At 66.7% G+C, this 57671-nt stretch carries 51 protein-coding genes and 1 tRNA gene (2 of these 52 running past the window's edge); 38 read left to right on the forward strand and 14 right to left on the reverse strand.

Annotation, left to right across the window (positions count from 1 at the left end; genetic code table 11):
- From QFZ26_RS16685 to ligD, 14 genes are all read left to right on the forward strand, one after another.
- Positions 1-774: the 3' portion of a TlyA family RNA methyltransferase gene (locus tag QFZ26_RS16685; protein WP_307044098.1), read on the forward strand. 36 nt of this gene lie to the left of the window's left edge; 774 of the gene's 810 nt are visible here — the last part of the coding sequence; its start codon lies off the left edge, out of view; it ends in the stop codon at positions 772-774.
- Positions 729-1685: an NAD kinase gene (locus QFZ26_RS16690; protein ID WP_373460731.1), complete on the forward strand. Its 957-nt coding sequence runs from the start codon at positions 729-731 to the stop codon at positions 1683-1685. The genes QFZ26_RS16685 and QFZ26_RS16690 overlap by 46 nt, the downstream gene beginning before the upstream one ends.
- 23 nt (positions 1686-1708) lie before the next feature.
- The gene (gene recN, locus QFZ26_RS16695; protein WP_307044103.1) at positions 1709-3409 is read left to right on the forward strand and encodes a DNA repair protein RecN; all 1701 of its coding nucleotides are present in this window, start codon (positions 1709-1711) and stop codon (positions 3407-3409) included.
- A 114-nt stretch (positions 3410-3523) separates the two neighbouring features.
- Positions 3524-5233, forward strand: coding sequence for a CTP synthase (locus QFZ26_RS16700; protein ID WP_373460732.1), 1710 nt, complete (start codon positions 3524-3526; stop codon positions 5231-5233).
- Positions 5226-5900 carry an NUDIX domain-containing protein gene (locus tag QFZ26_RS16705; RefSeq protein WP_307044106.1) on the forward strand — a complete coding sequence of 225 codons (675 nt, stop codon included), beginning with the start codon at positions 5226-5228 and terminating at the stop codon, positions 5898-5900. The genes QFZ26_RS16700 and QFZ26_RS16705 overlap by 8 nt, the downstream gene beginning before the upstream one ends.
- Complete coding sequence (gene xerD, locus QFZ26_RS16710) at positions 5897-6802, forward strand: site-specific tyrosine recombinase XerD (RefSeq protein ID WP_307044108.1); 906 nt, start codon at positions 5897-5899, stop codon at positions 6800-6802. The genes QFZ26_RS16705 and xerD overlap by 4 nt, the downstream gene beginning before the upstream one ends.
- A gap of 40 nt (positions 6803-6842) precedes the next feature.
- Positions 6843-7730, forward strand: a complete 888-nt coding sequence (locus QFZ26_RS16715; protein WP_307044110.1) for a ParA family protein — start codon at positions 6843-6845, stop codon at positions 7728-7730.
- Positions 7714-8589 (forward strand): segregation and condensation protein A, encoded by an 876-nt coding sequence (locus QFZ26_RS16720; protein ID WP_373460733.1) that lies wholly within the window; start codon positions 7714-7716, stop codon positions 8587-8589. Before QFZ26_RS16715 ends, QFZ26_RS16720 begins: the two co-directional genes overlap by 17 nt.
- Positions 8579-9325, forward strand: a complete 747-nt coding sequence (gene scpB, locus QFZ26_RS16725; RefSeq protein ID WP_307044112.1) for an SMC-Scp complex subunit ScpB — start codon at positions 8579-8581, stop codon at positions 9323-9325. Before QFZ26_RS16720 ends, scpB begins: the two co-directional genes overlap by 11 nt.
- On the forward strand, positions 9312-10142 hold the full coding sequence (locus tag QFZ26_RS16730) for a pseudouridine synthase (RefSeq protein WP_373460734.1): 831 nt from the start codon (positions 9312-9314) through the stop codon (positions 10140-10142). The genes scpB and QFZ26_RS16730 overlap by 14 nt, the downstream gene beginning before the upstream one ends.
- Positions 10139-11221, forward strand: coding sequence for a prephenate dehydrogenase (locus QFZ26_RS16735; protein ID WP_307044114.1), 1083 nt, complete (start codon positions 10139-10141; stop codon positions 11219-11221). Before QFZ26_RS16730 ends, QFZ26_RS16735 begins: the two co-directional genes overlap by 4 nt.
- Positions 11222-11223: 2 nt before the next feature.
- A complete protein-coding gene (cmk, locus tag QFZ26_RS16740; RefSeq protein WP_307044117.1) occupies positions 11224-11910 on the forward strand; it encodes a (d)CMP kinase in 687 nt (228 codons plus the stop codon).
- Positions 11911-11956: 46 nt separating this feature from the next.
- Positions 11957-13465, forward strand: coding sequence for a ribosome biogenesis GTPase Der (der, locus tag QFZ26_RS16745; protein WP_307044119.1), 1509 nt, complete (start codon positions 11957-11959; stop codon positions 13463-13465).
- Positions 13466-13508: 43 nt separating this feature from the next.
- The gene (gene ligD, locus QFZ26_RS16750; protein WP_307044121.1) at positions 13509-14393 is read left to right on the forward strand and encodes a non-homologous end-joining DNA ligase; all 885 of its coding nucleotides are present in this window, start codon (positions 13509-13511) and stop codon (positions 14391-14393) included.
- Positions 14394-14470: 77 nt separating this feature from the next.
- Here ligD and QFZ26_RS16755 read toward each other — a convergent pair whose 3' ends face one another.
- Positions 14471-15094 (reverse strand): GNAT family N-acetyltransferase, encoded by a 624-nt coding sequence (locus QFZ26_RS16755; RefSeq protein ID WP_307044123.1) that lies wholly within the window; start codon positions 15092-15094, stop codon positions 14471-14473.
- A gap of 97 nt (positions 15095-15191) precedes the next feature.
- Between QFZ26_RS16755 and QFZ26_RS16760 the strand changes: the two genes are divergently transcribed.
- The 5 genes from QFZ26_RS16760 to QFZ26_RS16780 all read left to right on the forward strand — a co-directional run bounded on the left by QFZ26_RS16760 (position 15192) and on the right by QFZ26_RS16780 (position 18146).
- Positions 15192-15671 (forward strand): MarR family winged helix-turn-helix transcriptional regulator, encoded by a 480-nt coding sequence (locus QFZ26_RS16760; RefSeq protein ID WP_307044125.1) that lies wholly within the window; start codon positions 15192-15194, stop codon positions 15669-15671.
- Positions 15668-16324, forward strand: a complete 657-nt coding sequence (locus tag QFZ26_RS16765) for a hypothetical protein (protein ID WP_307044127.1) — start codon at positions 15668-15670, stop codon at positions 16322-16324. Before QFZ26_RS16760 ends, QFZ26_RS16765 begins: the two co-directional genes overlap by 4 nt.
- A 99-nt stretch (positions 16325-16423) precedes the next feature.
- A tRNA-Pro gene (locus QFZ26_RS16770) sits at positions 16424-16500 on the forward strand.
- Between the two features lie 179 nt (positions 16501-16679).
- On the forward strand, positions 16680-16916 hold the full coding sequence (locus tag QFZ26_RS16775; protein WP_307044129.1) for a helix-turn-helix transcriptional regulator: 237 nt from the start codon (positions 16680-16682) through the stop codon (positions 16914-16916).
- Positions 16917-16952: 36 nt separating this feature from the next.
- Positions 16953-18146, forward strand: coding sequence for a tyrosine-type recombinase/integrase (locus tag QFZ26_RS16780; protein WP_307044130.1), 1194 nt, complete (start codon positions 16953-16955; stop codon positions 18144-18146).
- A gap of 795 nt (positions 18147-18941) precedes the next feature.
- Here the strand turns inward: QFZ26_RS16780 and QFZ26_RS16785 are convergent.
- On the reverse strand, positions 18942-22994 hold the full coding sequence (locus tag QFZ26_RS16785; protein ID WP_307044132.1) for a hypothetical protein: 4053 nt from the start codon (positions 22992-22994) through the stop codon (positions 18942-18944).
- 2 nt (positions 22995-22996) lie between these two features.
- Positions 22997-23680 (reverse strand): recombinase family protein, encoded by a 684-nt coding sequence (locus tag QFZ26_RS16790; protein ID WP_307044134.1) that lies wholly within the window; start codon positions 23678-23680, stop codon positions 22997-22999.
- 720 nt (positions 23681-24400) lie between these two features.
- Here QFZ26_RS16790 and QFZ26_RS16795 point away from each other — a divergent pair.
- Positions 24401-27553, forward strand: coding sequence for a hypothetical protein (locus QFZ26_RS16795; protein ID WP_307044136.1), 3153 nt, complete (start codon positions 24401-24403; stop codon positions 27551-27553).
- A 276-nt stretch (positions 27554-27829) separates the two neighbouring features.
- Here the strand turns inward: QFZ26_RS16795 and QFZ26_RS16800 are convergent, their stop codons facing one another.
- The 4 genes from QFZ26_RS16800 to QFZ26_RS16815 form a co-directional block, all read right to left on the reverse strand.
- Positions 27830-28165, reverse strand: coding sequence for a hypothetical protein (locus QFZ26_RS16800; RefSeq protein ID WP_307044138.1), 336 nt, complete (start codon positions 28163-28165; stop codon positions 27830-27832).
- Positions 28162-28446 carry a hypothetical protein gene (locus tag QFZ26_RS16805; RefSeq protein WP_307044140.1) on the reverse strand — a complete coding sequence of 95 codons (285 nt, stop codon included), beginning with the start codon at positions 28444-28446 and terminating at the stop codon, positions 28162-28164. Before QFZ26_RS16805 ends, QFZ26_RS16800 begins: the two co-directional genes overlap by 4 nt.
- A 1287-nt stretch (positions 28447-29733) precedes the next feature.
- The gene (locus tag QFZ26_RS16810; RefSeq protein WP_307044143.1) at positions 29734-33717 is read right to left on the reverse strand and encodes a hypothetical protein; all 3984 of its coding nucleotides are present in this window, start codon (positions 33715-33717) and stop codon (positions 29734-29736) included.
- Positions 33718-34014: 297 nt separating this feature from the next.
- Entirely contained in the window at positions 34015-34779 is a 765-nt protein-coding gene (locus QFZ26_RS16815) for a hypothetical protein (protein WP_307044144.1), read from the reverse strand.
- 158 nt (positions 34780-34937) lie between these two features.
- On the opposite strand from QFZ26_RS16815, the gene QFZ26_RS16820 reads away from it, so the two are divergent.
- From QFZ26_RS16820 to QFZ26_RS16830, 3 genes are all read left to right on the forward strand, one after another.
- Positions 34938-35987, forward strand: coding sequence for a hypothetical protein (locus QFZ26_RS16820; RefSeq protein ID WP_307044146.1), 1050 nt, complete (start codon positions 34938-34940; stop codon positions 35985-35987).
- Positions 35988-36201: 214 nt separating this feature from the next.
- A complete protein-coding gene (locus QFZ26_RS16825; protein WP_307044148.1) occupies positions 36202-36396 on the forward strand; it encodes a hypothetical protein in 195 nt (64 codons plus the stop codon).
- Between the two features lie 185 nt (positions 36397-36581).
- Positions 36582-37091: a hypothetical protein gene (locus QFZ26_RS16830; RefSeq protein WP_307044150.1), complete on the forward strand. Its 510-nt coding sequence runs from the start codon at positions 36582-36584 to the stop codon at positions 37089-37091.
- Positions 37092-37403: 312 nt separating this feature from the next.
- Here QFZ26_RS16830 and QFZ26_RS16835 read toward each other — a convergent pair whose 3' ends face one another.
- Positions 37404-38216: a recombination directionality factor gene (locus QFZ26_RS16835; RefSeq protein WP_307044152.1), complete on the reverse strand. Its 813-nt coding sequence runs from the start codon at positions 38214-38216 to the stop codon at positions 37404-37406.
- A gap of 414 nt (positions 38217-38630) precedes the next feature.
- Positions 38631-39059, reverse strand: a complete 429-nt coding sequence (locus QFZ26_RS16840) for a hypothetical protein (protein WP_307044154.1) — start codon at positions 39057-39059, stop codon at positions 38631-38633.
- Positions 39060-39143: 84 nt separating this feature from the next.
- Between QFZ26_RS16840 and QFZ26_RS16845 the strand changes: the two genes are divergently transcribed.
- The 3 genes from QFZ26_RS16845 to QFZ26_RS16855 all read left to right on the forward strand — a co-directional run bounded on the left by QFZ26_RS16845 (position 39144) and on the right by QFZ26_RS16855 (position 41341).
- Positions 39144-39578 (forward strand): hypothetical protein, encoded by a 435-nt coding sequence (locus tag QFZ26_RS16845; protein ID WP_307044155.1) that lies wholly within the window; start codon positions 39144-39146, stop codon positions 39576-39578.
- 76 nt (positions 39579-39654) lie between these two features.
- Entirely contained in the window at positions 39655-40356 is a 702-nt protein-coding gene (locus QFZ26_RS16850; RefSeq protein WP_307044158.1) for a hypothetical protein, read from the forward strand.
- A gap of 115 nt (positions 40357-40471) precedes the next feature.
- On the forward strand, positions 40472-41341 hold the full coding sequence (locus QFZ26_RS16855; RefSeq protein ID WP_307044160.1) for an HIRAN domain-containing protein: 870 nt from the start codon (positions 40472-40474) through the stop codon (positions 41339-41341).
- A 933-nt stretch (positions 41342-42274) separates the two neighbouring features.
- Here the strand turns inward: QFZ26_RS16855 and QFZ26_RS16860 are convergent.
- Entirely contained in the window at positions 42275-43060 is a 786-nt protein-coding gene (locus QFZ26_RS16860; RefSeq protein ID WP_307044162.1) for a maleylpyruvate isomerase N-terminal domain-containing protein, read from the reverse strand.
- A gap of 588 nt (positions 43061-43648) precedes the next feature.
- Between QFZ26_RS16860 and QFZ26_RS16865 the strand changes: the two genes are divergently transcribed.
- A complete protein-coding gene (locus QFZ26_RS16865) occupies positions 43649-44254 on the forward strand; it encodes a hypothetical protein (RefSeq protein WP_307044163.1) in 606 nt (201 codons plus the stop codon).
- Between the two features lie 111 nt (positions 44255-44365).
- Positions 44366-45940, forward strand: coding sequence for a signal peptidase I (locus tag QFZ26_RS16870; protein WP_307044165.1), 1575 nt, complete (start codon positions 44366-44368; stop codon positions 45938-45940).
- A gap of 92 nt (positions 45941-46032) precedes the next feature.
- On the opposite strand, the gene QFZ26_RS16875 is transcribed toward QFZ26_RS16870, so the two are convergent.
- Positions 46033-48666 carry a polysaccharide lyase family protein gene (locus tag QFZ26_RS16875; RefSeq protein WP_307044167.1) on the reverse strand — a complete coding sequence of 878 codons (2634 nt, stop codon included), beginning with the start codon at positions 48664-48666 and terminating at the stop codon, positions 46033-46035.
- A gap of 131 nt (positions 48667-48797) precedes the next feature.
- On the opposite strand from QFZ26_RS16875, the gene QFZ26_RS16880 reads away from it, so the two are divergent.
- The 6 genes from QFZ26_RS16880 to QFZ26_RS16905 all read left to right on the forward strand — a co-directional run bounded on the left by QFZ26_RS16880 (position 48798) and on the right by QFZ26_RS16905 (position 53603).
- Positions 48798-49133, forward strand: coding sequence for a hypothetical protein (locus QFZ26_RS16880; RefSeq protein WP_307044168.1), 336 nt, complete (start codon positions 48798-48800; stop codon positions 49131-49133).
- 47 nt (positions 49134-49180) lie between these two features.
- Positions 49181-49606 (forward strand): DUF1801 domain-containing protein, encoded by a 426-nt coding sequence (locus QFZ26_RS16885; RefSeq protein ID WP_307044171.1) that lies wholly within the window; start codon positions 49181-49183, stop codon positions 49604-49606.
- A gap of 193 nt (positions 49607-49799) precedes the next feature.
- Complete coding sequence (locus QFZ26_RS16890; protein ID WP_307044173.1) at positions 49800-51221, forward strand: hypothetical protein; 1422 nt, start codon at positions 49800-49802, stop codon at positions 51219-51221.
- A gap of 373 nt (positions 51222-51594) precedes the next feature.
- The gene (locus tag QFZ26_RS16895; RefSeq protein ID WP_307045126.1) at positions 51595-52548 is read left to right on the forward strand and encodes a discoidin domain-containing protein; all 954 of its coding nucleotides are present in this window, start codon (positions 51595-51597) and stop codon (positions 52546-52548) included.
- Positions 52549-52591: 43 nt separating this feature from the next.
- Positions 52592-53044, forward strand: a complete 453-nt coding sequence (locus QFZ26_RS16900) for a hypothetical protein (RefSeq protein WP_307044175.1) — start codon at positions 52592-52594, stop codon at positions 53042-53044.
- Between the two features lie 43 nt (positions 53045-53087).
- On the forward strand, positions 53088-53603 hold the full coding sequence (locus QFZ26_RS16905; RefSeq protein ID WP_307044177.1) for a metallophosphoesterase family protein: 516 nt from the start codon (positions 53088-53090) through the stop codon (positions 53601-53603).
- A gap of 8 nt (positions 53604-53611) precedes the next feature.
- Here QFZ26_RS16905 and QFZ26_RS16910 read toward each other — a convergent pair whose 3' ends face one another.
- Together QFZ26_RS16910 and fdxA are read right to left on the reverse strand one after the other, a co-directional pair.
- Positions 53612-54121, reverse strand: a complete 510-nt coding sequence (locus QFZ26_RS16910; protein ID WP_307044179.1) for a flavin reductase family protein — start codon at positions 54119-54121, stop codon at positions 53612-53614.
- Positions 54118-54444, reverse strand: coding sequence for a ferredoxin (gene fdxA, locus QFZ26_RS16915; RefSeq protein ID WP_307044180.1), 327 nt, complete (start codon positions 54442-54444; stop codon positions 54118-54120). Before fdxA ends, QFZ26_RS16910 begins: the two co-directional genes overlap by 4 nt.
- 75 nt (positions 54445-54519) lie before the next feature.
- Between fdxA and soxR the strand changes: the two genes are divergently transcribed.
- Both soxR and QFZ26_RS16925 read left to right on the forward strand, forming a co-directional pair.
- Positions 54520-55014, forward strand: coding sequence for a redox-sensitive transcriptional activator SoxR (soxR, locus tag QFZ26_RS16920; protein ID WP_307044182.1), 495 nt, complete (start codon positions 54520-54522; stop codon positions 55012-55014).
- A 124-nt stretch (positions 55015-55138) separates the two neighbouring features.
- Positions 55139-55342: a hypothetical protein gene (locus tag QFZ26_RS16925; RefSeq protein ID WP_307044183.1), complete on the forward strand. Its 204-nt coding sequence runs from the start codon at positions 55139-55141 to the stop codon at positions 55340-55342.
- A gap of 74 nt (positions 55343-55416) precedes the next feature.
- Here the strand turns inward: QFZ26_RS16925 and bla are convergent, their stop codons facing one another.
- Positions 55417-56331 (reverse strand): class A beta-lactamase, encoded by a 915-nt coding sequence (gene bla / locus QFZ26_RS16930; RefSeq protein ID WP_307044185.1) that lies wholly within the window; start codon positions 56329-56331, stop codon positions 55417-55419.
- A gap of 73 nt (positions 56332-56404) precedes the next feature.
- On the opposite strand from bla, the gene QFZ26_RS16935 reads away from it, so the two are divergent.
- Complete coding sequence (locus QFZ26_RS16935) at positions 56405-57352, forward strand: LysR family transcriptional regulator (RefSeq protein ID WP_307044187.1); 948 nt, start codon at positions 56405-56407, stop codon at positions 57350-57352.
- Positions 57342-57671: the 5' end (the start) of a serine hydrolase gene (locus QFZ26_RS16940; protein WP_307044189.1), read on the forward strand. The gene runs 579 nt beyond the window's last position; the window shows 330 of its 909 coding nt (coding positions 1-330); the start codon lies at positions 57342-57344; its stop codon lies beyond the right edge, outside the window. The genes QFZ26_RS16935 and QFZ26_RS16940 overlap by 11 nt, the downstream gene beginning before the upstream one ends.

Below are 57671 nucleotides of genomic sequence, written 5' to 3' on the forward strand. Positions count from 1 at the left end.
CGCGGACTGGCTCGCTCACGCACCCACGCCGCCGCGCTCATCGCGGCAGGCGTCGTCACGGTCGATGGTCGACCGGCGCTCAAGCCGTCCTTGCGAGTCGGTGACGACGCGCGACTCGAGGTGGCGGCATCCGATCACTACGTGAGCCGGGCCGCCCACAAGCTCATCGCCGCGCTCGACGCGTTCGAGGTCGACCCGTCCCGACGAGTCGCGCTCGACGCCGGTGCGTCCACCGGTGGGTTCAGCCAGGTGCTGCTCGAGCGCGGTGCACGCACCGTGCTCGCCGTCGACGTGGGGCATGGGCAGCTCGCCCCAGAGCTCGCCGCTGCGCCCGGGCTCGTGCTCGTCGAGGGATGCAACGTTCGCAACCTCGACGCACCGAGCCTCGCAACCCTCACCGGCGTTGACGAGCGGCCGTCGCTCGTGACGGCCGACCTCTCATTCATCTCGCTGACCACCGTGCTGCCCGCCCTGCGAGCCACGGCCACCGACGATGCCGACTTCGTGCTGCTCGTGAAGCCGCAGTTCGAGGTCGGCCGCGGGGGAGTGCGCGAAGGCGTGGTCCGTGACGCCACGCTCCGCTCCGAGGCCATCGCCAACGTGCTGTGGGCGGCATTCGACCTCCGACTCGGAACCGCCGGCGTCTTGTCCTCCCCAATCGTCGGCAGTCACGGCAACCACGAGTACCTCGTGCACCTCAGCGCCGCGGCCGGCGTGAATCCGACAGAATGGATGGGTCGGCTCGACGACCTGGCAGGAGGCGCGAACGCGTGAACGACGCACAGCATTTCCTCGTGGTCTCCCATACCGGCCGGCAGTCAGCTCTCGAGGCGACGGGCGAGGTGTGCACGCAACTCCTCGCCGCCGGCGCGGTTCCCGTCATCGCCGCCGAGCACTGGGACGACGTGCACGCGTTCGTGCCCGAGCTCAACGGCGGTGTCGAGCGCTTCGAAGACACCGATCCGGCGCTCATCGAGCTCGTGATCGTGCTCGGCGGCGACGGCACGATCCTGCGGGCAGCCGAGATCATGCGCGACTTCCCGGTTGCACTGCTCGGGGTCAACCTCGGCCATGTGGGCTTCCTCGCCGAGAGCGAGCGCGACGACCTGGGCTACACGGTCGCCCGTGCCTTGGCCCGCGACTACACCGTTGAAGAGCGCATGACCCTCGCCGTTCGGGCGAAGCTCGGCGATGAGGTGGTCTACGAGAGCTGGGCCCTCAACGAGGTGACCGTCGAGAAGGCCGAGCGCGAGCGCATGCTCGAGGTCGTCATCGAAGTCGACGGGCGCCCGCTCTCATCGTTCGGGTGCGATGGTGTGGTGATGTCGACCCCGACGGGGTCGACCGCGTACTCGTTCTCGGCCGGCGGGCCCGTCGTGTGGCCGAGCCTCGAGGCGCTGCTCCTCGTGCCGCTCAGCGCGCACGCACTCTTCGCCCGGCCTCTCGTGGTCGGCGCGGAGTCGTCGCTCGCGGTCGAGATCCTGCAGCGCACCGAGGCATCCGCCGTCATCTGGTGCGACGGCCGGCGCACGTTCGACCTTCCGCCGGGTGCCCGCGTGATCGTGCGCAAGTCGCCGACGCCGGTGCGGCTCGCGCGGCTCCACCAGGCGCCGTTCACCGACCGGCTCGTGAACAAGTTCCAGCTCCCGGTCACCGGCTGGCGAGGGCCGGTGGGTCGTGATTGAGGTGGCGATGATTGAAGGCAGCGATGATTGAGGAGCTCGGCATCCGCGACCTCGGCGTGATCGCCGAGGCGACGCTACCCCTCGGTGCCGGGTTCACCGCCGTGACCGGCGAGACGGGCGCCGGCAAGACGATGGTCGTGACCGCGCTCGGCCTGTTGCTCGGAGCGCGGGCCGATGCCGGCGCGGTTCGCTCCGGCGCCAAGCAGGCATGGGTCGAGGGCCGTTGGCTCGTGCCCGACGACGGCAGCATCGCCGAACGTGTTGCCGAGACCGGTGGCGAAGTCGAGGCCGGAGAGCTCCTGCTCGGCCGTTCCGTCTCGGCCGAGGGACGCAGTCGCGCCGTCGTCGGCGGGCGCAGCGCGCCTGTCGGGGTGCTCAGCGAACTCGGCGACGAACTCGTCGTCGTGCACGGCCAGGCCGACCAGCAGCGGCTCCGCTCCGCCGTCGCGCAGCGTGAGGCCCTCGATCGATTCGCGGGTCCGGCCCTCCAGCGGGCGCTCGACGAGTACCAATCCGCGTTCAGCGCCTGGCGCACGGATGCCGCTGAACTCACGCGGCTGCGCGAGGCGCACGACGCCCGCGCGCGCGAGGCCGAAGAGCTGCGTGCCGATCTCGACGAGGTCGAAGACGTCGATCCCCAGCCCGGTGAAGACGTCGAGCTGCACGAGCGTGCTGAGCGCCTCTCGAACCTTGAAGAGCTGCGCGTGGCGGCCGCCCAGGCGCGCGCGCTCGTCTCGGCCGACGAGGTCGTCGACGACGCGCCCGACGCGGTCGCGCTCGTCGAGGCGGCTCGTCGGCATCTCGACCGAGTGGTCACCCACGACCCGGCGCTCGCGCCGATGGCCGAAACGCTCACGAACGCCGGATTCCTCCTCGCCGACGCCGCCGCCGAGCTCGCGGCATACCTCGCAGGCCTCGACGCCGACGGCGCGCGCGAACTCGAGATCGTGCAAGAGCGCCGCGCGGTGCTCGCGGCGCTCATCCGCCGACACGGCGGCACCCTCGATGAGGTGCTCGACTTCCGTCGCACGGGGGGGCTCCGGCTCGTCGAACTCGATGGCGATGACGAGCGCATCGTCGCACTCGAGACCTCGGTCGCCGCCCTCGAATCCGAGGTCGATCGCCTCGCTGCGCGCCTCACCGAGCTCCGCACCGACGCGGCCGGCCGACTCGCCGAAGCCGTCACGCGCGAGTTGGGCGCGCTCGCGATGCCCGACGCCGGCCTCAGGGTCACCGTCGAGCCGACGCCCGAGCCGTCGATGCACGGCCGTGACCAGGTCGCGATCCTCCTGAGCCCGCACCCGGGCGCCGAACCGCGGTCCGTCTCGCGCGGGGCATCCGGTGGCGAACTCTCGCGGGTGATGCTCGCCATCGAGGTGGTCATCGCCGGCACCGACCCTGTGCCCACGTTCGTCTTCGACGAGGTCGATGCCGGCGTCGGCGGCGCGGCCGCGATCGAGATCGGTCGTCGACTCGCGCGGCTCGCCGAACGCTCGCAGGTGATCGTCGTCACGCACCTCGCGCAGGTGGCGGCCTTCGCGACCAACCACCTGAGCGTGGTCAAGGGCACCGACGGCCAGGTCACCGCCTCGAGCGTGCGACAGCTGACCGGGGCCGACCGCGAGGCCGAGATGGCGCGGTTGCTCTCGGGTCTCGCCGACTCGGCGAGCGGCCTGGCGCACGCACGGGAGCTGCTGGAGATCGCGGCCGATCGCGCTGCGTGAGGGGCGTCGGCCGAGGGCCGGGCACGACGGAGTCGGAGTGATTCCGAAGATGAGGGGGAGCACGTGGGGCATGTCGAGGCGAACGATCAGGAACGTGAGTTAGGCTATAAGCCCGTGGTGGATGAACGCGGAACAGCTCCTTCGAGCACAGACAATTCGAACGACACGACCAAGCACATCTTTGTGACGGGTGGTGTCGTTTCTTCGTTGGGCAAGGGTCTCACGGCGGCCAGTCTGGGCAATCTCCTGACCGCCCGGGGCCTCAGGGTCGTCATGCAGAAGCTCGACCCGTACCTGAACGTCGATCCCGGAACGATGAACCCCTTCCAGCACGGCGAGGTCTTCGTGACCGACGACGGAGCTGAGACCGACCTCGACATCGGTCACTACGAACGGTTCCTCGACATCAACCTGAGCCAGGCGGCGAACGTGACCACCGGCCAGATCTACTCGACCGTCATCGCGAAAGAACGCCGTGGCGAGTATCTCGGCGATACGGTGCAGGTGATCCCGCACATCACCGACGAGATCAAGCGCCGCATGCGGCTGCAGGCCTCCGAGACGCCCAAGCCCGACGTCATCATCACCGAGATCGGCGGCACCGTCGGCGACATCGAGTCGCAGCCGTTCATCGAGTCCGCCCGTCAGGTGCGCCACGAGCTCGGGCGCAAGAACGTGTTCTTCGTGCACGTCTCGCTCGTTCCCTACATGGGTGCGTCGGGCGAGCAGAAGACCAAGCCAACGCAGCATTCCGTCGCGGCACTCCGCTCGATCGGCATCCAGCCCGACGCGCTCGTGCTCCGCAGCGACCGCCCCGTCACCGAGTCGAACAAGCGCAAGATCGCGCTCATGTGCGACGTCGACGAAGCGGCCGTGGTGAACGCGGTCGACGTGCCGTCGATCTACGACATTCCCACGATGCTGCACGACCAGGGTCTCGACGCGTACATCATCGACGCCCTCGGCCTCGACGTGAAGGCCGCCGACGTCGACTGGTCGGGCTGGAGCGAACTGCTCGACGTGGTCCACGATCCGAAGCACGAGGTCACGATCGGCCTCGTCGGCAAGTACATCGACCTGCCCGACGCGTACCTCTCGGTCACCGAGGCACTTCGCGCCGGCGGCTTCGCGAACGACACGAAGGTCAAGATCGAGTGGATCCCCTCCGACGAGTGCCGGACCCCCGAGGGCGCACAACGGCACCTCGCTGGACTCGACGGCATCTGCGTTCCCGGAGGATTCGGGGTGCGCGGCATCGAGGGCAAGCTCGGTGCGCTGCGCTTCGCCCGCGAGAACAACCTCCCGGTACTCGGGCTGTGCCTCGGCCTGCAGTGCATGGTCATCGAGTACTCGCGCAACATCGTGGGCCTGGCCGGCGCCTCGTCGAGCGAGTTCGACCCCGACACCCAGTACCCGGTCATCGCGACGATGGAGGAGCAGGTCGAGATCATCGCCGGCGGCGACCTCGGCGGCACCATGCGCCTCGGCCTCTACCCGGCCAAGCTCGCCGAGGGCTCGATCGCAGCCGAGTTGTATGGCTCGACCGAGGTCTCAGAGCGACACCGGCACCGTTACGAGGTGAACAACTCCTACCGCGACCGCATCGCCGAGGCCGGACTCTGGTTCTCGGGCATGTCACCCGATCGGCACCTCGTCGAGTTCGTCGAGCTGCCGCGCGACGTGCACCCGTTCTACGTGGGCACCCAGGCGCACCCCGAGCTGCGGAGCCGTCCGAACGACCCGCACCCCCTGTTCCGCGGGCTCGTGGGTGCGGCACTCGAGCGCCAGCAGGCGAGCCTGCTGTTCGACGTCAGCAATGGCTGACGACCCTCGGCCGACGGTCGGCGAACGGGTCGAACCCCTCGCCGACCAGCCGGTCGAGGCGCCGGTGCGCGCGAGCGAGCGGGTCTTCGAGGGCAAGGTCTGGGACATCCGTCGTGATGCGTTCGAATTCGGCGGTGAAGAGATCGTGCGCGAGTACGTCGATCACACCGGCGCCGTGGGCGTGCTCGCGATCGACGACGCCGACCGGGTGTTCCTGATCAAGCAGTACCGTCATCCGGTGCGCATGCGCGACTGGGAGATCCCCGCGGGACTGCTCGATGTCGACGGCGAGCACCCACTCGCCGCGGCACAGCGGGAGCTCGCCGAAGAGGCCGATCTCGAGGCATCCGACTGGGCCGTGCTCGCCGACGTCGCGACCTCGCCCGGCGGCAGCGACGAGGTCATTCGCATCTACGTGGCGCGCGACCTCAGCGCCACGGCTTCGGTGTTCGCACGCGAGGCCGAAGAGGCCGACATGCAGACGCGGTGGGTTCCACTCGCCGAGGGCGTCGAGGCCGTGCTCGCCCGACGCATCCACAACGCGCCGCTCGCGATCGCGCTGCTCGCCGCCGATGCGGCACGGGCCCGCGGCTGGCAGAGCCTCGGCGAAGCGGATGCCCCCTGGCCGAACCGTGCGCCGACCCGGCAGGATCCGACGGCACCATGACCCCGCGAGCGCCGGTCGACGAGTACCTGCGGCATCTCACGGTCGAGCGCGGCCTCGCGAAGAACACCGTGGCGGCGTACCGGCGTGATCTCGTGATCTACGCCGACTGGCTCGAGGCGCAGGGCCTCGCGGGCCCGGCGGGGGTGACCGAGCAGGACCTCGGCGTGTTCGTCCGCTTCCTCGGCGCCGACCGGGTGCCTCCGCTCGCGACCTCATCGGTCGCGCGGGTGCTCTCCGCGGTCCGGGGGCTGCACCGCTTTCTCGCGGAAGAGGGCGCCATCGAGGCGGATGTCTCGCGCGAGCTGCGCCCGCCGAAGCTGCCGATGCGCCTGCCGAAGGCGATCCCGGTCGACGACATCGAGGCGCTCATCGCCGCGGCGGGCGGCGAGGAGCCCGTGGAGCTCCGCGACACCGCACTCCTCGAACTCCTCTACGCCACGGGTGCCCGCGTCTCGGAGGCGGTGTCGCTCAATGTCGACGACCTCGTCGACGAGGAGGTCGTGCGACTCTTCGGCAAGGGCGGCAAACAGCGGGTCGTGCCGCTCGGCAGTTACGCGCGGCGCGCGATCGACGCGTATCTCGTGCGCGCGCGTCCGACGCTCTCGGCGCGCGGCGCGGCGACGCCCGCGCTCTTCCTCGGCGTGCGCGGCAAGCGGATGTCCCGCCAGGCCGCGTGGGAGGCGATCCACCAGGCGGCCGAGCGCGCCGGCATCGCGGCATCCGTCTCCCCGCACACCCTGCGGCACTCGTTCGCGACGCACCTGCTCGAAGGCGGCGCCGACGTGCGGGTCGTGCAGGAGCTCCTCGGGCACTCGTCGGTCGCGACGACGCAGATCTACACGCTCGTCACAGCCGATACACTCCGGGAGATGTACACGGCGGCCCACCCGCGTGCTCGCTAGAATCGACCAAGCACAACCCGGCCCAGGAGAGAGTGGACACGTGACGCACCAGAAGCACGACCCGGCGGACGGAATCGCTTCGCTGGAGCCGGAGCTCGGTCCCACTGGTCGACCTCACCGCGTATTCCCCGATCCCAAGCCGCTGCGCTCACACGGTCCGGCCCGCATCATCGCCCTGTGCAACCAGAAGGGCGGCGTCGGCAAGACGACCACCACGATCAACCTCGGCGCAACCCTCGCCGAGTACGGCCGCCGGGTGCTCGCCGTCGACTTCGACCCGCAGGGGGCGCTGTCAGCGGGCCTCGGCGTGCCGACGCACGACGTGCCGACGATCTACGACCTGCTGCTCTCGCGCAAGCTCGAGCCTGCAGAGGTCATCCAGAAGACGCACGTCGAGAACCTCGACGTGATCCCCGCGAACATCGACCTCTCCGCGGCCGAGGTGCACCTCGTCACCGAGGTCGCCCGTGAGCAGATCCTCGCCGGCGTGCTGCGCCGTGTCGCCGACGACTACGACGTCATCCTCATCGATTGCCAGCCGTCGCTCGGCCTCCTCACCGTCAACGCGCTCACCGCGAGCCACGGCGTCGTCATCCCGCTCGAGTGCGAGTACTTCGCTCTGCGCGGCGTCGCGCTGCTCATCGAGACCATCGACAAGGTGCGCGACCGGCTGAACCCCGCGATCGAGCTCGACGGCATCCTCGCGACCATGTACGACGCGCGCACCCTGCACTCGCGTGAGGTGCTCGAGCGGGTCGTCGACGCGTTCGGCGAAAAGGTGCTCGAGACCGTGATCACGCGCACCGTGAAGTTCCCCGACGCCACCGTCGCCGCAACGCCCATCACCGAGTTCGCCCCAGAGCACCAGGCGTCCAAGGCCTACCGGGCGCTCGCGAGGGAGCTGGTCTTCCGTGGCGCGGTCGCCTGAGACCGAGCCGGCTTCCGACGAGCGCGTGTCCGGCGCGGGTGGTGCGGCCGGCGCCGATGGTGCGGCCGAGGCATCCGACGCAGGGTTCCGGGTCGCACTCACGAACTTCGAGGGCCCGTTCGACCTGCTGCTCTCGCTCATCGCGAAGCACGAGATGGACATCACCGAGGTCTCGCTCTCGGCGGTGACCGACGAGTTCATCTCGTACCTGCGGGGGGTCGACTCCGAAGAGGAGCTCGACCGGGCGACGGAGTTCCTCGTCGTCGCTGCGACCCTGCTCGACCTGAAGGTCGCGGGACTGCTCCCGCAGGGCGAGCTCGTCGACGCCGAAGACGTGGCCCTGCTCGAGGCGCGCGACCTGCTCTTCGCGCGCCTGCTGCAGTACCGCGCTTTCAAGGAGGCGTCGCGCTGGTTCGCGTCGCACCTCGAGGCCGAGTCGTCGCGGCACGCGCGCAACGTGCGGCTCGAGGAGCAGTTCCGCCGGCGTTCGCCCGACCTCGTCTGGACCCTCTCGGCCGAGGACTTCGCCGCGCTCGCGATGCTCGCGCTCACGCCGCGGGAGATCCCGGTCGTCGGGCTCGACCACCTGCACGCGCCGCTCGTGTCGATTCGCGAGCAGGCCGCGCACGTCGTCGCGGTGCTCCGGCGCGGCGATCCCGTGACGTTCCGCCAGCTCATCGCCGGCGTCGCGCAGCCCGGCGTCGTGGTCGCGCGGTTCCTCGCCGTGCTCGAGCTCTACCGGCACAATGCCATCGGATTCGACCAGCTCGAGCCGCTCGGCGAGCTGACGCTGCACTGGTCGGCCGAGTCGTGGTCCGATGACAGACTCGAGAGCCTGGGGGCCGACTATGACGAATGAGACGGATGCCGTGACCGACGCTGCGCCCGAGGTGCGCGAGATCCCCGACCCGACGGCTTCGACCGACGCTGCGACCGAGGCCGACGGCCCCGAACTGTCGATCTCGACGCCGCTCGACGTGCCCGGCCAGCCACGGCTCGACCTCGACCGGGCGCTCGAGGCGATCCTGTTCATCGCCGACGAGCCGCAGAGCGTCGTGCACCTCGCTGCCGCGGTCGCGCGTCCGGTCGCCGAGGTGCGCGCGGCGATCGCGCGGCTTCGTGCCGACTACGACGGCACGGGCACGTCGGGGGAGCCCCGAACGGATGTCGCGTCCGAAGAGCCCGGAGCGCGGAGCATCCGTCGCGGTTTCGAACTTCGCGAAGTCGGCGGCGGCTGGCGGTTCTACGTGCGAGGCGAGTACGACACGCTGGTCGCCGACTTCGTTCTGACGCAGTCGTCGACGCGCCTGTCGCAGGCCGCGCTCGAGACGCTCTCGGTCATCGCGTACAAGCAGCCGATCTCACGTTCGCAGGTCGCCTCGATCCGGGCCGTGAACGTCGACTCGGTCGTGCGCACGCTGCTCGGTCGCGGGCTCGTCACCGAGGTCGACACCGACCCCGAGACCGGCGCGATCCTCTACGGCACCACTGAGCTGCTGCTCACGAACCTCGGCATCAACTCGCTCGATGAGCTGCCGCACATCTCGCCGTTGCTCGACGACGGCCAGGAAGGATTCGATCTTGACCACCGATGACGGCCACGGTGCCGACCGCGCCGCAGGGGCCGAATCACCCGAATCACCCGAATCACCCGAAGGTGTGCGCCTGCAGAAGGTGCTCGCCGCGGCCGGCGTCGCCAGCCGCCGAGTCTCAGAGCAGCTCATCGTCGAGGGGCGCGTCGAGGTGAACGGCCAGGTCGTGACCGAGCTCGGCAACCGCATCGACCCCACCACCGATCTCGTCGCGGTCGACGGCGTCGCTGTGCAGCTCGACCCTGCGAAGCGCTACTACATGCTGAACAAGCCGCGCGGCGTCGTGTCGTCGATGCGCGACGAGCAGGGGCGACCCGACCTCACGACGTTCACCGCCGACCTCGAGGAGCGCGTGTTCAACGTCGGACGCCTCGATGCCGAGACGAGCGGCCTGCTCGTGCTCACGAACGACGGCGACCTCGCGCATGTGCTCGCCCACCCCTCGTTCGGCGTCTCGAAGACGTACATCGCGAAGGTCAAGGGGCGCGTGACGCCGCAGGTGATCCAGCAGCTGAAGAACGGCGTCGAGCTCGACGACGGCGTCATCCAGGCCGACAAGGCACGCATCCTGCAGCAGCAGGGCGACGAGAAGCACTCGATGGTCGAGCTCACGCTGCACTCCGGCCGCAACCGCATCGTGCGCCGCATGCTCGACGCCGTGGGGCATCCGGTCGTCGACCTCGTGCGCCGCAGCTTCGGGCCGCTGAACCTCGGCACGCTCCGTTCGGGTCAGATGCGCGAGCTGACGAAAGTGGAGCTCGGCCAGCTGCTCACGATCTCCCGCTCCACCGAGGCTGGCCGCGAGGGGAACGACACGTGACCGAATCACGCTTGACCGGGCCGGTTCGTGTCGTCGGCGTCGGCCTGCTGGGCGCGAGCATCGGGCTCGGCCTGCGCGCGAAGGGCATCGACGTGATCCTCGCCGATGCGTCACCCACGCACCTCGCGATTGCGGTCGACTACGGGGCCGGCCGGCCGGCCGAAGCCGGCGACCGGCCGCAGCTCGTGGTCGTGTGCGTTCCGCCGGATGTCACGGCCGACGTCGTCGCGGCTGAGCTGGCCGCCTTCCCCGATGCGATCGTCACGGATGTCGCGAGCGTGAAGCTCGCCGTCTACGACGAGCTGAAGGCGCGCGGCGCCGACCTCTCACGCTACATCGGCACGCACCCGATGGCCGGTCGTGAGCGTGGCGGCCCGATGTCGGGCCGTGCCGACCTCTTCGTCGGCCGACCGTGGGTGGTGGCCGCGCACGGCGGCATCTCCTACCAGGAGGGGTCGGCGATCGACGACCTCATCCTCGACCTCGGCGCGACGCACGTCGAGCTCACCCCGGAGCAGCACGACGCCGCGGTGGCTCTCGTCTCGCACGTGCCGCAGGTCGTGTCGAGCCTGATGGCCCGCCGCCTGATCGACGCACCGCACGCCTCGGTGAACCTCGCGGGCCAGGGTCTCCGCGACGTCACGCGGGTCGCCGCGAGCGATCCTGAGCTGTGGGTGCAGATCCTCGGGCAGAACGCCGCCCCCGTCGCCGAGATCCTCCGCGGCTACCGCGACGACCTCGACCGGTTCATCGACGCGCTCGACAACATGGATGCTCCCGGCGCGCGCCGGCGCGTCGCCGAAGAGCTCTTCGGCGGCAACACCGGCGTCGAGCGCCTGCCCGGCAAGCACGGCGTCGACCGCCGGTACTCGAGCCTCATCGTCATGGTCGACGACCGCCCGGGCCAGCTCGCCCGGCTCTTCCACGACGTCGGCGACGCCGGCGCGAACATCGAGGACCTCCGCCTCGAGCACTCGCCGGGCGCCCAGGTGGGTCTCGCCGAGATCTCCGTGCTCCCCGAGGTGCTCGAGCGCCTCACCGATGAGCTGGCCGCGCGCGGCTGGCGGATTGCAGGCTGAACGTGTCACCCGTCATCCCGTTCGTGGTCGCCGTCGACGGACCCGCCGGCAGCGGCAAGTCGAGTGTCTCGAAGGAGGTCGCGCGCCGGCTCGGATTCGGATTCCTCGACACGGGCGCCGCGTACCGTGCGCTCGCCTGGCACGCCGAGGCATCCGGAATCGACACCGACGACGGGGCATCCGTCGCCTCGTGCCTCGCGAGCTTCGAGTACCGAATCGGCACCGATCCCAGTGGGTACGCCGTGCACGTGGGTGACACCGACGTGACCGACGCGATCCGCGACCCGCTCGTCTCGGCCGTCGTGAGCCGCGTCGCCCGCGTGCCCGAGGTGCGAACGCACCTCATCGAGCTGTTCCGTTCGATCATGGCGAACGAGGCGAAACCGGGCATCGTGGTCGAGGGACGCGACATCACCACGGTCGTCGCCCCCGATGCGCCGGTGCGCATTCTACTCACAGCTGCGGAAGACGTTAGAATAGCGAGGCGCTCCGCGGAGCTCGTCGGCGATTCGGCACAGGCAGCGGGCGAGCAGCTGCATCGGCGCGATCAGGCGGACTCGAAGGTCGTCGACTTCATGAACGCCGCCGAGGGGGTCACGACCGTCGATTCGACGGAACTCGACTTCGACCAGACGGTCGATGCCGTGATCGACGTGATCCGCGCAGTGCAACCGGCACTCGTGCCGTAGTCACGAGCGCGAGCGCCGCGCAACCAGACTTTTCAGAGGAGACACCATGACCGACCCGGGCGAAGACTTCACCGCTCCCGACGACGACCTCGCCGACCGCCTCGCCGGCGTCGACGACGAGCTCGCCGAGCAGCGAGCTGCCGCACTCCGGTCGGGGCTCGCCGACTACGAGCTCGATGAAGACGACCTCGAGGTCCTCGAGATCTCCGAAGAGGGCGAGGAGGGCATCCGCTACCTGCCGGCCCTGCCGGTCATCGCGATCGTCGGCCGCCCGAACGTCGGCAAGTCCGCCCTCGTGAACCGCATCCTCGGCCGCCGCGAGGCCGTCGTCGAGGACACCCCCGGCGTCACCCGTGACCGCGTGGCGTACAAGGGCGAGTACCTCGACCGGCGCTTCACGCTCGTCGACACCGGCGGCTGGGAGCCCGACGCGAAGGGCATTGACGCGTCGGTCGCCGCGCAGGCCGAGGTCGCGATCGACCTCTGCGACGTCGTGATGTTCGTCGTCGACGCCACCGTCGGGGCGACTGCGACCGACGAGCACGTCGTGCGGCTGCTCCGCAAGACGAAGAAGCCCGTGTTCCTCGTCGCCAACAAGGTCGATGACGCGCGCCAGGAGCCCGAGGCCGCAGCGCTCTGGAACCTGGGCCTCGGCGAACCGCACCCCGTGTCGGCCCTGCACGGCCGCGGCGTCGCCGACATGCTCGAGGCCGTCTTCAAGGTGCTGCCGCAGGTCTCGGCCGTCGCGAAAGACGAGTTCGGCGGTCCGCGCCGCGTCGCGATCCTCGGTCGCCCGAATGTCGGCAAGTCGAGCCTCCTGAACAAGGCGGCGGGCGAAGAGCGCGTCGTCGTCAACGAGCTCGCGGGCACGACCCGCGACCCCGTCGACGAGCAGATCGAGCTGGGCGGCAAGATCTGGCGATTCGTCGACACCGCCGGCATCCGTCGTCGCGTGCACCTGCAGCAGGGCGCCGACTTCTACGCATCGCTGCGCACGCAGGCTGCGCTCGAGAAGGCCGAGGTCGCCGTCGTGCTGCTCGACGTCTCGCAGCCGCTCTCCGAGCAGGACGTGCGCATCATCGACCTCGTGCTCGAGTCGGGGCGCGCACTTGTGCTCGCCTTCAACAAGTGGGACCTCCTCGACGACGATCGCCGCCGCTACCTCGAACGCGAGATCGAGCAGGACCTGCACCACGTGGCGTGGGCGCCGCGCGTGAACATCTCGGCGCGCACCGGTCGTCACCTCGAGAAGCTCGTGCCCGCCCTCGAGGTGGCCCTCGAGTCGTGGGACACCCGCATCGCCACCGGCAAGTTCAACGCGTTCCTCACCGAGCTCACGCAGGAGCACCCGCACCCCGTGCGCGGCGGCAAGCAGCCCCGCATCCTGTTCGGCACGCAGGCGGCGACCCGGCCGCCGACGTTCGTGCTCTTCACGACCGGCTTCCTCGACCCGGGCTACCGCCGGTTCATCCAGCGACGCCTTCGTGAGATCTACGGCTTCCAGGGGTCGCCGATCGTCGTCAACATGCGCGTGCGCGAGCGCCGCCAGCGGTAGGACACCGCTGCCGACGCTCGGGTGACGGGCGTAGCGTGAGGTCATGGCGAAGACACAAGGGCGTCACGATCGGGCGGTGCGGGTCACGCACCGGGAGAAGGCGCTCTTCGAGTCGGGCTTCACGAAAGGCGACCTCGTCCAGTACTACCGGGCCGTCGCCGAGGTGATCCTCCCGCAGCTCGCGGGCCGGCCGGTCACTCGCATCCGGTTTCCCGACGGTGTCGGCGGCATCCGCTTCTTCGAGAAGAACACCCCGAAGTACGCTCCCTCCTGGCTCCGGCGCTTGCCGCTCAGCGCCAACCCGGGCTCGGCGAAGCCTGCGAAGACCGTCACCTATCCGTTCATCGACGACATCGCCGGCCTCGAATGGATGTCGAACCAGGCGGCGGTCGAGTTGCACACCCCGCAATGGCGGGCCGGTCCGCGTGGCGGCATCCGGCCGCCCGATCGTCTGGTCATCGATCTCGACCCGGGGGAGGGCGCAGGCCTCGCGGACTGCGCATCGGCGGCGCATCTCATTCGCGCGCGGCTCGCCGACGACGGGCTCGAGGCCTGGCCGGTGACGAGTGGGAGCAAGGGCATTCACCTGTACGCCGCGCTGCCGAAGCGGAGGTCGGCGCGCGCGGTGCACGCGTTCGTCGGCCGCATCGCCGGCGAACTCGCCGAGGCGCACCCCGATGCGCTCGTCGCGCAGGTCGGCAGGGAGCACCGGGTGGGCCGGGTCTTCATCGACTGGAGCCAGAATTCGCCCGCTCGCTCGACGGCGACGCCGTACACGTTGCGCGGTCGAGACACGCCGATGGTCGCGGCCCCTCGCGAGTGGGAGGAGCTGGGGCCGGATGTCGCGCAGCTCGGTCCGGACGACGTGCTCGCGCGGCTCGCCCGCGACGGCGACCTCATGGCGAAGCACGGGCTCACGGCGATCTGAGCGGGCCCCCGCCCCTGAACCCGGTCGTCACCCGGGTGACTCACAGATGATGACCGGCTGAGTGCCGAGTGCGGGCGTCAGTTGCCGAGTCGCAGCTGCATGACCGCGCGGTCGTCTTTCGGTCGGGCGACCTCGCTGAACCCGGCATTGACGAACATCGAGACCGTGCCGTGGAAGAGGTCGGCGGCCGGGGTCTTGCCGCGCACCTGGGGATCGATGGCGTAGCCCTCGACGATGCGCGCTCCGTTGGCTCGTGCGTAGTCGACGGCGGCCTCCGCGAGAGCGCGACCGACACCGCGCTGCCGGTAGGCGCGCGGAACGACGAAGCACGAGAGCGACCAGACGCCGGGCTCGTCGAAGTCGGGATTGGGTGTGGCGCCGGCGATGAGTCGGCTCTGCTTGAGGCGGGGGAGGTTCGCGCGCGGCTCGATGGCGCACCAACCCACCGGGGTGTCGCCGTCGTAGGCGAGCAGGCCGGGGCCTGCGCCCGGCTCGGCGAGTTGCGATGCGAGGCGGTCGTGCAGCGCGTCATCGCCGACGCCGCGCCAGTCGGAGCCGGGGATCTTGTACCACTGGCACCAGCAGTGCGCCGGGTCGCCCTTGGTGCCGAACACGGCCTCGACATCGGCGAGGGGCGCATCGGCGGCCGGGATGACCCGCAGCGGCGCCGGCTCGAGGTCGTCGGTGATGTCGGTCATCATGCCTCCACGCTAGCGGCGACATCCGACATTCGAGGGCACCTCCCATAGGCATCGATGTGAATCGTGAAGCAAGGTAACAATGTAGTATCATCATGATATGACCCACGAGATCACCCTGCTCGACCGGCTGCTCGAGGTGAGCGAGCTGTTCCAGAAGGACATGGCCCGCGCCTTCGAGGGCACCCCGCTGACGCCGTCGCGCACGCGCGTGCTCTGGGAGCTCGCGGCGAGCGGCCCGTCGAGCCAGCATGCGCTCGCGACCCGCCTCGAGGTGAGCCCGCGCAACATCACGGGCCTCGTCGACGCACTCGAGGCCGGTGGGTACGTCACCCGTTCGCCGCATCCGACCGACCGGCGTTCGATCATCGTGTCGCTCGGGGCATCCGCTCACGAGCTGATGCGCGAGATGCAGCACGATCACGCCGAACTCTCGGCCGAGCTGCTCGGCGCGGTCGATGCCGCCGACCGTGACGCCGTCGTGCGCGGCATCGACGCCATCGCCGAGCGGCTTCGCGAGCTGATCGCGGCCGACGAAGCACGTCGTGCGGGGGAGCAGGCGACGGCGGTCGGCGCATGAGCGTCGACGTGAAGGTGCGCCCCGAGGCATCCGTGTGGCTCCGCCTCGGCCGCTTCGCCAAACGTGCGCTGATGCTCGAGCTCAGCATCTACGCGAGCATCGGCCGCTTCATCGCGCGGCGCCCGGCCGTGCCGCGCGGCGCAGCAGGGTTCAGCTTCCACAAGCCCGTGATGACGATCCTGATGATCTTCATCGTGCTCTCGACAGTCGAGATCCCCATCTTCGACCTGATCGTGCACCGCTGGCCGGCCGTGCGCATCAGCCTGCTCGTGCTCGGCATCTGGGGCGTCACCTGGATGTTCGGCCTGCTCTGCGCCTACTTGATGCGACCGCACACCGTGGGCCCCGAGGGCATCCGCGTGCGCGGCGGGCTCGAGATCGACATCGCACTCAGCTGGGACGACATCGCCTCGGTCGCGCGCAACCTGCGCGTCGACGAGCCCAAGGCGCCGAAGATCGAGGAGACGGATGACTCGCGCACGCTGCTGATGCGCATCAACAACGAGACCGACCTCGAGATCGAGCTCGAGCGCCCGACCATCGTGCGCCTGCCCGGGCATGGCAAGTTCGGGGGCGAGCAGTCGGTGACCGCCGTGCGCATCTGGGTCGACGACCCGGTGGCCTTCATGGATGAGGTGCGGAAGTACATCTGAGGTCGCCGGCGCCTGCCTGGCGCCCGCCCTCGTGTGCATGAGCACCCCTGCGGATGCCGCTATGATGGTCAAGTTGTCTTCGGCGAAATCCGATGGCATCGGGCTGTGGCGCAGCTTGGTAGCGCACTTGACTGGGGGTCAAGGGGTCGCAGGTTCAAATCCTGTCAGCCCGACCAGAAAGTCCCGGAAACTCAAGGGTTTCCGGGACTTTTGAGGTTAAGAGATTTGATCCTCCCATCGAAAACCCATCACTTTCACCCCTGCAGCACCCCTGATCCAGACGTGCCGTCCGAGACGGCGGTGTCGTCACCGGTCGGTTCCGATTGCTCAGGGGCGCAATGCGCACCTGACCGGTATGAACACGCACGAGGATCTGCCGATCAGTTCCGCTCCGGTACCCGCCGACGCATTCGGGCTCGAGCCGCTCTTGGACGTCACCGAACTGGCTGCCTATCTGGGTGTGCCCGTCTCGACGCTCTACGACTGGCGCACCCGCGGCAAAGGGCCTGCCGCGTACCGTTTCGGCAAGCACCTGAAGTTCGCCGTCTCGGACGTGCGCGCCTGGGTGGCCGAGCAGCGGGAAACGGCGTAGTCGCCGCACCGATGTTGCGAGGGGTGGCGAACTGACATGGGCCGGCCACGACTGACCATTGGCAGCTTCGGCGAGGTCACCACCCGGGTCCTGCCATCCGGGCGAATCGAAGCCCGTACCCGGTATCGCGACTGGGACGGTCGCTCCCGCATCGTGCAGGCCACCGCCGTCACCGCCAAGGCGGCTGAGCGAGCCCTGAAGCACAAGCTGGCGGGGCGCTCGGAGCTCCAACCCGCATCCGGCACCGGCCACCTGACCCCGGATAGCCCCTTCGGCGACCTCGTCGCGTACTGGCTGCAGGACATCGATCTCGAAGGCCGGATCTCGAAGACCACTCGGATCCTGTACGAGCGGAATATGCGCACTCTCGTGTTGCCGGTGTTCGAGCACCTGACCCTGCGTGAGATCGGGGTGGCGCGCTGCGACCGCTTCATCAAGGAGCAGGCGCGGATCTCGTACAACCGTGCCAAGCAGTCGCGCGTCGTGCTGCGGCTTGCGCTCGAACTCGCGGTACGGCACGAGGTGCTGCCCGCCAACCCGATGCATCACGTCTCCCGCGTCCATCGCGAGAGTCGGATGCCCGACGCGTTGACGAGCGTCGAGGTGAACGCGATCCGCGCGGTGATCACCCGCTGGGAGTCAGGCGTCGACCACGTCTCTGGTCCCCGGCCGGATGGGCAGCTCGGGGCGATCGTGGAGGTCATGCTCGGCACGTCCGCCCGCATCGGTGAGGTGCTCGCGATCCGCCGGCGCGACATCGATGTCACCGGCCTGACGCCGACGATCCGCATCGCCGGCACGATCATCAGCCGTCATGGCGAGCCGACATTCCGGCAGGACCATCCGAAGACCGCGAAGTCGCGGCGCATCGTCGCATTGCCGTCGTACACGGCCGAGGCGGTGCGGCGTCGACTTGCGGTCACCGGCGACCCAGACCCGGAGTCGCTGGTGTTCTGCTCGCGTGAGGGCACTCCGCTGACCACGGCCAACGTCCGGCGTCAGCTGCGGCACGTGCTCGAGCGGGCCGGCATCGGTGGAGTGACACCGCACCTGTTCCGGCGCACCGTCGCGACCGCGGTGAACAACAACGCGAGCGTCGAACTCGCCGCCGAATTGCTCGGGCACACCGACACGAAGATCACGGTGCAGCACTACATCCAACGTCGGGAGCTGGTGAACCCGGTGACGGCTGAGCTGCTGGAGAGGGCGTTCAGGCGGGATGAAGACTGATCGAGACGCTCGGCAGGGGAGCGACGGCCAGCACGGATGCGGGTGCCAGGACGGTCTCGCCGATACGGCGCCGTCTGATCAGAATTGACGGTCGGGCCGAATCAGCCCCACCGTGTGATCAGGGCTTTTCTCTTTGAGGCATAATCGCGCCAGTGACCCGTGTGCGCGTCACCCGAGCTTTACAGCCTCGACTTGGATGGTATGTGCGTGGCGTAGATCATTCCATGAGGAGTAGGTGTGCACGTGCTCCCTCGCGTGCAGCGCTGCGCATCCGTTGCCGTCTCCATTCACCATCTCCATTTTGAAAGTCGTTCGCGTCGGTCCGATCGCTGACAAAGCACACGCGTCCCCGCTGAGGATCCGCTGCCGGGCTACTTGCGGCCGTCCACGTTGGCGAATGGCTGACGTAGATGTACTCGTGCGAACTCATTTGGATAGTCCTCCTCGACATATCACGGGGTCAATCCAGGTCTCTTAATCCAGTCGACAAACAGTTCATCTGCGTCATCGAGTTGCCAGACCGATCGACCTTCGTAGTGACTGCGAGCCTTCCGGCTAAAGGGACTTAGCCGCGGCTTGAGACCACCCTTGCTGGGAGGCCCGGGCTTGCCTATGTAGACGATGGGAGCGCCGAGATCCACCGTCTCTCGAGATGCTCGAGGCTCTATCGACCAGCGGGCTGTGGTCCAAAATCGTGTACGGCGCATCCGCGTTCGGCCTGAGCACGACGTATCATGCCAACTTAGACTGCATCAATTCCCGACCCTGACCCCGCATGATGATAACCAGTGCAAATCACCAATCGTCATCCCGCTCTTGAATCCTGAGGTTGTCGATCGTCTGCTGGAACCAGTCGGCTGCCTGAACCAGCTGCGCGCGGAGATGGATGGATGTGCTTCTGTCCGCGGCCGCCGCGCACGCGTCGCGAGCGGCATTGAGCTCGGCAGACTCGTTTCCCGTCCAGCTCCAGCTCCGCAGGCGCAGTCCGCGCCTGAGGTCGGGTTGGATGTCGTCAAGTACATTTGTGGCCTCTGCGCGGTCCAGACAGGCTTCCGCCAGGTTGAGGTTGTTCGGTACCCAGAGCCTCAGCGATCCGAGCACTTGGACGAGCGTGATCAGCTCGGCGGGCTGCAGGTCAGTGACCCGTGAGGTCAGAGCCTGCGCCTGATTCGGCGCGAGCTGGTCGTTCAGCGCGGCCGTGACCACGCTCCCGAGGTTGCCGGGGGCTTCGTAGAGATGGCCAAGAAGCCACCCCATGAGCGCGGTCGGCTGTTCTTCGAAAACGGTTCTGAGGTCATTGATATCGTCCGGGAGCGGTTCCTCTTGGCGTGAGAGGTCGAGGAGGAAATCGAGGGCGAGGTCGGGGTGGGCACGCGCAGCGCCCGTGATTGTCTCTTGAGCGATGAAGTCGTTAAGTCCGGCACGCGCAGCGATTGACAACATCGCGGAATGCGCAGATCTGTCCTGTTGCGTCGACTCGGAATCGTCACCGTATCGCCATGCGCCCAGAAGCACCCCTGCCGCCGCGTGCGGAGGGATCTCGTGGGCAAGAAGTACGCTGGCCGCTTCTTGCGGGTCGCTGTGGAGATACCACCCGCCACTACCGAGGAAGGTGGTTGCAACTCGCTCGTCGGGGTCCCCGATACCGGTGAGCCAGATACGGCTGAACGCGGCCTGGCGCTGCGTCCATGGGATTTCGGCGACGAAAGAGGCGATGGCAACGCGGACGCCGATGCGGCCTGAGACGACGGCGTCGGAAGCCCACGCGAGAGTGTCATCTATGGCGCCGAGGCTCCACTGAGTGATCAGAACTGAAAGATCCTGATCCAGTGGATGGTCGTCCACGGCACTCGCGATCGCAAGCACGACTTCTGGAAGCAGGGTTGGCTGGATGTCGCCGATGGATTGCCACACGCCGCGGAACGAGGGCTGTCTGCCGAGTCGATGAGCTTCGGTGCTCAGGTCTCCGAGCAGGCTGACAATATCAGGCGCGTCGCCTGACTCGAGAAGTCGACGCGCGAGCGCTTCGTTCAGGGTCGAGACGCGACTCAGCCTGGAATCCACCTTCGCTCTCACCTGAGCCTGTCTCTCTTCGTTTCTCTGTTCTTCGGTCAACTCCTCCAACTCCCGCTGGCGAGATTCACGCTGGATCGCCAGCTCCCGGAGATCGGGAACGCGGTCGACGCTCTCACCGACCACCCTCCATGGAGATCCGATGATGAGGTCGGCAAGCGTATCCCGGATGTCGTCCGAGCGGTCTAGCTCGTACTGAAGGGACAGCGCCGCATGCTGAAGGAGGAGCGACGCTGCGTGTTCAGCGCTCCAGCTAACTGCCCCTCGGACCATGCGTCGAATCGTCGCGAACCGGGTGCGCGCCGCGACATCGGCGAGGGTGCGCATCGTCGCGAGATCGTCGTCCTCCCAAGCGAGCACAGCATCCACCCCCACGGTGTTCCCGAAGTACCCGTGCGGAGCACGCAACGCCTCTCTCAATAGATCGACAGCAGCGCCCGCCCTGGTCAATCGTGCTGAGGTCCCCTCCTTGAGCAGCAATCGCCGAATCTGGTCGCGTACCGGCCGCATTGCGATCTCCGAAATCAGGTGTGGCTGGAACGACAGCTCGTAGAGGGACGACTGAACCGTCTCGAGCTCTTCCTTGGCAAGCAGCGGCTTGAGGGCTGACAGTGCGGCGACTGCTTCCTCATCGGAGTGTGTCTCGCAGTGTTCCACTACGCGGGCAACGATGCGTCCCGGATAGGACAGGTCCGGAAGAGATGCGAGATTGCTCAAGTCGTCGGAGAGGACGCGGCGAGCATGTTCCGGGTGGGCATGTGAGGGCCGCAAGTCAGTGCTGGCCAGCGCCAGCAGTGCGTCGACCGCGGTCTCGAGGGTGGCGGGATCGTTAGCCGCAGCGCGCCCGTACAGCTTCGGAAGTTTGGCGCGAACGTCGGATCGGCTGGTTTGACGCGAGTCCGGCCATATCCGACGATGCAGCTGTTCGTCCTCGTCCTCTGGGTCCGCCAGGACCGGTGCTCCTGATGCATCGTCGAGGTCGAGCCGCTTCCGTAGGTCTTCGAGCGCGGCGACCACCGCTGCGGGCTGGGTGGATGCTAGGGGCGCAATCTTGTCAAGTTCCCGACACAGGCTTGAAGGGTAGGGCGAGCTCAGCCGCTGTCGGATGGCTTCCCACACGGGTGCCATGATCGCTGGCCCGCCTCGTTGACCAATGCGCCAGTCAAGCTCGCCAAGGGTGAGCGCGAGCCGCTCATAATGTGTTGGTCCGAACGTGAGCCAGAGGTCAGAGACGAACCCGGTGTCGAATTGCTCGAACACAGCGACGTCCTCGACGATCTGATCAGCCAAAACATCGGGGACGACGCGAAGCCGATTATCGTGATCGACAACCACGCCGCGATCGATAAGCTGCCGCGTTACTCGCGCCAGTTGCATGGCGGGGAGCCCGCAGAAGTCCGCGATCCGCGCCTGCGTGTCCTTGTCCTGCTTGCTGTCCGGCTGCACACAGGCGTATGTCGCGATCACGCGGTGGACGGTGTCCCGGTCGAAGCCGTCGAAGCCGCTGGGAATCATCACCTCCTGGTAGCGGGCAAGAACGACACGGCGCAGGTTTTCGTTGACGGCTATCGAGCCGCTGATTTGCCGCTTTCGGATGAGGTTGGTGAGGATGACTGCCACGTGCGGACTGTGGCGGGCCTGTTCGGCGAGATAGTTGCGCAGACCGAAATTCAGCTTGATATCGGCCGTGAGCCCATTGACGAGCCTTCTCGCGGAGGTCAGGTTCAACTCGCCGACGGAGACCAGATTCTGCTCGTGTGGGCCGAAGGAAGCGCGCGCGATCGCGCCCTGGATGGAGCGAAGGCCGCTGGGTCGAGTCGCCAAGATGATCTGCACATCCGGATGGTTACGCGCGAAAGCAAGCAGCGGATCGAGTGCAGACGGGTCATTGTGGGCGTCGTCGATCACGATGATGCCCGCACCTTGGTGGAGTTCCTCCATGACTGCGGTGTCAAATACGCGCATCGGCGCGAGGCATGTGATGACGCGGTTCGGAGCACGCTCAGCCTCGGCGCTGAGCGCCTCGATCAGCAGCCGCGTCTTTCCCCGACCGCCCGGACCACTAACAACCAGGATCTGGGGCGAGTCTGCGCCCGATCGATTCAACGCTCCCGCCATCCGTTCCATATCGTCATCGCGGCCGGCCAATTGGCCAAGATCGTTGATGAGGGCGTTCGGGTTCTGGCGAGTCGCCTTGAACTGTTCGAAGAGAATCATCGCGTCGCCTGGCGCGACCAAGAATTGTCGTCGCACCTGCACGCCCCAGTACCGCTCGATGATGCTGTGCTGAGTCTGGAGTGGGAGCAGACGCAGCGTCTCGGTGAGCGTGCGTCGATCAAGGAGGGTCCACCTGGGATGCAGAAGTATCTCCTCGCGCGCCTGCACCGTGGCGACACCGCCAAAGACGAGGTAAAACTCATCCGCTTTGTCGAACGTCGCGGCTTTGACGGCCGCTCGAACGTCGCGGCGCGAAAGCTTCTCCAGCTGCTTTACCTGCCAGGCCGCCGGAGTGCCGTCATTGAAGCGCCCAAAGAAGTCGATCCCGTCCTGCTTGTCGCCGGGGACACCCCATCGTTCGACGTGTTGCACATGACGAGTGGTGCTTCCAAGCAGCCGCTCGGAGATCAGGAGGACCTCGACAAAGTCCTCCAGCTCTGCGTCAGTCAGCCAAGGCGTTGGAAGAAGCTGAGCGTGCTTGTGAGCACCGAGCCACTCCCATGCCGACGGTCGACCTGCAGAGGCTGCCAGGTCGTCTGTCTCGTCTCGCTCAGTCACGGTCAACTCTCCGTTGCCGCGAGCACATGGTAGATAATGCTCCGGTCGACGTTGAATAGCCGCGCGATCTCGGCTTTTGACACACCAGTGCCCAAGAGCTTCCGGATCTCGTCGAGCTGCAGTTGCGCTGGTTTTCGCGAACGACCGGCGTGCTTGGCGAGCTGTGTGCTCTCGGCCTGCCGCTCTCGGATCAGTTCGCGTTCAAAGTCAGCAAATGAACCAAGCATGTTGAGCAGCAGGTTCGCGAGGGCGTTGAAGTGACCCAGGCTGTAAGTCTGCCCTTCTTTGATGAATTCGACCGTGGCGCCATTGGCGAGTGGCTCGTCGATTATCGAGCGCAGTTCCCGCAATGACCGAGCTAGACGGCCCATGGACGCGACAAGAACGAGATCTGTATCGCGGACGCGTCGGATGCGTTCCTCGAGCGCAGCGCGGTCCTGCCGCGTTCCACCACTCAGCTTCTCGGCGACGACGCGGTCGACGTGGCCAATCGCCTCGAGTTGGCGGGCGGGATTCTGGACGATGGAACTTGCGCGGACGTATCCAACGACCTGTGTTCGTTGCGTCATCTCCAGGCCCCCGCGCAGATTTGGTGCGAACTGTTCATGGGACTCTATCGCCACGGTACGACATCGGCCGGCCGGTGTAGCACAGGGGTATCTCCAGCGAAGGGTCGTTGCTTCCATGCCTGCGTGGTAACCGAGAGGGAGCGGAAGCCAATACGCCCTTGCCCACGAGTTCATTGGCCAGGCGAATGTGGGCGCGCCGAGATGCCTCCGCCGCGCCGCACGTGCTTCGCATGCCGAGGGACCAGCGCGCTGCCGGTTGGGGACTCGATCTGCAGCGCGTAGTAATAGGCGTCGGCCATCTTCTGAGCGGTGAGCGCGACCGACGAGATTTCCGAGACGCGGGCCACCTCACGTAGCTCGTAGCCCCAGTCAATCCAGGCGCTGATACTCCCTGGTGACGGGGGAGAGCGACGGCGAAGTTCTCCGGCGCAAGGCGCCCGAATGCGATCTCGTTCGCAAGCCCATTCGCCCGAAGGCCAGCCGCTGCCCGCCGTGCTGAGCGCCCCATGAAGTAGCCGATGATCGCCCCCGGCCGCCAGCCGCCAGCCGCCAGCTCCCCGCCCCCAGCCCCCAGCCCCCAGCCGCCGAACCAAACCAGAGCGCTCACAAAGAGAAGCTGCAGCCAGGTGGTCATAGCCGCGGATCCTTCAACGCGCGTCTCCATCCACGACTTCGCACGACGCCCCGTGCCGGTAGAGACCTTCGGCCGCGACTCGGGATGCTCCTCGGCTGCGAGTTCACGCCCGGGATCGCGGCGTCTTAACGTGGGGTGCTGTGCGCCGGTTCTGTCGCGACGGTGACTAGCCTTGCAGTATTGCGACGAGCGGGAGGTGCAAGATGCCCGATGACGTCCAACGCGCGCAGCAGCTTGAGCTACTTCAGCCGCTACGCTCAATCTCGACCCAGGGGGCCCGCGGGCTCGCGATGCTCACACGGGGCGTCGCCCTCGCCGGCTCGACCGATGATGGGGACGACGACTCCAGCGTCACCGGCAGCCTGATCAGCTACTGCGTCCGGGACGCGCTCGACGCGATCTTCCCCAAGCTCGACGATCCGAGGATCAGCCACGCCGCCCAGCGGATTATCCGGGACTGGCGGAAGCTGACCGCCGGGTCTGGCACCGACCTCAGCACCGCGTTGCAAGACGACTTCGAGGAGCTCGAGCGCGCCGTCGAGGCGGCCACATCGGGATTCCTGCCCCGAGTGTCCGGGCTCATCGGAGTCCTGTATCCCGGTCTTCCGGCCAACACCGGCATCCCGGCGATGAGCAAGCTGCGCGATCTCAACAGGGAAGCCAACGACGGCCTGCACGGGAGCACCACCCGAGATGCGGCCGTGGCGCTGCTCGACCGCACCCTCGAGCGGCTGGTCGACCTCATCGCGCCGCTGGCCGTGACCTCGGCGCAGTACCAGTCGCTAGTCGAGGCCGGGGACTTCCAGGGCGTGTCGGCGCTCCTGGCGACCAACTCGGACCCGCGTATTCGCGTCTACCTCTTCGACCATGTCCGTGGCCCGCTCCTCGCGCAGGCGCTGGACGTCGAGGAGCTGCTACCGGGTCCCACGCTCTGGCTGGCGTACGGTTACGTCCGTCATCTCGCCGCGGACCATCCGACCGAATTCAGCGGATTCGTCGACCGCGTCGTCGCCGCGAACCGGCTGAGCCCAGAGGTCGCGGGACAGTTGCTGATCTGCGCATCGTTCGCCGGCGCGCACGCCGCCGCTGAGGTGAATCGGCTGAGCCAGCGCGCCGGGAGTCTTATGCGTGTCGAACTCATAGCCCGATGGCTGCAAGGCCACGTCGACGCCGCTCCCAAGGAGACCTGGTGGAAGGTGCTGACGCGACTGGTGGACAGTCTCGATCCTTCTACGAGGACGTTTCAACCTGCCTACGGCGTCGCCGAGCTCGTCGACCTCGCCATCGCCCGGCTGCCCGGCGTCGCGCTCAAGACCGAATCGAGGTTCAGTTCGGCGATCATCGCGGCCCTGGCCCGCCTCGAGGCGGAGTCCACTTACGCCGTGCAGTTCCATTTCGACAACAGGCATCGTCGGGCCCGGACTATGTCCGATCTGCTGATCGGCGCGGCCGTGCGCATCATCGCCCTCGCCGAGTCCCGTGGAGCGATCGTCGACCTCACCGCCCTCGAGGATCGCAACCGTGCGCTTCTCGAGCGCGCGGCCGCCGCCCGCGCCATCACGATGGCTTCGCCAGATCTCGCAGCCGCGATCGCCGGGCGGGCCTTCGACGCAGTCATTGCGCGCATCAGCGGCGACGAGTGGCCGGACAGCACGGACCAGGAGGTACTCGAGGAGATCCTGCGGCCGATCGGGCCCGCGGCGGTCGGTCGGATCGCCGCGGCGCTCGGCGAGCCGCCACAGGTCGACATCCTCGCCTCAGATCTGGACAACGCGGCCGACGAACGGGCCGACTGGTTCCGAACGGCGCAGTGGGCCGGCTACCTGCCTGAAGCGGCTCGGCCCGGGTCCTGGGTCGATGCGCTGCACGAGTCCGCCGCTCGCGGGATCATATTCGGTCCGCTACCGCCCCCAGACCGTATGGCCCGGCCGACCGCACACGAGTCGCCGCTGGGCGACGTGGATATTCCCAACACGACCGTGCCCGAGTTGGTGTTGCGCGTTAACGGCGCGCTCGGCGTCGGCGAGCCCGACGACCCGAGGTTCGCGATGAACCTTCAGGAGACCGTCGCCAACCACGTGGGCACTCACCGCGAAGCCTGGGCCAGCGACCACGCTTCGATCGGACAGGTCCACGACCTGTGGGTCAGGCTCGCGATTGTGCGCGCACTGAAGAGCGAAGCCAACGACGCGCCCCGACTGCGCTGGGAGCAATTGCAGGCTCTCTGGACGCAGCTGATCTCAGAGACAAGCACTCTTCATGCAGATGGCGTCGAAGCCGCCAAATCGGCGATGAGCCGCCTCGCCGCCGAGGTACTTGATCAGCTCCGCCATCGGGTCGCGGAGCGGCCGCGACAGCCGAGCGACATCGACTGGTGGGCAACGGACGTGTTGCCGCCGCTCATCCCGATGCTCGCCTGGATCGGCGGCGAGGAACACGACTTCGGGATGCCGGCCCTGTTCTCCCTGCGCGGCGAGGCGGTTCACCTCCTCGTCGCGCTGAGCTCGCCGATCGACGACGACACCGCGCGGGACGCCGCGCTCGGTCGGGCGCTCGATCTGTTGGCCGAGGCCGCGGCGGCGGACGCGCGCTTCGCCCGGAGTGTCGGGTACTGGGCGCGGTGGCTCATTCGGCGCGACCCTGCCTGGTGGGATCGCTGCGCCGTCCACCTCATCGGAACGGACAGCACCCCTGAGATTCACCAGGCACTTCTCACCGCGAATTGGGAGTCCGACGACTTCGCGTTCACGCTCCTGGACCGCGACGTGCCCCTGCTCAATTCTTTTGCGAGCCAGCAGGCCGAGGATGCGGCGGCCCCGGCGCTGACCGCCGTCCTCTTTGGCGTCCTCCCGATCGCGGCCATCGAGGAGTCGACCTGGTCGGCGATCTTCCGCGACCGCCACTCGGCCGACATGGCGCTGCGCTATCTGTTCCCGGATCGATCGATCGAGGAGGATGCAAGGGCTTCCCGCCGGCTGGAGATCCTGCAATGGGCAGCCACTGGCGCGCCCCGGGCCAGCGTGATCTGGCACTCCATGGACAGCATCGCGTGCTCACCTGACGTCAGCGATGAGGATCTGTTCGCCTTCACTTCGGATCTGGCCAGGAGTAACCGCGGTGCGCCGATGTCCATGCACCACCTCGCCGACCGGCTCGTTCGCTCCCTCGCGAGCCACGACGCCGTCGCGACGCTTGAGGCGATGTGCGCAGGAAATCTCGGGTCGGATCGAGCGATGGCCCAGCTCGACATGGAGCCTGTGCATGCGTGGTTCCGAGGCGAAGGGCAGCGGCTTCCGGAGGACCTGCGCAGGCGCGTGCAGCACGCGCTTTTCGAGGTCGGCTTCACCGACGAGTAAGCCGCGCGCGGATTGTTCCGCCATCGGCGCGGCGACGGGTTGGTACCACTCCGAAGGCCGGGACATGAGGAGGACAGTTGGCACCGATTCGCTGCCAACTGCTTCTTCGTCCGTGAGGAGCGGATCGGAAATGCGCTACCTAATGACGGAGGGCGAGGGAAACGAACCCCGTGTCGCCCCTGGTGCTCGTGAGCGTTCAGGGAATTCTGCGTTGATTCATCCTGGTTGCGACACAGCAGTCGGGGGAAGTCGATTAGTGCGCCACTTGTCGGTCGCTCAGCGGCCGAGGTTGTGCGCAGCTCTCAAGTACGCATCAAGCTCGAAACGTTCACCAACGGCAACAGCTTCGACCGCGACCACGTGGACTTCATCCGGTAGAAGGCGATACACGAGCCTGTAGTTCGGATTCGTTGCGCGTGGATCCTCGTCGAAGTACACCTTGCGACAGTCGCTAAGGTCACCGGTCGCGACCCGCTCGTCGAGAGGTTGACCCGCAAGCTTCCCATCAGCGATGAAGCTGAGCAGTTCAAGTGTCTTCTTCTGAAGCGCGACGGAAGGGAGAGCCCGGAGGTCGCCCTCAAAGCCTTTCAGTGCGCAGAGCGCAAGCCTCACTCGCCGGGGACCGAGAGGCCAAGCCGTGCGGCGACATCGGAGAGGGGTTCACTCTCAGCCGCGGCCAGCCGTTCTCGCGTAATCCTCGCGATCTCGAGATCCTCAAGGAGCGGGATGATCTGCTTGTACAGCTGATACGGGATGACGGCAGCCTCTGGCTTGCGTTGAGCGCCGAAAATGAGGGGTCGTCCGCTGTCGTGCCGGAAGGCCTCTATCGTGGCGCCGAGAAGCTCGCGAGCTTCTCGGCTCGTGTGCACGACAGGCGGCTCCATGAGTGACATGCCTCAACGGTATCACGTTATGTGGCGCAGGCGTGGCACTATTCGCGTACACATTTGCGCCGTCTCTGCCAAACTCGGCTGGATTAGGACCTGTCGCGCTGCTTTCGCAAACCGCATTGCGCGGACGGTCTCTAGCTCCGTGGTGTCATCGCGTGGGGCCACAGAGCGTCGCGTCACACAACGCGCCCGCCAGCCGGTCGCCGATTGAGACGGTTGACTCCCTGTCGAACGGGGTTGTGATGACGGGCATTCGACCACAGCCCAACCCCCTACGACCCGCCCGCGAAAGTGCCCAATGAACGTGCCTCGATCGCAACAACCAAGAGACGTATATCGGCAATCTCCGCGTGCCGTTGGTCGGGTCCGTTAGGTTCCAGAGCCGCGAATCGAGCTTCGCTATTCGGACCTCGCGGATTCTCCCCACGCCTCTTGCAGATCGAGGACTTCCCTGTTTCGTCGGTAACGAAACGGGATAGCTTGGCGCACCTTCGGAGTATGAGCAGCCGGCCGAGAACCACAGTCCGGCGGATCCTGCCAAGCCGATGCGCCCGGTGTGCTTCGCCGCTGCCGCGGCCGGCTACCACCGGGCGTCCACGCATCTATTGCGGGCCCGGATGTCGCAAGGCGGCCTATGACGACAGACGGGCCCGGAAGCCGGAGGCGTTTCGGGTCCGAGTCGTTGAGCGCACTGTCGTGGAGACGGTTGCGACCATCTCGACCATTGACGAGGGCCACGACATCATTGAGTGCGTCCGACGGGTCTGCGGATCGCCTCGTGCGGTTACGAATGCCCTCTCAGCTCTAAGTCGCGAGGTCGGATCGGGCACCGTACTGCTGGACGGCAGGTGGGCGCCCGCTGTGCGCGCGGTCGCCCGGTTGAACTACGCAATCCGAGATTCGTCCGAGCGCGACCCCTGGCGTCACAGGCGCTGAAGACGATCGCATCGAGTCGATCACCGGAGGCGTCAGGCGTCCGACGTGGCTAAGTACCCGCGATGAGGGAGAGCTTCCACGCCCCTGCCGCGGCGCCCCTAACCGACTATTCACAATGCTCGATCACACGTGAAGCGATTAGGGCACCGTCACAGAGACATCCTCGCGGGCGGGTCATACGGGAATCTCGGGTCGCCGATTGAGCCGTTAGCTCACGTCGAACATGAGAACCGATGGGGGACCGGCATAGGTGCACTCGCCGACCGAGCTCCGACAGTGCGAAACATCCGTCGGCGAAAGGGCCTAGCAGGCACGTCTCCAATCCAGTGCCAGGGTAGGCACCCCGTCCGTCTCCTAACTCGATCGGGCAAGATCGATATCGGCTTCCAGAGCCAGGAGGCCAGCCTCGAGCAGGAGCCTCGCGAGCTGGTTGGGCGCAGAATCCACCTGGCGGAAGTCAAGCTGGGCAAGGTCGACGGCGAGTTGAGCACCATGGGTATCGCTGGCGCCGACTTCGGCTGCGAGCGCAGCCGCCCGCTCAACAGCTGGACTCCATGCTGCGGGGTCGTCGTCCTCGACGGTCAGCGGCGCGGGAAGCGGAGGCGGCGCGGGGATCGCCGGCCAATGCTCGGGTCGGTGAAGGCGCAAATTCTTGGCCTGCGAGAGCGAGACGAGCTGGTCGAGGTAAGAGCCCATCCTGGCGCGGTAGACGCGAGGGATCTCGTCCAGCGCATGCGCGACCTGAGCAACCTGGAGATACTCGTCGGTCGCGGGTGTTCCTCGTGAGCCGGATCCGAAAAGCACCATGCCGATTGGGAGCGCCAGTTCGCCATCGCGGACCGATGCGACGACCACACTGTCAAACCCGGCGTCGACACGGGCGCCCACGTCCCATTCGCGGAGGGCTCGTTCGGTTGCAGCCCAGTCTTCCAGACCCACGGCAACGCTGACCCCGAGGTGATTCCATGCGGGTACCGGCTCGGCGGCCTCGTACGTCACCACGTTCACATCCGATACGCCGGTCGCCTCGAGCCGCGCCACGACGGCGTTCGCGGTCGTGGTCGCGTGTCCGATTGCCAGTTCGTCCAGTGCGTTCGCGAGCGTATGGTCGCCGATGGTCCCGACGCGGAGCGCGGCGGCAGGGAGGCGTTCGAAAGAAGTCATCATCCGCGAGGCAACTCGGACCGAATCGCGGAGGGCGCTCGGCAGCGTGGGACCGATTGCCGCGTATACGGGAAGATGGGGCTGCGCGGCAGCCTCATCAAACACCTTGACGGTGTCGGCCAGCCGGAGTCCGGCGCCGTGGGTAGCATTCTGCTCGAACCCGGACTGGACCACCTGCAGGAGCGACCCGGTGACCGCCTCGTAGAACTTCCTGGCCCCGTCGGAATTCCTAGTGCGCTGCTCGAGGTCGGCAACGTTCGAGCCGAGAAGCGTCGATGCCTCGTCGAGGAACGGGCGCGGTGCCGGGATTCCTGGCATCCGGGCTGCGCGGGCAGCGACCTTGCGCACCCGGTCTGACCAGTCGCGTCGCCGAGTTGCGTTGTCGTTGGCGGAGAGGCGCCGCGGCAGTTCGTCGAGGAGCGTTGCGAGATCGTTGGCGATAGCCGCCTGCTCTCGGCATCGATCTGACCAGCGCTCATTGTTCCGTGTCGACATCGCGGCGGTCTGGACTGCAATGTTGTGCCGCTGTTCGGCCGCCCTCGGAACCACGCCGGCACGGATCGATTTGTGCCCATCGGAGGGCACACCCATCATCTCGGTTCCACCGTCGGCCTGCACGACGTCGACGGTGGCGAGGTCGAGTTCGGGGCACATATCAAACAGCCGCCGGACGAATCGCACGGCCTGGGCGTTGACCGAGGCGGGGTCGACTCCGGGCTGATCCGGATAGCTATCGCCTTCGTACCTCGGTTCGGCGCGGGCGAACGCCCTCGCGGTGGCTACGGTCGCGATGGCCGAGCGGGGCGGCCTGACGAGCGCACTCGGGGACTCCGGGAGGGCCGCGGCCGCAATTGTTGCGCCGCTCGCCTCGTAAGCGAAGGAATCTGCGGCGACGGCGAGGACGGCGCGTTCCGCGACCGGACCGAAGAGTCCGTCGACCTCTTCGGGTGCTGGATCGTTGGCGAAGAACAGGGCAGCCACGAGTTGTGCACGGAGGCCAACGCTTCGAAGGCTTCCGGGCTCGACCGGGTGCGATTCAAGGACGCGGGCAACACTGGCAGCGGATACCGGTATCCGGCCCTCGATCGCCTCCGCGAGCGCGATCGCCGATTCGAGGTCTGCGGTGACGAGGGCGGCGGCGACGGCTCCGGGCTCGAGCACGGTAAGGACGGTCTCGACGGAGGTCGCCGACCATTGGGGAAGCTGGGTCGCGAGGTCCCGGATGCCTTGTAGCAAGTCCATCCCGGCGAAGAGGTTGGACGCCTGCTGCGAGTATGCCATCAGCAGGACGTCGGTCGGGTCGGCGGTGTCAGAGATCGAGTTGCCCACGATCGGGAGCGCGGCGTGCACGTAGATCAGTGCATCGAGCCGCTCCGCGACCTGGACCCACTCGGCCACCCGGCCTGCCGTTGCGTCACCTGGGTCGTCGATCTCACGGCGGATCTGGTCGCGGATCATGTCGGCGAGGGCTGCGAGCTCACGGCTGAGGCCGGGCACGCTGGACGACCGTCTCGCGAGGCGTGTGGCCGCCCGGCGGGTCAGTTCTGAGCGCAATCGCGGCTGAACACCCGCGATGGCGCGGGCATAGGTGGCACCGAGGATTGGTGGAGCGGTTGCGTGTAGCACCTCCACCAAGACCTCGGCGCGTAGGTCATGCAGTGCTCGCCACGCTGTCGCGTCCTCGATCGCGATGAGGTGCTCGTCCTGAAGCAGCCGCAATGATCGGGCTAGGTCACCGTCTTGGGTGCACATGGGGCCGAGATGTTCGGCGGGCAGGGCATGGCCGAGGGTGTGCAGCGTCGCGATAATGCGAAGGGCCTCGACTGCGAGCGCATCCTGTGTCGAGAGCCTCGCCACTTGCTCGGCGAGCACGTCTTGGAGGTGATGGCCTGTGGTCGCGAAGGCAATCATCTCCATCATGAGTCCCTCGCCGCGTTCAATTGCCTCCTCCGGCTCCACCACTACATTGATCCCGGAGTCCTGCAAAGCCTGGATCACCGCGTTGGCAGACTCCCCAGCCAGCCGGGAGTCCACGAGCGCTGCACGCCGCCCGATCTCCGGAGTCAGGTCCTCTTGGCGGCACCCGCCGAGCACGGAAACGCCAATCACGGCGAGAAGCTCGTCGCGAGCAGCCGGCCAGGCGCTGGCCCGCGCTCGTCCCAGATCGTCGATGCACACGACCACCGGACGTGAGTTCTCCGGAGCAAGGGCGGCGACGTGGTCCACGAGCAGCGCGACGTCGGCATCAGAGGACACGCGCATGACTCGAATGACACGAGAGCCATCCGCGATCATCGACGCGGTCCGCCACAGCAGTGCGGACTTGCCGGTGCCGCTGGGGCCCACGATCAGTGCTTGACGAGAACGGCTCAGGGCCTCGAGCGCCTGCTCGGTCTCGTTCACGCGGAGGACGTCGAGCCCTGAGGCGATGTGCGAGGGCAGGACCGCGACGCCACTGAAAAATGTAGTCAAGTCGTCGGGAGTCCCATGCGCGAAGTCGGCGAACTCGCACACGCCCGCGTCGACGGCGCGCGAAAGACGCGTGAGGTCTGTCGCGTGCTGGACGTCCTCCACGAGACGGTCGATCCGCGTTCGCTCGAACACGAACGCGGTATGCAGCTGACGTGAACGCTGCTCGCCAGCCATCTGCGCGAGTTCGTGGACCAGGTGCGCATGGACGGTGAGAGCAACGGTATCCGCGACCCCGTAGCCGTCCAGCACGCCGCGCACGATGCCAGGTTTGAGTGGGTCGGGAACGACGACAATCGAAGTACAGGAGAGAGCGTGGTCGACGCCGGCGTCGTCCATCCCATGGGCTCTCAGCGCTGCGCGAAGATCGTCAAGCCCCGGCAGGCCGGACAGAATGGAGCTCCAGCCGGTCACGGGCACGTTCGATGCGAACGCCTCGTTCGTTACCACCGCGACCCGCAGCGGTCCGTCGCTTGCGGTCACGGAGCGCAGCTCAAGCGCGTGCGCGATGGCATCGGCGACACCCGATGCGCCGAGTGCGTTCCCGCGGGAGCGTTCTTTCGATTGCACGAACAGCCAGCTGCCGTCCCCGAGGCGACAGTCGATGTCTTCGAAGCCCTCAGGACGCACCGCAGTGATGCCGGGCCAGCCATCTGTTCCTGAGCGAACCAGCAGCGACGCGGACAGGCCGACCTGGTAGGTCACGCCGGCGACATTGCGCGCGCCCTGTCGAAGTCGGGAGAACAGGTCCGCCGCGGTGACCTCCGATGTAGTAGGCGTGACGGTTTGGGTGCGTCGCGCCGCCCGCCTCGCCGCCTCCCCGTGGCTTCCTCGCCGACCATTCCGCGGCATCCTCGTTCCTCTCCTCAAACTGTGTGATGCTCCAGGAAACGCACAGACCCCGGAACGAGTAGAGACCCTCAGCGTCGGTGGCAGAGTTACCCGCATGAGGATGAAGTGGGACGTCCGCCGATCTTGTTCCGCTAGCTAGCCCGACTCGCACTAGATGGATGCCTCTTCCCGCGCACCTTTGACGCGCTCCAAAATCCTCGCCTCCTGCGGTGATCCCCTATGGAGGTATTTCGTGAGCACTCGAAGAAACTCCTTTTCAGCGGCGGCCTTGATCTCGTCGCGCTCCCAGTCTGCCGGCGTCCACCCGCTCAACGGACCGCTGAGGTCCAGAGGAGCCACGCCATCCCATTTAAGAAGGGCAGCTCCAACTCCAACTGCGCGCGCGTGCGCAGGAGTGTAAACGGAGTCGGCTGCGGTGCCCGCGGCGGCGAGCGTTCGCTCGGTGGTGTCATCGGCAATGAGCTCGCGAGTCCACTTTGCACTCCAATTCCACCTATGCATCACATCGCGCCAAATGTCGTCTACCACCGCGCTGTCTTCGAATTGCACGAAACTCTCGAGTCGGAGCCATGTGGTGAAGAGCTCTTTGCTGCCCGGGGCGTCTTTCCCGTTCCAGAGCTCGCTTCCGATTTCGCTGGTGCGCAACGAGCCAGTCGCAGTACCGAAATCGATGAGCGCGTTGGCGAGCTGTTCGATGTAAGGCCTGCGCAAGCTCGCGCGGGTGATGGCTTGCTCGTGTTTCATCTGCTCATCCAGGATCTCGCGGTCGTGTCTGAGTTGACGTCTGAGCACCACCACGGCGATCGCGGCTGCCACGCCGGCGCTGATCGCCACGACAACGAGGTCTACAGCGGTGGCGGGGCTGGTGAGTATGCACAGGAACGAGTTCCACCAGGTTCCGGCACAGTCGCTCATTGCACGAACATATCGCGGCTCAGGCGATTACTCACTCTGACCAAGGCACCGCCAGCGATCGCGCACCTCCTCGTCGGCGATCGGTCCTTTTGTGCCGATCTGGCATGAGGGTCGATCGCCCTGCACGCGACGATCGCCGGGACGGGTGCGCTGCGATCGTGTCAGTGAACGATCAGTATCCGGGCCGGCGCAACTTGGTCGTTGGTTGCCGGATCAGCGACGGCGGCTACCGATACGCTCCGTCGATGAGTGATCAGGAATCGACTGCAGCGCCGAATGATCGCGAGACGAGCGGGATTGGGCTTGGAGATGAGCTCAATCGCGACTTCTATGCACATTCTCCCTCCGAGTACTTGCGCACTCGCATCACTTTGCTGATCGCATTCGGAGATGCACGTACGCCGATACACCAAGCGGTCTCGGAAGGTGTTAGCGCCTGGGATATGAGCGCCAACTCTGATGCCGCGCCAGACGACGATGAGACGGACGGGTTCGCAGTCGTCGAGTCCCTGTCGATCATGTACTTGGCGGCCGAAGCGCTCCTTCGCCTGTACTTCGCGCACGCGGACGGCGGGACGTGCCCTCCATTGCAATTGTCATCGTTGACAAGCTACGCAAAGTTCAAACAGCAGGCAGCGGCTTTGCTCACCGACCCTCCCAGCATCGAATCTCTGCGCCGCGTCTTCCGAGGCATGCTTGACGCTCCGCCCGACGTGCCTGAAGAGACATGGGACGAGGATGCAGAGGTGCTCCAGTTTCTTGTCCACCGCGCGGCGGAGCTGATGGCCCGCGAGTCGAACGTTTACAACGCGACGAAGCACGGCCTTGCCGTACAGCCTCGAAAGTCCGCCATGCGGCTAGGCAGCGAGGAAGATTCGAGCGGCGTGATCATCGATCACCACGGATCCTCGATCAGGTTTCTCAACAAGCTGCCCGGATCGGACCCCGGGGTCCAGCAGTGGCGGGAGACCACCCAATTTGTTTTCCCGTCGATCAACCTCGCAGTCGCCTCCTCCTTCGCAGACGAGATCGATGCGATCCACACCGTTGCCAAGAGCCGCCTTCTTGGCGAGGAGGGATCGATTCCAATTCATCGGCGAGCTCTGCTTGAGCATCTTCGGACCGTACCCTTCGGGAGCAACTACACGGGCCTGCTTTCGATGGCAATCAATAGGAACTTTCAAGTCAAGATCTCGCGCGAGCGATAGTGGCCAGTTCGGGCGCGCCGATCGGGAGCGCCTCCTGCATCGCTATCGCGGATTGCCCGATTCCTGCACCGCAGCCGGGCCATCGCCCGTAGGTGGATCCCCTACCGCAATACGCAAGCCAGGGCGAAGTCGAACAAGGAGCCGGCCGGCCGATTCTCCGGGTGCGGAAAACTGCTCCGGTATTGACGGGCATGAGGTCGGGTACCCTTTCGCCATGATCACACCCGGTGCAAGAACAGCGTGGCTCTTGATCTCGGTCATGGCGGCGATCGTCGCGGTTGCCGCACTCGCCTTCGCTCTGGTGTTCGCGAGACCCATCGTTGCGGTGATCGTGGCAATCCCCGTGGTGCTGTGCTGGGGCGCGTACTTCTTCTTCTTCCTCCGCTCGCCCCGACAGTCTCAAGAATGACACGGCGTACTTAGGTCTGGGGATCGCCCGCTGGACGATCCGCTTCTGGACGTCCGGAAGCGGATTCGCTTCCCGGAGGTCCGCTGACGGACCGGCTTGCGGGCGTGCCGATCCAGTCTTGTCGACGCGATAGTCCAGGTCGGCAGGCGGGCTTTCTGTCGCTCCGGCAGTTAGATTGCTATTCGATGCGTCAGAGCAAACAACTCGCTCGCGAGATAACCATGGGCTTCGTCATCGCTGCGTGTGTGACTGCGGCCCTGACGGGGTGCGTCAGACTGCCGCTCGCCGAGCAGCCCGAAGCGGAGCGATGGGCGAGAGATCAGGCCGAGCAGATACACGCGTCGTATCCGCAGCTTGCTACATCGCCGGCGGTGATGAAGCGGCTCAGCTGGTGCGCGTACGAAGAGCTCGACGAGGGTGTCGGCACGACCGTCTTCGATGTCGAGGTCCCGCTTCAAGTTGAGGAAGCGCGGGCGCTGCTGAAGCGGATTGGCGACGACTACGAGCGATCAGGGTGGGATGTGATTGGCGAGGGCGATTACTATCCGACCTCTGCAGAGTTGGACAATCGAAGTCTTCTCCCCACGGAAGCGGAGGGACACCCTGAAATCGAGTTGAGGTACGAGCCCTCCCGTTCCCTTCTGAGTCTGCGGGTGACGAGTGCCTGCTATCGGGACCCTGAGGGTGACGCGTAACGCAGTGGTGTTCGCCGAAGTGGCCCGGCTCACGAGCCTTTCCCTGGTGGCTCCGCCGCCCCCGATTGAGGACACGATCTGACGACGCGTCACTTGAGCACAGGTCGGTCGGCGAGGGCGAGCGCTTGACCCGGGTCACCGCTGTTCCCATCATTTACCCATCAGATTGACCCGTGAGCGACCCCCAATCGACCGGGTAGAATCGGAGTCAGCGAACCGCTCGGTTCCCTGTGAACACAAGGGAATCCAAGGGTTTCCGGAGATTTCCGGAGGTCACCGGCACACGCCCGGATCCTCCAAGGGGTCGCAGGTTCAAATCCTGTCAGCCCGACCGGGAAGAGGCCCGGAATCACGCGGAAGTCGCGGGTTCCGGGCCTTTTGCATTCGGCGTGTAAACGGGCTGTACACCAACGCGTACACCAACGGGTCCGCGCCCTTGATCTTGAGGACGGGCTTGGTGTACTTGACCGTCTTGCCCTTCATGGGGCCGTTCTTGGCGACGAACGACACCTCCTCGAGTTCGAGGACGGCCTTGGTCGGACCGTCGATTTCAGCGAGGCGCTCGAGCGTGCCGTCGCGGACCAAGTCCTGAGCCATGGACCACGCGCCCGTCTTGAAACGGAAGATGCCGAGGTCGACCTCCTCCGCGAGGCGGAACGTGATGTCGATGTCCGGCACGGGGCCGATGCCGTCCTTGCCGCGCTGCTTGCGCTCTTGGAACGAGAGTTCGGCATCCGGGTCCGGCGTGCCGTCGTTCTTGGTGAACCCGTCCGACGTGTAGATGGGATTGCCCGAGCGGCCCCAGAGGACCATGCGCTGGCGGATGGCGGACGGACCCGCGAGGATCACCTCGACGGACGAGGAGGCGGTGAACACCTCGAGGTTGTCCTCGCCCTTGCTCGCCCACGACTGGGGAGCGTCGCCGCCGAGGAGGTCGTGGATTTTCTCGGCGACCTCGGGGTCACCCGTGGTCACGCGCCAGTCCCTGAGGGTGGCGGGGCGGTCGTCGATCACGTAGCCGCTACGGAAGCGTCCGACGATGTCGTCCGCGAACGACTGGCGGGGCTTGGGCTGAGTCTCGGGGTCGGTGCCATTGGTGGACTGCGTGCCGATGAGGTCAGTCATGGCTTGAGGCTACCGACGCGTAACGGCGCTCGCCCACGTGTGCATGCGTCGACTCTCGCACGTCACCTAGCGTGACAACCACGGCGCCCCGCTTTGGGTTAACCTCGTGCTCGACGCGGCAACGGACGCCGCGAAGGATGGAGTTGAGAATGTACGAGGACAGCGACCTCGCCGGGATGACGTGGACAGTGGAGACGTCGCCAGATGGAGGTCAACGCACAGTATTCCCAGACGGGTCATACGTGTACGGCTGGGACCCGCGGGCCACATCCGCGGCGGCGTGAGGCGGGACCGGACGAATCGTAGTCGCCCGGTCCCAGTACTCAGCCTAGGCCGCTGAACTGCCCTGAGAAACGACGAAAAGGCCCCCGACTCCGAGTGATGAACTCGGGGCCGGGGGCCTTGGTGTTGACACTACGCGGATGCCAAGTTGAGGCTCCAGACGTCGGCGACGGTCGATGCGGCGATGCCGAGGACGACGAGTGCGACGTTGCCCCATTGACCCTTGGCGAGGAGGCGAAGGGTGCGGGACACGGCGAGGTCGCCCGTGGCGTTCCTGTCAAATGTGGCGATTGACGGCACAACTAGACCGTGCTCCTCGAAGCGAGCATGAAAGTCCGCGTTCACCCGGTTGGAGGCGGCTCCCAGATCGGCGGGCTTTGAGTCCATGATGGCTTGTGTGGCGGCCTCCCACTCTTTCTTGAGTGCAGCGGCCTCCACCACGTCGGCCTCGTGCTGCGCGAGCGTTCGGCGAGCGCCGAGCACAGCGAGCACCGCGCCGAGGACGGGCAGGACGGCGCCCGCGAGAATGAGACAGATGATGATGGCGCGGGTTGAGTCCATGGGCCTACGTTCTCAGCCCGGGCCGGTCGGTGCGCCGCGACACGCTAGCGGCGTGCCGGGATGTTGTGCCACGAAGTGGGGGCGATGGCAGGCGTTGCCGCGGTCTCCCCGCTCGGTAGTGTCAGGCGCATGACTCGCTACAGGGCCGCAGGGCTGGCCGCGTCGGTACTTCTCGCCACGTTCGCGCTAGCGGCGTGCTCGCTCGCAGAGTCACGGAATGTCTCGGCAGCCTGCAAGGCGGCGATGGAGTCGGCCGCTGCTGTCGTCGACTTGGACAACGACGACGCACTCATGGCAACGACCGAGACATGCGAGAACGCCGACGAATGGATCGTCGCGCTGCAGCACAACCCCGGCGCCGGGTCACTCGTGTCCTACACGGTCGAGGACGCCGAGGCGTTCCTCGACCTCGTATGCATCTATTCGATTGAGTCGCCGGTCTGCCTCGATGCCGCTGCTCAAGGCATCCTGACGTACGAACTGGACGACCCGCGGGTCCTCGAACTGAACGAGGGCTAGACGGGTCGAGAGCCATGTCGGCAGTTCCGCACGATACTGGAGTGGAACTTAAACGCATCAGCGTCAGGAGGCAAGGGTGTCGGAGCGCCGCGCAATCATTGAATCGGCCCTTGTTGTTCCGAACGGGCGCACGGTGGTCAAGGTAGTCGGTGACTCCTCGGAATCATTCTTGGGTGCAGTTGTCAGGGCTCACCTCAAGCAGGACCCGGCACTCGACGAGTCACAGGTGCCCCGAGCGACGTTCTACGAGAGTCATTTCACCCTCGACTACATTCGCAAGGATGACGCAGCGTGGGATCTTCCATCGCAGATCGCACTTCCCGATGACTCGACGTTCGACTTGGTAGCGCAGTTCTTCGGACCGGATCTCGAGTCCGAGCCTCCTCTTCTCAGAATCGACAAGGTCGGCGCTCGGGGCGGCGACGGCTTCTACCCCGCTGTGGTCACGGTGGAAGTGATCAGAGCGGCAGCTGAAATCTACGGAATCTATGTCGGTGGTCGCGAGCTTGCTCGGTTCGCGGCTCGCCTGAGACAGAAGGTGCCATTCGCTGCGGTGAAGCGTTGGACGCGGACGGGCCACAGCGACGAAGAGTTGATTGCATGGGTTCGCGGGCATGGCTCGGAATGGTTGCCGCGAAGCCTTGCACTGCTCCTCGGCGTCCAGGAGGACCGCTGCATTTCTCTGCTCGAGGCCGCGGGGTATCGTCCTTTCACATCGAGCGGCGACCACTGGTTCCGGTTCGGCGCCGAAGAGCAAAGCGAACAATCAGAGACGTAGACCGTTCGCCACGGTTACGCTGGCGCCATGGGTGCGAGGCGAGAGTCGGTCTATCTGCCGAGTGACCGGTGGGACGCCTTGCTCGCCGAGCATCAGCCCGCCGAACCTACGGCTAGTGCCGTATCGGGGCGAACTTTGGCTGTCGGAAACGACGACGGGCAAACTCATCCCGGTCGGAAACCGACACCTCGCGCGACTCGGACTCTGGGCATTCCGGGTGCGAGGCGTCCAATACCGTCCGGAGGCCGCGAAGGCGGCGGATCTGAACCTCGGTAAGGTCGTACGGCTCGAGCGCGAGCCGAACAACGAACACGACCGAAACGCCATTGCGGTCGTGGGCACCGCTGGCAAGCTCGGGTACGTGAACAAGCAGATGGCGGCTCGACTGGCCAAGCTAATCGACGGCGGTGAGCAGTTCAAGGCCATCGTCGTCGGGGGAGCACCCGCGGGCGAGCAATCTTCCCGGGTGCAAGTGATCGCGGCGGACCCGGCGCTCATCGCGCATCTACAGGGCGTCAAGAGTACGAGCGTGCGAATTTCTTCCCCCGACGGCGACTTCGTCGAGATTCGTCTCGATGGCTATCAGTTCGGGGCCTCGGACGCTGCACCGACGGGTGGTTGGGACGAGAACTGGCTGCTCGTCGATGGGCGTGTGAAGTTGGCCGAGGAGTCCTGGGAGTTTCGAGACCCTTGCCTGACGACGTGGGAGGCACGCGAGCTCCTCGCCTGGCTCCGAGCTGTTCCCCCAGCCGTAGACACCTCGATCGAATTCACGGAACCGAACCTGTCGCTTGCCGCAGTGGCTGCCGATCCAGGCGAGTCGATTCTCGTCATCAGGCTGGCGGGAGAGGCAGCACCACCGAGTGCTTCTTGGGACGACCGATGGGGTCGAGGGATTCGGATGGAACTTCGCGTCGAGCACGCCCTACTCGCTGTTGCAACTAACGAATGGGAACAGCAACTCCAGCTCTACCCGTTGCGTTGAGAGGTCGCCGACCGAAACACTCGGCACGTTCTCAAGCCGAGCTGTGAGGGCGCGCGGCATCCGTTGAATGTCCAATTCCCGTACGACGCGCCCGCGATAGTGCCCGGTAAAGGTGCCCCGAACACGACCGCCGACGCAAGCTGATTTGCCACCCGGGCATATCGATGAACGACCAAGATCCGACCCCAGGGGGATGTTCTCCGAGCTCGCGGCGTCGAGCGCCGACGTCCTCGTCCTAGACCCCAAGCGATCCCACGCCTCTTGCAGATCGAGGACTTCGCTGTTTCGTCGGTGACGAAACGGGATAGCTTGGCGCACCTTCGGAGTATGAGCAACCGGCAGAGAACCACCATCCGGCGGATCCCGCCAAGCCGATGCGCACGGTGCGCTGCGGCGCTGCCGCGGCCGGCTACCACCGGGCGTCCACGCATCTATTGCGGGCCCGGATGCCGCAAGGCGGCCTACGACGACAGACGGGCCCGGAAGCCGGAGGCGTTTCAGGTCTGAGTTGTTGAGCGCACTATCGTGGAGACGGTTGAGACCATCTCGACCATTGACGAGGGCCACGACATCATCGAGTGCGTCCGACGGGTTTGCGGATCGCCTCGTGCGGTTACGAATGTCCTCTCCGCTCTGAGTGGCCTGGTCCAATCGGGCACCCTATGGCTGGACGGCAGGTGGACGCCCGCTATGCGCGCGGTCGCCCAATTGAACTACGCAATCCGAGAATCGTCCGAGGGCGACCTCTGGCGTCACGGGCGCTGAAGACGATCGCATCGAGTTGATGTCCGGAGGCGTCAGGCGTCCGACGTGGCTAAGTACCCGCGATGAGGGAGAGCTACCACGCGCCCCCGCGCGGCGCCCCGTAGCAACCCGAGCCGGATACCTGCGAGGTCGCTGCGGCCTCGGCCTTCGGGTGCATGTCGTCGGTTGTCACACGGACGGGTCCCAGGCTTCGAGCTGATCGAAGATGCGACGGTCGCCATCGAACTCGAGCGAATCCAGTGCTCTGCGGCCGTAGAAGAACAGGACCAGGTCACTGGCAGTGCCCCGGGCGGAGGCGTGGGCCGTGTCGGGGTCCTCGCCGGCAGCGGGCGCGAGGCGGGCGACCTGTGCGCCGTCGTGGGACAGCCGGAGGCGCCAGGCGTGGCCCTCGGTGGCGTGGTAGTCGACGATCGCGGGGTCGTGTGGCCAGGCGACCGTCGTCGCGCAGAGGGTGAACTGGCAGTCGTCGAAGCCGTCGAGGGCGATCTTCTCCGGTATCGGCTGCGGGGCACCCCCGGTGAGTTGGACGTCATAGGTGTGCACCGCGATCTCGTGGAGCTGGCGCCGCGCCCAGGCCCCGGAGGTCTGTGGTGACGGCGAGTCCGCCCACCATGTCCAGCAGCCACGATCCGGGCCCGCCTCGCGCAGCACACTCGCCAGGTGCTCGACGGACTCGACCCACCAGTCCAGGAGAGCCTCGCGCTCCCGAGGCGCACCCGTGCCGCCTCCCCAAGCGGACTCCTCAGGCGGACCGTCCGCGGGCCCGGCCGCGACGATGGCGGTTGCCTTGCGGCGCCCCATGCCCACGCGTTGCACGTGATCGAACAGCGTCCGCGCGGGATGGGTCGGCATCTGAACATCGAGGCTGGGTGCCGCGGCGACCGCAGCGCGGAAGGCGGCCGACCGTTCGTCGATCAGCCGCAGCTGCTCAGGGAACGTGAGCAGCTTGTGCATACCGCATTTCTACCACTGTGCTCATGCCCACAACCGCCAACCCCTCCAAACCCTCGGCGTGGTCTCAACCGATACCGCTGAAGCCTGGACGCGCTCATCGACCAATCGATAGCAAAGATCACCCGTGAGACGTATGCCTCGGGAAGTAGCGCTCTCCACGCTGGGGCCGCTCAGAAACAGGTACGCAAACGAACGGGCTGGGGGTTCGCAGTGGTCGATGAGGTCCTTCCCGAGGTCTAGCCCTCCACCGCAAGCAGCTGAAGACGCTCCGGGGAAGTGGCGCCAGCACCTGCGATGCGGGCGGAGAACCGAGCTCGATGCGAGTTGTAGTCCTTCTCGCCCAGATGGGCGTAGACGCGACCGGTGATGTCGTAACTCGCGTGTCCCATCGCGCGGCTCGAGAAGCCCCCTGAACTGGGTGTACCGGATCCGGTTTGCGCGGTGATAAAGGACGTATGGTTTGCGAGCGGGGACATTGCATGTCCGGTGCAGCGGTCGCGTTCAAGCCGTGTCGCTCGACTGTCTGGTCGGGTGGGGGGAACAGATATCGACCAATGATCGGTCGAGAAGGAACACCGGGGATCCAACGTGGATGCACCAACCATTAGAACTCGCCGAATTGTCGGACTGGCGGTAGCTCCGCTGGCCATCTTGGTGGCGGGATTGCTCGTGTGGCAGGGATCGACCGCGGCCTTCACCGCCCGAACCCAGAACGTCGGCAACAACTGGGAGACCGGCTCGGTCACTCTCACTGACGATGACGCCGGCGCGGCGGCTTTCTCGGTGCAGAACGCGACACCCGGGGTGACCGGGAGCCGCTGTCTCACAGTGACGTCCACGTCGACGGTTGCCGGAGTTGTCAAGCCGTACGTGGCCAGATTGGGGGCACAGGGCCTCGAAAACTACATCTACATCCAGATGGAGCAGGGAACGGGTGGAGGCTTCGCGAGCTGCGACGGGTTCGTACGCGTTGGCACGCCTCTACCGGCCGCGCCGTTGTCATACTTGTCGACGGCGAATCACGACTACGCCACGGGGGGCACCCCGTGGGCGACGACCGGCGTTCCGGGCGAGTCCAGGACCTACCGGGTCATCTGGAGTTTCAACACCACAGGACTCAGCCAGATTGAAATCGATGCTCTTCAGGGTAAGTCGGTCAGCGTGGACGTCGTGTGGGAGCTCCAGAACAACTAGCCGAGTCTGACCGTGGCCGTGACCATGAAATCAGCAGCGACATCCCCACCCTCGGCGGCAATCCGAGGGTGGGGATGGCTCGGTGCGGCCGCGGCGGCTCACCTCTATCTCATGCTCATGCTCATGCTCGGCCTCGGTACCTGTGCATTTGTACCGATGCTGTTCGGCCTCACGGGCTCCGTCGTGCAGAGCGGTTCGATGGCTCCACTGATAGAGCCGGGTGACGTGACGCTCAGCACAAGCTTCTCGGCCGAAGAAGCCACACCAATGGGCCGCGTGATCACCTTCGAGGCTCCCGCGGGCTCCGCTCGGCCGGGGTTGGTGCTTCATCGCATCGTGGCCATCGACGACGACGGGCAAGTCGTGACAGCGGGGGACGCCAACGCTCACCCCGACAGCACGGGCTTGTCGCGATCTGACATCGTCGGCCGCGCCGTTGTGCTCGTCCCCCTGATAGGCCTGCCGAGCCTGTGGTTGACAACGGGTCAGATTGTGCCCCTTGGGATCTGGATACTGCTGACTCTCGCCGCGCTCGCGGTCGAGTCGCGATCACTGCTCTCCGCCCGACGCCGACACAGGGCTTTTCGGTCACGAGGGGTCCGAACCGGGGCTGCTGCCACTAGCCTGCTCGTTGCCGTGATTACCGCGGGCGCTGTCATCGGTCCCGCCTCGCTCGGGCAGAACGCGGCCGCATTCTCTACTCAGACCTCATCTGTGGGGAGTAGCTGGAGATACCCAGCTGCCGCTCCGGCCGTGCGGCTCGTCTTCACGAGCAATCCTTCCGCATTGTCGACCGGCGGCGTCGCGTTCGCGACGCAACCGGTCATCGAGTTCCGCGATGCGAGTGGTCGGCGGACCACGACGGGCGGCGCAGTGACGCTCGAGCTCGCAACACCCAATGGCGCCGTGCTCAGTTGCGCCACGAATCCGCTCACCGCCGAGCAAGGTCGGGCCGCGTTCACGGGGTGCTCGATCGACAAGATCGGCCTCTACACCCTCACGGCCCGGTCGGGCTCGCTCAGTGCGGCGGTCAGTACGTCGGTGTCTATTTCGACTGGGCCCGCAACCAGACTCCAGTTCACGACCGCACCATCGAGCACGGCGGTTGCGGCGACCGCCTTCGCCGTGCAGCCGAGAGTGACCGTGACGGATGCCGGAGGCAATGCCGTGACAACGAACACTGCCCCAGTCACTCTGGCGCTCACGAATCCGTCGGGCGCAACCCTCACCTGCGCGAGCAACCCGAGGACTACATCATTGGGTGTGGCCACCTTCTCCGGTTGCAACATAAACCGCACGGGCACTTACACGCTGATCGCAACGTCCGGGACACTCGCGGCCAGCACGAGTGCGAGCATTGTCGTCACCCCTGGGGCCGCAGCGCGAGTCGTGTTCCTCGTGAGCCCGTCGAGCTCGAGTACTGGTGGCATATTCTCCACCCAGCCCATCGTTGCCGTGCAGGACTCGAGCGGGAACACCGTGACCACCAGTACAGCCGCCATCACTCTCAGTGTCACCGGGACACCCGGCGGAACAACTCTGACGTGCGCGGTCAACCCCACCAGCGCATCCTCTGGCACGGCGACGTTCTCGTCGTGCTCGATCAACAAGAAGGGCACGTACACACTCACGGCTCGATCAGGAACCCTGACAACCGGCAGCAGCTCGACGTTCACTGTCGGGTAACGGTCAGCGTCCGACCAGTGAAGCCCCGGTAGATCGCAAGATCCACCGGGGCTTCACTGTCTTTGCCGGAGCCTCTGCGCGTCCAGCGCGGGTCAGCGGATCTCCAGTCGGACCGAGTCGTAGGCCGCCTCGTTCCAGAGGTGCTCGGCGCCCGCGTTGATCTGCAGGGAGATCTCGTTGCCCTGCGGCTTCAGCAGGGAGGCGTCGAAGGTGAACTCGTTGCGATACGTCCGTCCGCCGCATCCGCTTCGGTAAGTGGCTCCGCGGGCATCGTCAGGCTGGAAGGTCCACACGAATGCCTCGCCGTTGATCGTGACGGTGAGATTGCTCTCTTCCGGAGGCACCGGGAGCGCGGATCCCATCGACCAGGCCGCGAGCCCGACTGAGAGGGTGGCCTGAGCACCCGGCGTCGGGGCACCGTCGAGATCGAACAGGATGCGCCACGGAAGCTCCTGCCGGGTCGCGTGAATCCGGTAGGTCGTCGGCGCCGAGCCGTCGTCACCCGTCACCTGGATCTCGATCACGCTGTGCCGCCCGTCGAGCGGCACCGCGAGACCCGTCGCCGGTACCGGCACGCCGTCGATCGCGACGTGGGCACCGCCGCGGCCGACCGCGTGCACCGTCACCGACTCCTGGTCGAAATGGAAATCGGCCGCGAAGTCCGAGCGGAATGCGCTGAAGCCGGGTACCAGCTCTGCGCCGTCGATGCTCAGGCTCTGCAGCACCGGCACCGCCGCATCGGCGGACACGATCTCCACGGCGTTGATCCGGCCGTCTCCGCTCGCAGCCACGTCGAGCCGGCCCGCGTCGACGGTCACGTCGGCAGTGTGGACGGCATACTCGCCCGTGCCCGCGGTCAGGTCGACAAGCTCGCCGCCGTTGAACGAGATCCGAGTCTTGTTTGCGGCGATGGCGTCGCCGGAGATCACGGTGACCTGGTAGTCGCCGTTCGGAAGCTCCACCGAGAAGGTGTACTGCGACCCGACGGTGAAATCGCGCTGCAGGTCGCCGTCTTGACCGCGATCCCGGGAGGCGACGACACGGTCGAGTCCGAAGCCCCCGATGCCGTAGAGCGTGTTCTGAGCCACTCGCTCGTACCCCTGCGCGACGGGGCTGCCGGCGCTGCCGAAGTCGAAGAGCCGGATGCCCTCGGTATTCTCCGGCACCACGGTGCCCTCGGGGGCCTCGACGAGGTAGGCGCGCTGGTACTGGATATAGTTCCAGGCGGCCTCCGTGCTCTCCCCGACGATGTAGGTCGCGCCCTCGGGGAAGTCCTCGTGGAAGGTCTTGTACAGGCCGTACTGCCGGAAGTCCCTGCCGTTGCGGTATTCGACGGAAGTTCGGTTGGGCGAACCGACCTGGAAGACGGATCGGCCGTGACTCTCGGGGGTCCACAGCATGCGCCCGAGTTGGATGTCCTGGCCGGCGCCGACCTGGACGTCGTCGATCACGTACTCACCCCAGACCCCGTCGCCGTAGATGGTCAAGCGGTACGTGCCCGGTCGCACATTGTCGATTGCGAACTGGCCGCCCTCGTCGATGTCGGACCAGTAGCTGTAGCCGAGCACGGTGCGCTGCATCTCGACGCGGTTGTCGGACAGCACGGCGACAGCGCCCGCGAGGTTCGGCACGCCGGGGATCTGCGCCTTCCCGCGCACGCGCGAGCGTTGAGCCGTGGGAGCCCAGCCTTCCACGCCGAGGCGATCGTAGAACGCCGCGTGCGCATCGAACCGAGCCTGCCGTGCGGCATCTCGCCGCATCGCACGAGGGTCGTCGCCCTGGTTCACGTAGACGAAGTAGGGCCCGTACGTCTTCTGCCATGCCTGACCGGCCTCGACGCGCACCGGCGGCGCGCCGTAGTGGGTCGCGTGCGGCTCGACGAGCAGGACGGGTCCGTCGCTGGTCTGGTGCAGGATCAGGTCCTGCCGCACGGGGCCACCCGTGAAGGCCTCGAGATTCGGGAGCGCCGCCCACATGCCGTAGCCGTTCCCGTACAGTCCGTGCAGGCTGTGGTCCTTCATGTAGACGGCCCAGTCGTACTTCGTGTAATGACGGCGGGGATACGACGACCCCGTCCCCTCGAGGTCGTAGGTCGCGTCCATCACCATGGGCGCCCGCGAGAGTTCGTCTGCCGTCGGCATCTGCGCCGCCGCCTCTCGCCACGGTGTTCCGATGACGTCGTCGGGTACCGACGCGTGAGTGAAGGTGTCGCCGGCCGTGTAGAACACATAGCGATGCTGGTCGATCCGGAACCCGTGGAATGCGGCCGGGTGATCGTAGCTGTACGCGAGGTGCACGCCGGCCTCGCCAGTACGCACGATATGGTGGCGGATCAGCCAGCAGGGCATGTCCCCAGAGGGGCTGTGCCGGAAGGCGATGTCGACGAAGTCCTGCTCGCGCCGGATCGTCAGCCCGTTGTCCGCGGGCGGCAGCGGAAGGCCCGCGCCCTCGCGGACGGTGTTCATGTCGTAGTTGCCGCGGCCCACCATGTTCACACCGCCGTAGACGAGCGAAGTCATCCGACCATTGGACTTGTTCACGGTCAGTTGAATGACCCCGTTGTCGACGATGACCTCGGCATCGGTCTCGGTGACCACGGGCGGCTCCGTCGCAGATGCGGCCGATGCAGCACCGGAAACGGGCTGAACGAGCGGGGCCAGGGCTGTCGCACTGATGCCGAGGATCTTTCCGAAGGTACGCCGCGTCATTGCGTGAGATGAGTTCATGGTCGCCAGTTAACACGATTCAACGCGATCAGGGAAGTAGACATCGGATGAAAAGACTCATATCGTCGAAGGTGTCGCCGAGGAGGCTTCTCGTGCGCCGCGAGCACCGCTAGCGCAAGGAGGGAACCACGATGTCGATCGAAGCGACCGTGCTCAGGAGCTGGACGGGTTGGATTCGTCGAGCGGATCGCGAGCCGTACCGCGAGTACCTGGAACGCACGGGCCTGCGGGAGTACCGAGACACTCCGGGCAATCTCGGTGCCGTGCTGCTGTACCGCGATGTCGAGGATGACCGCACGGAGGTACGAACCCTCTCGCTGTGGCGTTCGCGCGAGGACATCGTCGCCTTCGCGGGTCAGGACATCGAGGCCGCGGTGTTCTACCCGGAAGACGACCGCTACCTGATCGACCGGCAGACCACCGTCGAGCATTTCGACGTGCCCTGGTCTGACGTGCGCAGCGGGTAGCGTTCGGTCGCAGTGCCGACTTCTGGAGCCAGGGTTACTGTGGACCCATGGCCGGCAAGCCCAACAAGACGCACGCGACCGACGCCAGCGTCGATGCCTTCATCGCCGAGCTGCCGAGCGAGACGATGCGCGATGACAGCCGCGCCCTGATCCGGCTCATGCAGGAGCTCACCGGCGAAGCGCCCCGGATGTGGGGGCCGACCATCATCGGCTTCGGCTCGTACCACTACCGCTATGCGAGTGGTCGTGAAGGAGATGCGCCCCTTGCGGGATTCAGTCCGCGCAAGCCCGAGCTGGTGATCTACCTCATGTCCGAGGTGCTGGCGCCCGAGCTGATGGCCACGCTCGGCAAGCACCGGCGCGGCAAGGTCTGCCTGTACGTGAAGCGGCTGGACGACGTCGACCTGGGCGTGCTCACGACCCTGATTCGGCGCTCGATCGCGCTGGCCGAGGAGACGTACCCGCAGGCCTAGCCGGTTTCGGTTCGATGCCGATGGCGGGCCCGAGCGGACGCTTGTCGGACGCGGCCCGCAGACCCGCCACACGATCCTCGGCCAGACGCGTTCAATCGTGCACAGTTCGGGCCGAAAGCAGCGATTTCCGCTCGGTGACCGTACCGTCGAAGGCGAGAATTGCTCCGCAACTCTGACTACAAGGAAGTAGTTCATGACCTCTTCGCGCACCCTCACGAGAATCGCTGCGATCGGCATCACGGGTGTCGTCGTCGCCACCCTGATGAGCGCCAATGCATCACCGGCCGTCGCTGCCCCGAACGCCGTGCAGGCCACGCTCCATGCCTCCCCGACCGGCTCCGGCACGGCGTGCACCAGCACGAGCCCATGTTCGCTCGAGGGCGCCCGCGACCGGGTGCGGCTCATCAACGCCCACATGACGGGTGACATCGTGGTGAAGCTCGCCGGCGGCGACTATGCGATCGGGTCGACGTTCCGGCTGACGGAGAGCAGCAGCATCCATGACTCGGGAACCAACGGATTCACGATCCGCTACGAAGCGGCAGCCGGGGCGACCCCGGTATTCAGTGGGGGGCGATCCATCACCGGGTTCTCGGCAACGAGCGGCAGCGGCTCCACCTCGATCTACTCAGCGCCGCTGCCGTCTGCCGACTTCGCCGTCGGCTTCAACTCGAGGGAGCTGTACGTCAACGGCGTGCGCGCGACGCGCGCCCGCTCGACGACCTCGCCGAGTGGTTTCGTGGCCGGAAACGATGTCAACGTTCCCGCCTACACGGTGCCGACGACCGGTCAGTTCGCCGGCATCGCGTCGTGGACGAACCAGGACGACATGGAAATCGTCAGCCAGAAGTCCTGGAAGATGCGCCGATGGGGGATCGCGTCCGTCAGCGGTTCGACGGCGACCATGGATGCCGCGGGCTGGACGAATGCCTTCACGCAGCCCGGGTACTACCCGAACACGTCGGGCGTGTCGTGGCTCGAGAACGCCAAGGCGCTGCTGGACACACCCGGCGAGTGGTTCCTCGACCGCACGCAGCGGGTCCTCTCCTACATGCCGAAGGCAGGCGAAGACCTCGCAACGGCGTCGGTGGTCTTCGGCGGCACCGTGAAGCTCCTCGACGCAGCGGGCACGTCGTCGACGCCGCTTCGGAACGTCACCTTCGACGGCGTGCGATTCGAGTACGACAGCTGGCTCGAGCCGAGCGACGGAAGTGGCTACGCCGACTTCCAGTCGGGTGCGATCTACCACGCGCCAGGCGATTGGTCGCAGGCGAACTACCTGACTCCGGCCGGCGTCAGCTTCGGCTATGCGAAGTACATCACCGTCAAGAACTGCACCTTCACGCACATGGCCAATGCCGCACTCTCATTCGGCGCCGGAGTGCAGAACAGTGTCATCGACCGGGAACACCTTCAGGGACATCGGAGGCAACGGAATCAATGTCGGCGGCATCACCATCGCCGACCACAACGCGACCGATCCGGCAGTGATCACGCGCAACGTCACGGTGTCGAACAACGACATCACGACCGTCGGCGCACAGTACTACGACAACTCCGCGATCAACGTGGGCTACACCCAAGCGACCGATATCGCCCACAACACGCTTCATGACCTTCCGTACACCGGGATCTCGCTCGGCTGGGGGTGGGGCTACGTCGACACCCTTGGCAGCACGGTGGCCAAGAACAACATCGTCCGTGGAAACAAGATCCACGACTTCATCAAGGCGCTGGACGACGGGGGCGGGATCTACACGCTGGGCAACCAACCGGGCACCAAGGTCGTCGACAACTACATCTACGGCGACAAGAAGCCATACGGCAACCTCTACCGCGACAACGGGTCGGGGTTCATTCTCGACACCAACAACGTCGTCAGCAAGCAGGACACCACGATGAACACGTGGTACTTCACGAATGTCGGAAGTGGCGGCTATTGGAACGCGCACGACAACGTCAGCCAGGGGAACTACTACTCGGCGGGCATGACGAACAACGGTGCCAGCGGCCAGAACACGGTGGGTTCCAACACGTCCGTCGCACTGTCGGGAGGCGCGTACCAGTGGCCGGTCGGGGCGCAGAACGTCATCAGCCAGTCCGGCGTCGGCGGAGCGAACATCACGGCCGTCGGTGAGGTTCCGATCTCACAGGGCAAGGTGGCCACGGCGTCCTCGATCTACTCGGCGCCGTACGATGCGTCGAAAGCCGTCGACGGCGATCCGACGACGCGGTGGGCGCAGCTCGGCGGAGCGCCCGACCCGTCGTGGCTCCGGGTCGACCTGGGCGCGAACCACGCGATCACGCGGATCAACACGTCCGCGTACCTCCTCAGCGGGTTGGGCATGAAGTACACGATCGACTACTCGGTCGACGGAACGACGTGGAGTTCGTACGTGGACAAGACGTCGGAGGCGAACGTGCCTGGTGAGGAGGTGAAGGCCGGTCTCGTGATCGCGCGGTACGTGAGGCTGAATTTCACCGACACGCAGTTCCAAGGTGGAAGCATCTTCCAGTTCGATGTGTACGGGACCGTCCCACCGCCCCTCTCGCAGGGGAAGCCGGCGACGGCGTCGTCGATCTACTCCGAGCCGTATGACGCCTCGAAAGCGGTCGACGGCGACACGACGACACGGTGGGCGCAACTGGGTGGTGCGCCGGATCCCTCATGGCTCAAGGTCGACCTCGGCGCCGATCACACGGTGACGAGTGTCAGCACGCTCGCGTACCTCCTGTCGGGGCACGCGGTGAGGTACAAGATCCAGTACTCCACCGATAACACGACGTGGAACACGTTCGTGGACAAGACCACCGTCGACTCCATTCCGGGAACGGATGCCGCGCCCGGGGGATCCGTCACCGCACGGTACGTGCGGATCACGTTCACCACGACCTACGCCCAGGGCGGAAGCATCTACCAGTTCGACGTCGCCGGGTACTAGGCGAGGGCCGGAGCGGCCCGGCGAGTCCAACTAGCGTGGACGTATGAGCCACGCCGACACGTCGCCGCCGTACCTCGACGAGCACGCACTGACGATCGAGGCGAGCCGCGAGGCGGTGTGGCGCTCGTTGCTCGCGATGCCGGACTCGATGATCTCGGCAACCTTCGCGCGCCTCCTCGGGTGCGTCGACGCCGAGGCATCCGGACCCCGACCGCTGACCGAGGGCTCGGTCGTACCGGGATTCCGCGTCGTCACCGCCGACGTGCCGAGCGAGCTCGCCCTGGCCGGCCGCCATCACTTCTCCGACTACCTGCTCGTCTTCCGCCTCGACGAGCTCGCGCCCGACCGCACACGAATCCGCGCCGAGAGCCGTGCGGCGTTCCCCGGCGCGAGGGGAGCCGTCTATCGGATGCTCCTCCTCGGCACCGGCGGCCATGTGCTCGTCACCCGCCGAATGCTGGCCGCGGTGAAGCGCAGCGCCGAGCGGCGGCCCTGAGCAGCTCGGTGACGGATGTCGCGAGGGCGAGCATGATGGAGGGATGCCGACCTCCCTCGTCATCGTCTCCGACACGCACGTCCCGAAGCGAGCACGAGCGCTTCCCCCGGTGCTGTGGGACGCAATCGAGGCAGCCGACCTGGTGATCCATGCGGGCGACTGGGTGGAGGTCGCGTTGCTCGACGAGCTCGAGGCGCGGTCCGCGCGACTCGTCGGCGTGGTGGGCAACAACGACGGGGCCGAGCTGCGGGCGCGACTGCCGGAGGTCGCGACGGCGGTGGTCGATGGCATCCGCCTCGCCGTCGTGCACGAGACGGGTCAGGCGACCGGTCGCGAGCAACGCATGGACGTCGCGTTCCCCGACATCGACCTGCTCGTCTTCGGGCACAGTCACATCCCGTGGGACACGGTGTCGCCGGCCGGCATGCGCTTGCTGAACCCGGGTTCGCCGACCGATCGCCGGCGCCAGCCCGCCGGCACGTTCATGACCGCGATCGCCGCCGACGGGCGCCTCCGAGATCTCGAACTGGTGGCCGTCGATCCGCCGCGCCGCGGCTGACCACCCGGCTAGCCTTGGCCGAGGCGGTGGTATCGGCGGTCGTGGTAGACGAGCGGCGGCGCAGGCGGCCCGAGGCGCACCTCGAGCACTTCGGCGGCGACGAGGGACGAGCTGCCGACCGGCACGATGTGCAGTGCCCGGCACCGCAGTGCCGCGGGCACATCGTCGAGCAGCGGCTCTCCGGTGTCGAGACGCGACCATCCCTGCTCGGCGGTGAAGCGCGGCGCACCCGAGTGGGCGAAGGCCTGGGCGAGGTCGAGGTGCCGGTCAGCGAGGAGATGCACGACGAACGTGTCGGCCGAGAGGAGAGCGCCCGCGGAGCCCGTTGCGCGCGTTACCGAGAAGGAGAGCGCCGGAGGATCGAGCGCGACCGAGGCGACGCTCGACGCGGTCAACCCGACGGGACCAGAATCGGTGGTCGCCGTGATGAGCGCGATGCCGGCGGGGTGCACGCGAAACGCCGCCTTGAAGTCCGCGGCACGGGTCGTCGCCACCGGCCGCGTCGGGGCATCCGTCATGCGGGATGCACCTGGGGCGGCAGTGCGGCGACGAGCGGGTGGTCGAAGTCGAGCATGCCGGTCTTCGCGGCGCCGCCGGGTGAGCCGATGTCGTCGAAGAACTCGACGTTCGCCTTGTAGTAGTCGGCCCACATGTCGGGCAGGTCGTCTTCGTAGTAGATCGCCTCGACGGGACACACCGGTTCGCAGGCGCCGCAGTCGACGCATTCGTCGGGGTGGATGTACAGCGACCGCTCACCCTCGTAGATGCAGTCGACCGGGCACTCGTCGATGCACGCCTTGTCTTTGAGGTCGACGCACGGCAGGGCGATCACGTAGGTCATCGGGTGGCCTTCATCACTCGCATGCATCCAAGCTAAAACCTCAAGTACCCTTGAAGTCAAAACGAGAGGGCACGGATGCCGCAGCACGACGAAATCGGATCGAGTGAGACGTCGGCGACGCGACACGCGCCCGACGAACTGCTGACCGTCGGTGAGATGAGCCGCCGCACGGGCGTCGCGCCGTCGGCACTCCGCTTCTACGAAGAGCTCGGACTCATCGCGTCGCACCGCACGGGCGGCAACCAGCGGCGCTACCCGCGGCACATGCTGCGTCGGGTGTCGCTCATCGCCGTCGCGAAGCGCCTCGGCATCCCGCTGTCCGACGTGCAATCGGCATTCGAGAACGTGCCGCTCGACAGCACCCCGAGCCACGACGACTGGCAGCGCGCCTCGCGCCGCTGGAAACGGCAGCTCGAGGAGCGCCGGCTCGGCATCGAACGGCTCGAACAAGAGCTCACCGGATGCATCGGCTGCGGATGCCTCTCGATGAAGGCCTGCGGCCTGCTGAACCCCGACGACGCCCTCGGCGACGACGGCGCCGGTCCGCGACGGCTCGACGCCTCCGCGTGACCGGCCGCCCGCACGATAGCCGCACACCGGGCGATCGTCCATCCCCTTTCAGGGCCGAGCCGAAGATCGTTGACTTGCAGTGCGGGCGCCGGTGCTCGACGGAGACGAGACGAGAGGGCTGACCATGACCGACGCGACGGGAATGCCGTACGACGAGGAGCAATGGCAGGAGACGGTCACGAACGACGCCGTGGCCGGTGAGACGGTGCTGCCCGGAGTGGGCGACGGCAACGACGGCCCGACGGGCGGCTCGCCACGCGAGCAGGAGCCCATCTACGCCGAGAACGACCTCGCTGACGAGGAGATCGACCTCGACGACGAACCCTGACCCTCGGGACTCGACCGGACGGTCGAGCGGTGAAGCGTCGGCGGACGCCGGAGCGACGTCCGCCGATACCCGCCTCAGCCGGCGGTGACGATGCGGGTGACCTCGGCGAGCACGTCGTGGTTGCTCGGCGCGTCGACGCGATCGGTGCGGGTCATGATCGCGAGGGTGACCGGGGCCTCTCCCGGTCGCCAGATGATGCCGGCATCGTTGACGACGCCGTAGCCGCCCAGCCCGGTCTTGTCGGCGAGTTCGAACGGCGGGGTCAGGCCCGCGAGGATCCGCCGGCCCGACGTCGTGTTGCGCAGCATCCACTCCTGCAGGCGTGCGCCGGTGAGCGCGCCGGCACCGTGATCGAGCATGAGCAGCTGGAACAGGTAGGCGATGTCGTCGGGTGTGGACGTGTCGCGTTCGTCGCCGGGAATCGCCTCGTTGACCTCGGGCTCGTCGCGGTCGAGGCGGGTTCGGGTCGCGCCGAGCGACTTCGCGAAGGTGGTGACCGCCTGGGTGCCCCCGAGTTCGCGCAGAAGCAGGTTTCCGGCGGTGTTGTCGCTGTAGCGGATGGCCGCGTCGGCGAGTTCCTCGGGCGTCGCGTGCCAGGTCTGGGTGTTAAGTTTCGTCGCCGTGCCGACGACGTCGTCGATCGTGAAGGGGATCGGCCTGGTCCAGTAGTCCTCGTCGTAGCCGCGCGCCCGTACGAGCGCACCGGCGGCGAGGCTCTTGAACAGCGAGCACATCGGGAAGAGCTCCTCGCCGCGGTAGCGGAATGCCCTGCGCGAGCCGTGCACCAACGCCGTGACGCCGATGGTGACCGAGTTCGCCTGCTCGAGCGCGCGGATGGCCTCGTTCATCCGTCCGCGCCCGTCGAACGACGGTGACGCGACGGCCGGTGAGCCGGTGAGCGTGGTGGCGGCGACGCCGGCGGTTGCGATGCCGCCGAGGGCGAGGATCGAGCGCCGGGAGATGGATGTGTTCGGAATTCGTTGGGTCATGGCGGGAGTCTCGCGCGGCCCGATCGATGCAGGCAAAGCACTTCACCGACGCATCAATGCAAGAATCGCATGCATGCCCCGACAGCTTGACCTCCGAGCCGCCTGCGAGGCGTTCGTCGCCGTGGCCGAGCGTGAGAGTTTCACCGCCGGCGCGAGCGCTGCCGGAGTCACCCAATCGGTCGCGAGCCGCCGCGTGGCCGCCCTCGAAGACCACCTCGGTGCACGCCTGTTCGATCGATCCTCTCGTCGAGTGGCGTTGACGGCGTTCGGCCGCGGGGTACTGCCGAGCGCGGTCAAGCTCGTGACCGCGGCGCAGGAGCTCTCCGACGACGCGGGTCGTGCGTCGCACCTCACGGTGACCGTCGGCGTCCCGCTCCACACCGACCCCGCTGCCGCAGCCAGGTTGCGCGCCGCTGCCGGTGCGCAACGGATGCTCATCGACCTCGTGCCCGGGCTGCCCGCCGAGCGAGCCGAGGCGCTCGGAACGGGCCGCCTGCAGCTCGCCCTCGAACACGTGGAGCCCGACCGGGCCCGGTGGTCGACCCGGCTCGGGGTGGCGACGGCCCGGGTGCACGAATCCGCCAACGATTTCTTCTTCGCCGAGCTCAGGCCGAGACGCGGGCGCAGCACCGTGCGCCGTCTCTGGCTGCAACCGGAGGATGACGTGCCGGCCGTGCGAGACCGTGTGGAACGCGTGCGCAACGGTGCCGCTCTTGCGCCCTCCCAGCTGCGCATCGCCCGCTCGGTCGTCAGCGCCATGTCGGAGGCGATCGGCAGCGACGACCTCGTGCTCTGCTCCCTGCGTGAGGCGAGGGAGTTCGGCCTGGGATGGCGTCCGCTCGGCGATGTCCACCTGATGCGCGGCTATGCACTCTCCTCTCGCGATGGCGACCTGGCCGTCCGCTTCATGACGGCGGCCGGACCGTTGCTCGCCGCCATGCTGCGATCGGATGGCGCTCATCAGGCGGAACACGCCGTCGCAGCGGAGCCCGGACCGAAGAATGCCGGCCATGCAGAGTGACCGCACCGCCCTTCGGGATGCTGCAGCCGTGCTCGACGATGCCGGGCTGCGCGCGTCGATCGCCGTTCGCGACCTGCGGTCGGGCCGTGGCATCGCGATGGGCGCAGATGAGCCGTACCCGCTGGCGTCGGTGGTCAAGCTCCCGCTCGCCCTCGCGATCCTGCAACGGTTCGCGAGGGGCGATCTCGATCCCGCGCAGCCGGTGCACCTCACCGACGAGGAGCGCACCCCGGGTCTCACCGGACTCTGCCGGTTCGGGCATCCCGCCACCGTCGCGGTCGAGGATCTGCTCTACCTCGCGGTGTGCGCGAGCGACGAC

This window comes from Agromyces ramosus (genome assembly GCF_030817175.1).
Lineage (GTDB): Bacteria > Actinomycetota > Actinomycetes > Actinomycetales > Microbacteriaceae > Agromyces > Agromyces ramosus_A.

Bases quoted from the DNA above. Each gene is read 5' to 3' on its own strand.
- QFZ26_RS16690 (WP_373460731.1), top strand. From the start codon at position 729: ATGGATGGGTCGGCTCGACGACCTGGCAGGAGGCGCGAACGCGTGAAC.
- recN (WP_307044103.1), top strand. From the start codon at position 1,709: ATGATTGAGGAGCTCGGCATCCGCGACCTCGGCGTGATCGCCGAGGCG.
- QFZ26_RS16705 (WP_307044106.1), top strand. From the start codon at position 5,226: ATGGCTGACGACCCTCGGCCGACGGTCGGCGAACGGGTCGAACCCCTC.
- xerD (WP_307044108.1), top strand. From the start codon at position 5,897: ATGACCCCGCGAGCGCCGGTCGACGAGTACCTGCGGCATCTCACGGTC.
- scpB (WP_307044112.1), top strand. From the start codon at position 8,579: ATGACGAATGAGACGGATGCCGTGACCGACGCTGCGCCCGAGGTGCGC.
- der (WP_307044119.1), top strand. From the start codon at position 11,957: ATGACCGACCCGGGCGAAGACTTCACCGCTCCCGACGACGACCTCGCC.
- ligD (WP_307044121.1), top strand. From the start codon at position 13,509: ATGGCGAAGACACAAGGGCGTCACGATCGGGCGGTGCGGGTCACGCAC.
- QFZ26_RS16755 (WP_307044123.1), bottom strand. From the start codon at position 15,094: ATGATGACCGACATCACCGACGACCTCGAGCCGGCGCCGCTGCGGGTC.
- QFZ26_RS16760 (WP_307044125.1), top strand. From the start codon at position 15,192: ATGACCCACGAGATCACCCTGCTCGACCGGCTGCTCGAGGTGAGCGAG.
- QFZ26_RS16765 (WP_307044127.1), top strand. From the start codon at position 15,668: ATGAGCGTCGACGTGAAGGTGCGCCCCGAGGCATCCGTGTGGCTCCGC.
- QFZ26_RS16775 (WP_307044129.1), top strand. From the start codon at position 16,680: ATGAACACGCACGAGGATCTGCCGATCAGTTCCGCTCCGGTACCCGCC.
- QFZ26_RS16780 (WP_307044130.1), top strand. From the start codon at position 16,953: ATGGGCCGGCCACGACTGACCATTGGCAGCTTCGGCGAGGTCACCACC.
- QFZ26_RS16790 (WP_307044134.1), bottom strand. From the start codon at position 23,680: ATGGAAGCAACGACCCTTCGCTGGAGATACCCCTGTGCTACACCGGCC.
- QFZ26_RS16795 (WP_307044136.1), top strand. From the start codon at position 24,401: ATGCCCGATGACGTCCAACGCGCGCAGCAGCTTGAGCTACTTCAGCCG.
- QFZ26_RS16805 (WP_307044140.1), bottom strand. From the start codon at position 28,446: ATGTCACTCATGGAGCCGCCTGTCGTGCACACGAGCCGAGAAGCTCGC.
- QFZ26_RS16815 (WP_307044144.1), bottom strand. From the start codon at position 34,779: ATGAGCGACTGTGCCGGAACCTGGTGGAACTCGTTCCTGTGCATACTC.
- QFZ26_RS16825 (WP_307044148.1), top strand. From the start codon at position 36,202: ATGATCACACCCGGTGCAAGAACAGCGTGGCTCTTGATCTCGGTCATG.
- QFZ26_RS16830 (WP_307044150.1), top strand. From the start codon at position 36,582: ATGCGTCAGAGCAAACAACTCGCTCGCGAGATAACCATGGGCTTCGTC.
- QFZ26_RS16835 (WP_307044152.1), bottom strand. From the start codon at position 38,216: ATGACTGACCTCATCGGCACGCAGTCCACCAATGGCACCGACCCCGAG.
- QFZ26_RS16840 (WP_307044154.1), bottom strand. From the start codon at position 39,059: ATGGACTCAACCCGCGCCATCATCATCTGTCTCATTCTCGCGGGCGCC.
- QFZ26_RS16845 (WP_307044155.1), top strand. From the start codon at position 39,144: ATGGCAGGCGTTGCCGCGGTCTCCCCGCTCGGTAGTGTCAGGCGCATG.
- QFZ26_RS16860 (WP_307044162.1), bottom strand. From the start codon at position 43,060: ATGCACAAGCTGCTCACGTTCCCTGAGCAGCTGCGGCTGATCGACGAA.
- QFZ26_RS16870 (WP_307044165.1), top strand. From the start codon at position 44,366: ATGCTCATGCTCATGCTCGGCCTCGGTACCTGTGCATTTGTACCGATG.
- QFZ26_RS16875 (WP_307044167.1), bottom strand. From the start codon at position 48,666: ATGAACTCATCTCACGCAATGACGCGGCGTACCTTCGGAAAGATCCTC.
- QFZ26_RS16880 (WP_307044168.1), top strand. From the start codon at position 48,798: ATGTCGATCGAAGCGACCGTGCTCAGGAGCTGGACGGGTTGGATTCGT.
- QFZ26_RS16885 (WP_307044171.1), top strand. From the start codon at position 49,181: ATGGCCGGCAAGCCCAACAAGACGCACGCGACCGACGCCAGCGTCGAT.
- QFZ26_RS16890 (WP_307044173.1), top strand. From the start codon at position 49,800: ATGACCTCTTCGCGCACCCTCACGAGAATCGCTGCGATCGGCATCACG.
- QFZ26_RS16895 (WP_307045126.1), top strand. From the start codon at position 51,595: ATGACGAACAACGGTGCCAGCGGCCAGAACACGGTGGGTTCCAACACG.
- QFZ26_RS16900 (WP_307044175.1), top strand. From the start codon at position 52,592: ATGAGCCACGCCGACACGTCGCCGCCGTACCTCGACGAGCACGCACTG.
- QFZ26_RS16905 (WP_307044177.1), top strand. From the start codon at position 53,088: ATGCCGACCTCCCTCGTCATCGTCTCCGACACGCACGTCCCGAAGCGA.
- QFZ26_RS16910 (WP_307044179.1), bottom strand. From the start codon at position 54,121: ATGACGGATGCCCCGACGCGGCCGGTGGCGACGACCCGTGCCGCGGAC.
- fdxA (WP_307044180.1), bottom strand. From the start codon at position 54,444: ATGACCTACGTGATCGCCCTGCCGTGCGTCGACCTCAAAGACAAGGCG.
- soxR (WP_307044182.1), top strand. From the start codon at position 54,520: ATGCCGCAGCACGACGAAATCGGATCGAGTGAGACGTCGGCGACGCGA.
- QFZ26_RS16925 (WP_307044183.1), top strand. From the start codon at position 55,139: ATGACCGACGCGACGGGAATGCCGTACGACGAGGAGCAATGGCAGGAG.
- bla (WP_307044185.1), bottom strand. From the start codon at position 56,331: ATGACCCAACGAATTCCGAACACATCCATCTCCCGGCGCTCGATCCTC.
- QFZ26_RS16935 (WP_307044187.1), top strand. From the start codon at position 56,405: ATGCCCCGACAGCTTGACCTCCGAGCCGCCTGCGAGGCGTTCGTCGCC.